Raw genomic sequence first — 55,927 nt, forward strand, 5'->3', positions numbered from 1 at the left:
TGAAGGGGCTCGCGCAGTACAAGGAGCTCATCGACAAGTACATGCACGCGGACAAGACCAAGGACGAGTCCGACCGTCCGGTGGTCTTCGGCCAGGGCAACTCGGCCGCCATCTTCGCCGCCGCGTGGGAGGGCGCCACCGCCGCCGACCCGAAGAACGACAAGGTCGGCGGGCTGAAGGACAAGCTGGAGAACTTCGTCCAGCCCGGCCCGAACGGCAAGAACCTCCCGGTCTTCCTCGGCGGTTCGGACCTGGCGATCCCGTCCAAGTCCAAGGCCAAGGACGTCGCGGCCGAGTGGATCAACGCCTTCACCGGCGCCCAGGGCCAGAAGGGCCTCGTCGCCAAGGGCAACCTGCCCAACAACAAGACGGACCTCGGTCCGCTGAAGGCCGACCCGAAGACCCAGGTCGGCGCCACCGCGGCCGAGTCCTCCTGGTTCGTCCCGACCGCCCCGGGCTGGGGCCAGATCGAGAAGGGCAAGGTCCTCCAGACCATGCTCCAGGAGATCGGCACCGGCAAGAAGTCGGTCGAGGACGCGGCCAAGGCCGCCGACGCCGAGATCGACAAGGTCATCAACACCAAGTGACCTGTCGTCAGCAGGGCCCCGCCGGTTCGGCGGGGCCCTGCTGCCCGTCAAGAGAGGGACCTCCGAGGAGCGCGCGATGAGTGCCGCACAGACAACCGCCGCCGACCTGCCGCCGGCGAAGCAGAAGACCCCCACCGGGACCGGGAGCGGAGCCGGGACAGGGAACACGGGCGCCCCGGGGAAGCGGGCCCGCAAGGGGGCCGGCGCGACCCCCTGGCTGCTGCTCGCCCCTTGCCTGCTGGTCATCGTCCTCGTCATGGGGTACCCGCTCTTCAGACTGGTGTCCCTCTCCTTCCAGAGCTTCGGCAAGTCCGAGCTCTGGGGCTTCAAGGACGCGGAGTTCGTCGGCTTCGACAACTTCGCCAAGATCCTCGGCGACGGCGTGTTCTGGTCCGTCGTCCTGCGCACGGTCGTCTTCACGGCCGGCGCGGTCATCCTGACCATGGTCATCGGCATGCTGATCGCGCTGCTGCTGCAGAAGGTCTCGGGCGTGGTCAAGGCGCTCATCAGCATCGCCCTCGTGGCCAGCTGGGGCATGCCGATCATCGTCGCCACCGCCGTCTTCAAGTGGCTCTTCGACGCCGACTACGGCGTGCTGAACTACCTGATGAGCAGGCTCCCCGGCGTCGACATGATCGGCCACAACTGGTTCGCCAGCGGCCCCCAGGGCCTCATGGTGATCATGCTGCTGGTGGTCTGGGGCGCGGTGCCCTTCGTCGTCATCACCCTCAGCGCGGGCCTCACGCAGGTGCCCAAGGAGCTGGAGGAGGCCGCGCGCCTCGACGGGGCCGGCGCCATCGGCGTGTTCCGCCACGTCACCCTCCCGATCCTGAAGCCGATCATCGTCATGCTGACGACCCTCTCGGTCATCTGGGACATGGGTGTCTTCCCGCAGGTGTTCGTCATGCGCAACGGCAACCCCGAGGCCGAGTTCGAGCTGCTGACCACGTACTCGTACCAGCAGGCCTTCGTGGTCAACGACTACTCGGGCGGCTCCGCGATCGCCCTCGTGACCGTCCTGCTGCTGCTCGGCGTGGTCGCCGTCTACATGCGCCAGATGCTCAAGATCGGAGAGGTGGAATGACCGCCACCACCAAGCTGAAGTCCAAGCTCGGCTGGAACGTCGTCGGCCTGCTGGTCTTCGCCGTCGTCGGCTTCCCGGTCTACTGGATGCTCAACACGGCCTTCAAGCCGGCCAAGGACGCGATCGACCCGAGCCCCCAGTTCTTCCCGCGCACCTTCACGCTGGACAACTTCCGGCGCGCGCTGGAGATCTCCGACTTCTGGGGCCCGGTCGGCCGCAGCATGATCGTCTCGCTCGTCGTGGTCGGCATCGGCATCGCCGTCGGCCTGCTGGCCGCCCTGGCCATCTCCCGCTTCGCCTTCCGCGGCCGCAAGATAGTCATCGTCGGCATCCTCGCCGTCCAGATGGTCCCGCTCGTCGCGATGATCATCCCGGTCTTCCTGCTGCTGAACGACCTGGGCCAGTACGACAAGCTCACCGGCCTGATCATCACCTACCTGACCTTCATCCTGCCCTTCACGGTGTGGACCCTGCGCGGCTTCATCGTGAACATCCCCAAGGAGCTGGAAGAGGCCGCCCAGGTCGACGGCTGCACCCCGACCGGCGCCTTCCTGCGCGTGGTCTTCCCGCTGCTGGCCCCCGGCATGGTCGCCACCTCCGTCTACGGGTTCATCCAGGCCTGGAACGAGTACCTCTACGCCCTGATGCTGATGAGCCAGCAGAACCAGACCGCCACCGTCTGGCTGGGCAACTTCACCACCAAGAACGGCACCGAGTTCGCGCCGATGATGGCCGGCTCCACGATGATGGCGATCCCGATCGTCGTCCTCTTCCTCATCGTCCAGCGCAAGATGGCCGCGGGCCTCACCGCCGGCGCCGTGAAGGGATGACGCCGTCATGACCGTTCTCGCGCACCGCGCAGACACCGTCACCCGGGACGCCCTCGCGGTCCTCCAGCCCGGCTTCGAGGGCACCACCGCCCCCGCCTGGCTGCTCCGCCAGGTCGGCGAAGGCCTCACCGCCGTCGGCCTGTTCGGCCGCAACATCGCCTCGCCCGAGCAGCTCGCCGCGCTCACCGCGCAGCTGCGGGCCGAGCGGGACGACGTACTCGTTGCCATCGACGAGGAGGGCGGCGACGTCACCCGCCTGGAGGTACGGGAGGGCTCGTCCTTCCCCGGCAACCTGGCCCTCGGCGCCGTCGACGACACCGGCCTGACCCGCGAGGTCGCCCGCGAACTGGGCCGCCGCCTCGCCGAGTGCGGGGTCAACCTCAACTGGGCCCCGTCCGCCGACGTCAACTCCAACCCGGACAACCCGGTCATCGGCGTACGGTCCTTCGGCGCCGACACCCACCTCGCCGCCCGGCACACGGCCGCGTACGTGGAGGGCCTCCAGGCCGCCGGCGTCGCCGCGTGCACCAAGCACTTCCCGGGCCACGGCGACACCAACGTCGACTCGCACCACGCGCTGCCCCGCATCGACGTGGACCTCGACACGCTGGTGGCGCGTGAGCTGGTGCCCTTCCGGGCGGCCATCGCGGCCGGCACCAAGGCCGTGATGAGCGCGCACATCCTGGTGCCCTCCCTCGACCCGACCCGGCCGGCCACGCTCAGCCCGCAGATCCTGACCGGTCTGCTGCGCAAGGAGCTCGGCTACGAGGGCCTGATCGTCACCGACGGCATGGAGATGAACGCCATCGCCGGGACGTACGGCATCGAACGGGGCTCGGTGCTGGCCATCGCGGCCGGCGCCGACGCCATCTGCGTCGGCGGCGGGCTCGCCGACGAGGCCACCGTGCTCCGGCTGCGGGACGCGCTGGTCGCGGCCGTGCGCGAGGGCGCGCTGGCGGAGGACCGGCTCGCCGAGGCCGCCGCGCGGGTGCGCGTACTGGCCGAGTGGACGAGGCAGGCCAGGCCGGGCGCGCGGCGCGAGGGGAGCGGCGCCCCCGGCATCGGTCTGGAGGCGGCCCGCCGCGCGCTGTCGCTGACGGGCACGGTGGCGCCCCTGGCCGGTGCGCCGTACGTGGCCACGCTGGCGCCGGTCGCCAACATCGCCGTGGGCGACGAGACCCCGTGGGGGGTGGCTGCCGAGCTGGCCGCGCTGGTACCGGGGACCGGGTCCGGGCTCTACCCGGAGGGCTCCGCCGCCGGGGACGTGCTGGCCGCCGCGGGCGACCGCACGGTGGTCGCGGTGGTCCGCGACGCGCACCGCCACCCGTGGATGGCGAAGGCCGTGGAGGAGCTGGTCGAGGCCCGGCCGGACACGGTCGTCGTCGAGATGGGCCTGCCGCGGGCCGAGCCGCGCGGGGCGCTGTACGTCGCGACGCACGGGGCGTCGCGGGTGTGCGGGCGCGCCGCCGCGGAGGTCATCGCGGGGGTGTAGGGGGAACGCGAAAGGCCGGGCTCTCCGTGGGGGGAGCCCGGCCTTTCGCGTGCCTGGTGCGGTGCGGCTCAGATGCCCTGCCAGGAGGGCTTGCCGGCGTAGGTGTGGCGGAAGTAGTCGGCCAGCTTCAGCTTGGAGGCGGCGGCCTCGTCCACGACGACGGTCGCGTGCCGGTGCAGCTGCAGCGCGGAGGCCGGGACCAGCGCGGACAGCGGGCCCTCGACGGTCTGCGCGACGGCCTCGGCCTTGCCTTCGCCGGTGGCGAGCAGGACCAGGTGGCGGGCGTCGAGGATGGTGCCGATGCCCTGGGTGATGACGTGGTGCGGGACCTGGTCCATGTCGTTGTCGAAGAAGCGGGCGTTGTCGACGCGGGTCTGCTCGGTCAGCGTCTTGATCCGGGTGCGGGAGGCGAGGGAGGAGCACGGCTCGTTGAAGCCGATGTGGCCGTCGGTGCCGATGCCGAGGAGCTGGAGGTCGACGCCGCCGGCGGCGGCGAGGGCCTGGTCGTAGGCCTCGCAGGCCGCCTGGACGTCGGCGGCGGAGCCGTCGGGGCCCATGAACGAGGCCTCGGTCAGCCCGAGGGGCTCGACGACCTCGCGCAGCACGACGGAGCGGTAGGACTCGGGGTGCCCGGGCCGCAGGCCGACGTACTCGTCGAGCTGGCACACGCGGGCCTCGGAGGCGTCGACCTCGCCGGCCCTGACCTTGGCGGCGAGGGCCTCGTAGACGGGCAGCGGGGTAGAGCCGGTCGCCACGCCGAGCAGGGCGTCGGGCTTGCGGCGGAGCAGGGCGGCCATGGCCTCCGCGATGAGCTCGCCGCCTGCCTTGGCGTCCGGGACGATGACAACTTCCACGCGGGGCCTGCCGATCTGGAGTGTGGCGGTATGGTATAGACCAATCTAGCAGAGCCGTCCCCCGTCCGGCCGAACTCCCTCCAACTCCATGGTGATCCCGTCCCCCCCTCCACCGCCCGCCCGCCCGCTCGCCCGGCGGGGCCGGGTTGCCCGCAGGGCGATTCCAGCCCTGCCGGGAGGGCGGGCGGGGTCCGGGGCGGAGCCCCAGGGGCCTCGGCCGGAGCCGGCCGCGCCGGGCGGGGCGCCGTCCCGGGCCCCGGCCCGGGTCAGAGCAGGGACAGCTGGAGGCCGCCCGTAGCGGAGAGGTGCTGGCCCGTGATCCAGCGGGAGTCCGGCGAGGCCAGGAAGGCCACGACGTCCGCGACCTCCTGCGCCGTGCCGATCCGGCCGAACACCGAGCGCGACGCCGCGTGCGCCCGGGCCCCCGGATCGGCCAGCCAGGCCGCGTTCAGGTCGGTGTCCGTGATGCCGGGGCCCACCGAGTTCACCGTGATCCCCCGCGGCGCGAGCTCCGCCGCCAGCGAGACCGTCAGCGCGTTCACCGCCCCCTTCGCTGCGATCGTGGCCAGGATCGCCGGCAGGGCGATGTCCGGGGTGCCGGTCACGTTCACGATCCGGCCCCCGTCACGCAGCCGCGCCAGCCCATGCCGGATCACGAAGAACGGGGCCTTGGCGTTCAGCGCCTGGACCCGGTCGTACGTCTCCTCGTCCGTGGCCCCGATGCCCCCGAAATGCGGCGCGCCCGCGTTGTTCACCAGGATGTCCACCCCCTCCGTGGCCAGCGGATCGGCCGCGTACGCCGCCCACAGCGCCTCCGCGTCGCCCGGCACGCCCAGCTCCGCCCGCACCGCGAACGCCTCGCCGCCCTCGGCCGCGATGGCCGCCACGACCGCTTCCGCCGCCGCCCCGTCGTGCCCGTAGTGCACGGCCACCCGTGCCCCGTCCCGCGCCAGCCGCTCCGCGATCGCCCGTCCGATGCCCCGGCTGCCGCCCGTGACCAGTGCCGTCTTGCCCTTGAGCACGCCCATGACGCGCCCCCCTCCGCAATATCTAGTGGTCGCTACAGAATGGACCGTACCAGATTTCCTAGCGCCCGCTATAGAATCGCCCCATGGTGACCGGACAGCGCGGCAGGCCCCGCTCCTTCGACCGCGACGCCGCCCTCGACAAGGCCATGCGCGCTTTCTGGGAGCGCGGCTACGAGGCGACCTCGATCTCCGAGCTGACCAGGGAGCTGGGGATCGGTGCGCCCAGCCTGTACGCCGCCTTCGGCGACAAGCGCAAGCTCTTCGACGAGGTCGTCGTCGTGTACGGCAGCCGGTACGCGGACTTCGCTGGCGTGGCGCTCGCCGAGGAGCCCACCGCCCGCGCGGCCGTGGACCGGATCCTGCGCGAGGCCGCCGAGATCTACACCGACCCGGCCCACCCGCCGGGCTGCCTGGTGATCAGCGCCGCCACCAACACCACCTCGGCGGAGGTCGCCGACGCCCTGCGGGAGCGGCGCGACGCCAACCTGGCGATGTTCGAGAGCCGGATCCGGGCCGACGTCGCGGCCGGCGCGCTGCCCGCAGACACCGACGCGCGGGCACTGGCCCGCTACGCGGGGGCGGTGCTCGTGGGGATGTCCCAGCAGTCGCGCGACGGGGCGACCCGGGAGGAGCTGGAGGCGGTGGCGGCGCTGGCGCTGCTGGCCTGGCCCGAGTAAGCGGAACCGGCGCGCACCAGGCGGAAGGGCCTCGAAAATTCCTCTGGGCCACGGTGCCAGGACGGGACCCTCAGCCCGCCCGGCACCGTAGCCCGGAGTACTTACGGCCGAGGGTGTGCGGTTCCCGCGGCCGGTTGGGAGGTGCCTGCGCAGTCAGGGCAGAGTGCGCGGCTTACCTCGATCCGTCCTCCTGTGCGGGGAGGGCGGAAGCTTAGAGCAATTGTGGACTAGACCAATCTGTTCTGTCCATCCAATGACAAGGCATTCGTTGCCGTCACTTCCTCCAACAGTACGCGGAATCAGGTCATCCTGGATACTCCTGAGTATTCGCGTGGGGAAAGTCATGACCCGTACCCGGGGTACGCTCGCCACGTGCCCTCCATGAACGACCTCGTACGCCAGCACACCGCTCTCAGTGAAACCGACCTGGAGTGGCTCCACCTGCTGGTCTCGGAGTGGCAGCTGCTCTCCGACCTGTCCTTCGCCGACCTCGTGCTGTGGGTGCCCACCCTCGACGGCACCCGGTACGTCTCCGTCGCGCAGATGCGCCCGAACACCGGTCCGACCTCGTACCACGACGACATGGTCGGCCACCTGGTGCCCCGCGGCCGCCGCCCGCTGCTCGACGCCGCGCTCGACGAGGGCCGGATCGTGCGAGAGGGCGACCCCGAGTGGCGCGAGGAGGTGCCGGTCCGCGTCGAGTCGATCCCCGTCCGCCGCGAGGGCCGGGTACTGGGAGTGATCGCCCGGAACACCAACCTGCTCACTGTGCGTACACCGAGCCGGCTGGAGCTGACCTACCTCCAGTCCGCCTCCGACCTCGCCCAGATGATCGCGGCGGGCTCCTTCCCGTTCCCGGGCCAGCAGGTCGACATGGACGCCTCCCCGCGCGTCGGCGACGGCCTGATCCGTCTCGACGCCGACGGCGTCGTCACGTACGCCTCCCCGAACGCGCTCTCCGCCTACCACCGGCTCGGCCTCGCCGCCGACCTGGTCGGCCAGCACCTCGGCACCACCACCACCGAACTCGCCCCCTCCCGCGGCCCCGTCGACGAGGCGCTCGTCAAGCTCGCCAGCGGCTGGGCCCCCCGGGAGACCGAGGTCGAGGGCAACGGCGGGGTCATCCAGCTGCGCGCCATCCCGCTCAAGCCGAAGGGGACCCGGATCGGTTCCCTGGTGCTGTGCCGCGACGTCACCGAACTGCGCCGTCGCGAACGTGAATTGATCACCAAGGACGCGACCATCCGGGAGATCCACCACCGGGTGAAGAACAACCTCCAGACGGTGGCGGCGCTCTTGCGGCTACAGGCCCGGCGAATGGATTCTCCTCAGGGCCGCGAAGCGCTCAACGAGGCCGTGCGCCGCGTCGGTTCGATCGCGATCGTGCATGAGACGCTCTCTCAGAACCTCGACGAGCGCGTCGAGTTCGACGAGATCGCCGACCGCGTGATCGCGATGGTCGCGGAGATCTCCCCGGGCAAGGTGGCCTGCCGGCGCACCGGCCGGTTCGGGATCCTGGACGCGGAGGTCGCCACTCCGCTGTCGATGGTGCTGACCGAGATCCTGCAGAACGCCCTGGAGCACGCCTTCACCCACGGGGAGGGCGGCACGGTCGAGGTGACCGCGTCCCGCTCGGGCGCCGGCCGCGCCGACGCCCGGCTGCTGATCACGGTGGTCGACGACGGCTCCGGCCTGCCCGAGGGATTCGACCCGCAGCGGGCCGGCAACCTCGGGCTGCAGATCGTACGGACCCTCGTCGAGGGGGAGCTCGGCGGAACCTTCGACATGCTCCGGGTCGAGCCGCGCGGCACCAAGGTCGTCCTCGACATCCCGGCCAGCCCGCAGAAGTGACCGTACGGTCGGTCACCCTGTGTGATCGGCTGTGTTCGCGGTGAGTGACGGACAGCACTGAGCCCCGGACCGAAGGTTCTCGGTCCGGGGCTCAAGAGCACGTTGCTGAGCGCTTATATGGGTACTACGCGCTGCGGCTCGAGGCTCGAAAGTCGATGTCAGGCGGTGGCGTTGCGCGCCCGATTGCGAGCGGCGCGGCGCTTCATGGCGCGGCGCTCGTCCTCGCTGAGACCGCCCCAGACGCCGGAGTCCTGACCGGACTCGAGCGCCCACTGCAGGCACTGCTCCATGACGGGGCAACGGCGGCAGACGGCCTTGGCTTCCTCGATCTGCAGCAGCGCAGGACCGGTGTTGCCGATGGGGAAGAAGAGTTCCGGGTCTTCCTCGCGGCAAACGGCGTTGTGACGCCAGTCCATGGCTGCTCCATCTCCTTGTATTGCGGGCAGGTTGCTTGTGAATGTGAACGCTTTCACGAATCCCCTCGTGAGGGAAGGGCCGACGCCCAGTTTCCCGGTGCGGTCCGTGATTCGTGGTGGGGTTCTGGCGGTCTGTGTGGGTGCCGGGTTGTGCGGGCTGTCCCGATCGCCATGTAGAGATTCGCAAACCTCGGACGGGGATACAACCCCTTCCGGAAAGTTTTTTTTGATTCGTCGGTGTCTACTAGGTCACAGCCCTACTTCCTAGGGGTGGACCGGCGTGTAAACGTTCGAGTGAAAGGACTTTGGGCCCTTCCACTCACACAATCACACGCAGTGCACGGCGAACGCCTGTGAACCGAACGCTGGTGCGCAGACCGAGGTGGTCTCCGTCCATCTGGAACGGAAGCGGAACCTTCGAATGCAAGGTGAAGTCGGTCAGATCGTGCAGAGACACCGCGTGCTTGCCGTGCGGGCCGCGCTCAGGAGTCGAGGTCAGGAGCTGTGTCGCGTACCGGGCGACGGCCGGAGTTGACAAACGGTTGAGGGCCAATACGTCAAGTGCGGTATCGAACGACGCCTCGGGAGACGCGTACAGCGGACGATTGCCCAGGTATGTCCACGGCGAGGTGTTGCAGACTATGGACAGCACCAGATCCGGAACCGGATCGGCGCCCGGCCGCTCCAGCGTGACCGTGCCCTGCCGCCGGTTCGGCTCCTCCAGGAACTGGCGTACGAGCTGTCGTACGTACAGGGCATGCGTCGAACGCTTGCCGCGCTCCCGCTGCTGCTCGACCCGCCCCACCACACCCGCGTCGAAACCGAAGCCCGCGCAGAAGGTGAACCAGCGCGCCGGAACCGACTCGTCCTCCGTGCCCGGGGTGCCGGCCGCCAGACCCAGGCCCACGGTCCGCTCGCGCCGCTCCCGCAGCGCGTCCAGCAGGGCGCCGGTCGCCTCGACCGCGTCGTTGGGCAGCCCCAGGGCCCGGGCGAACACGTTGGTGGAGCCGCCGGGGACCACCGCCAGCCTCGGCAGCCGCTCCGGGTCGGGCCCCTCGTGCAGCAGCCCGTTGACCACCTCGTTGACCGTGCCGTCGCCGCCGAGCGCGACGACGAGGTCGATTCCCTCCAGGGCCGCCTTGCGGCCCAGGTCCCGGGCGTGACCGCGGTACTCGGTGGTGACCGCCTCCAGCTTCATCTCGCTGGCCAGGGCGTGGGTCAGGACATCGCGCGTGCGCGCGCTGGTGGTCGTCGCTGCTGGGTTGGCCACGAGGAGTGCACGCATGAGCGCCAGCCTACCCACCCCTCCACGGGCGACCCATACTGGCCGTCCCCTCCGGGGGCGAGGGGGCGCGGCTACCCTGCTGGGGTGAGTAAGAAGCCTGCCTCGAATGTCCCCGCGACCGCGACCGCTGCCGCGCCCGGCGCCGACGGCGCGGCGGCCGATGCCGCCCGCGGTGCGCTGCCCGGCCGGCTGACCGCCGCCGCCGCGCTCACCGCGCTGGAGGGCCTGGCGCTCGCCGGCCTCGGTGTCTACATGCTGTTCGTGGGCATCGCCGGCGACCCCGACTCCCCGCAGCAGGCCGAGACCGGGGGCGTGACGCTGCTCGCGCTCGCCGCGCTGCCGCTGTTCGCGGCCCGCGGCCTGCGCCTGGGCCGCCGCTGGAGCCGCGGCCCGGCGCTGATCACCCAGCTGATGGCGCTCCCGGTGGCGTGGACCCTGTGGACCACGGGCGGGGCGATGATCGCCGCCGCCGTGGGTCTGGCGCTGGCGGCCGTGGCCGTCGTGGCCCTGCTGGTGAACCCGACGGCGACGGAGGCACTGGGAATCGGGCCCGGGGAACAGACCCGATAACCCCCGCCCTTCCTCGCTCTTCGCTACCGCACCCTCACTCCTCGACGAGGAGCTTCTCCCGCAGCTGTGCCAGGGTGCGGGCCAGCAGGCGGGAGACGTGCATCTGGGAGATGCCGACCTCCTGCGCGATCTGCGACTGGGTCATGTTCCCGAAGAACCTGAGCAGCAGGATCCGCTTCTCCCGGGGCGGCAGCCCCTCCAGCAGCGGCTTGAGGGACTCGCGGTACTCGACGCCCTCCAGCGCCTCGTCCTCCGAGCCCAGCGTGTCCGCGACCGCGGGCGACTCGTCGTCCGTGTCCGGGACGTCCAGGGACAGCGTGCTGTAGGCATTGGCCGATTCCAGCCCCTCCAGCACCTCCTCCTCGGAGATCCCCAGCCGCTCGGCCAGCTCGTGCACCGTGGGGGAGCGGCCGTGCTGCTGGGACAGTTCCGCCGTGGCCGTCGTCAGCGAGAGCCGCAGCTCCTGTAGCCGCCGGGGCACGCGGACCGCCCAGCCCTTGTCCCGGAAGTGGCGCTTGATCTCCCCGACCACCGTGGGGGTGGCGTAAGTGGAGAACTCGACGCCGCGGTCCGGGTCGAACCGGTCCACGGACTTGATCAGGCCGATCGTCGCCACCTGCGTCAGATCGTCCAGCGGCTCTCCGCGGTTGCGGAATCGCCGCGCCAGGTGCTCGACCAGCGGCAGGTGCATCCGGACGAGCCGGTTGCGCAGCTCCGCCCGTTCCGCCGAGCCCTCGGGCAGCTCCCGCAGCTCGAAGAACAGGGCCCGCGCGCCACTGCGGTCGCGCGGATCCGGTACCGCCGCAGCGGGCGGCACCGGTGCCACCGGGGCCGTGGCAGCGGCCTCCGGTGACTCTGGCTGGTCGTGCTGGTTCTCGCTCATAGGGCCCGCCCGTCGCTCCGCCGAGTCCAAAAAGCCGTCTTCCGCATCCGCGTCAGCCGGGTGCGGCCGGGCGTGCTGCTGCTCCGGGATGCCGCCGTCGACCTCGTGCCGTACCCGGGGCCGATCCCCGCCCCGCACCGGGATCTCCCCGCCGCTCACGCCGGGCCTGGTCCCGCGCCGCGCTGTTTGTAGAGGCTGATGCTCACTGTCCGGTTCTCCTCGACGGTGGCCTCGACCTTGCCGGCCAGGGCCGAAAGGACCGTCCACGCGAACGTGTCGCGTTCCGGTGCGCGGCCGTCGGTGGTCGGCGCCGAGACGGTCACCTCCAGCGAATCGTCCACCAGCCGGAAGACGCAGCTGAGGACGGAGCCCGGCACGGCCTGCTGGAGCAGGATCGCGCAGGCCTCGTCCACCGCGATGCGGAGGTCCTCGATCTCGTCGAGAGTGAAGTCCAAACGCGCCGCGAGGCCGGCCGTGGCCGTTCGCAGCACAGACAGGTAGGCACCCGCAGCCGGCAGCCGGACTTCCACGAAGTCCTGGGTCCCGGGCTCGCCTGCGATCTGGGACACCCTCACCTCCAAGGTGGTACGAGCTCTGTTCGCCGGTGACGCTATCGCGATCCGGTCGATCGTGTCGCGGCACCCCTCATGGCACCCGCAAGGAGCACCCAGGCCGGCCATGCCTCTGTCAGTGACTGATGGTAAGCCCATGGGCACGCACAGTGGCTAGGGGTCTGCGGGGCCCAAATCAGGGGAACCGGCGGAGGGTTGACCTACCCCGCCTCAGACGATCGAACCGTCGACAAAACACCACCGCCATGTCTCGCCCGGTTCGAAGCTCCTCATCACCGGATGACCCGTCTCGTGGTAGTGCGCCGTGGCGTGCCGGTGGGGGGAGGAATCGCAGCACGCCACGTACCCGCACCACAGGCAGAGCCGCAGTTGCACCGGGTGGCTGCCGAGCACCAGACATTCGGGGCAGGTCTGCGCACGTGGGACAGGCTCGGGGCGCGGCAGTTCGGGAACATGGGTGCACTCGCTCATGATGGCCAGCGTACTGAGGTACGGGCCCGCGGAGTCCGACGCAATCGAGCGAGGGTGATCTTCGATGGAGGTATTGCCACTGGTGGCGCTGGTCGCCGGCAGCGCCGTCGTGGCGGGGCTGGCCCGCCGGACGCCGGTGCCGGCGCCGCTGCTGCTCGTCGCCGCCGGGCTGCTGGCCGGGTACTTCCCGGGCGTGCCCTCGTACGCCCTGGACCCGCACATCGTGCTGCCGCTGCTGCTCCCGCCGCTGCTGTACACGGCCGGCGTGGACAGCTCGTACCTGGACCTGCGGGCGAACATCCGGCCCGTCGCGCTGCTGTCGGTCGGGTACGTGATCTTCGCGACGGTGGTCGTCGGGTACGCGGCCTACCTGCTCGTGCCGGGGCTTTCGCTGCCGGTGGCGCTGGTGCTGGGGGCGGTGGTCGCGCCGCCGGACGCGGTGGCGGCGACCGCGATCGCGCGCAAGCTCGGGCTGCCGAACCGGATCACGACCATCCTGCAGGGCGAGTCGCTGGTCAACGACGCCACCGCGATCACCGCGTACAACGTGGCGCTGGCGGCGGTGATCGGGACGAGCGCCGGCTGGGCGGGCGGCATCGCGGAGTTCCTGCTGGCGTCGGTGGGAGGCGTCGGCGTCGGCCTGCTGCTGATGGTGCCGATCCACCACCTGCGCAAGCACCTGCGCGAACCGCTGCTCCAGAACACGCTGTCGCTGCTGATCCCGTTCGTGGCGTACGCGGCGGCGGAGCGCGTGCACGCGTCCGGGGTGCTGGCGGTGGTCGTGGTCGCGCTGTACCTGGGGCACCGGAACTGGCAGGTCGACTTCGCGACGCGGCTCCAGGAGGCGGCGGTCTGGAAGATGGTCGCCTTCATCCTGGAGTCGGTGGTCTTCGCACTGATCGGACTCCAGTTGCCGGTGGTGCTGAAGGGGCTGGGGGAGTACGAGGGGATGGACGCGGCCTGGTACGCGATCGCGGTGTTCCTCGTCGTGGTGGTGGCCCGGTACGTGTGGGTGTTCCCGGCGACGTTCCTGCCGAGGGTGCTGTCGGCGCGGGTCAGGCGGCGCGAACCGGAGGTGAACTGGAAGGCGCCGGTGGTGGTCGGCTGGGCCGGGATGCGCGGCGTGGTCTCGCTGGCGATCGCCTTCTCGGTGCCGATCAGCGTGCCGCACCGGAACCTCATCCTGTTCCTGACGTTCACGACGGTGATCGGGACGCTGGTGGTGCAGGGTCTGACGCTGCCGCCGCTGATCCGCCTGCTGCGGCTGCCGCGGCGGGACGCGCAGGCGGAAACGCTCGCGGAGGCGCAGGCGCAGAGCGCGGCCTCGCGGGCGGCGGAGGAGCGGCTGGAGGAACTCCTGACCGACCCCGGCAACACGCTGCCGCCCCCGCTGGCGGACCGGCTGCGCACGGTGCTGGAACGCCGGCGCAACGCGGTGTGGGAGCGGCTGGGCGAGGTCAACCCGGACACGGGGGAGTCGGCGGACGACGTGTACCGGCGGCTGGCGGGCGAGATGATCGAGGCCGAACGCGAGGTCTTCGTCTCCCTCCGCGACCGCCGCCAGATCGACGACGAAATGCTCCGGGCCCTCCTGCGCCGCCTGGACCTGGAGGAGGCGGCGGCGTACCGCGAGGAGTCGCCGTAACCCGCCGGGGGCCCGCAACCGTGCCCGAACGGCCCGGCGCCCTGGCGGGGCTTCGCGGACTCCGCCTACGGCCGGCCCGTGACGATCGCGGCCAGGGTCGTGCCCCGGGGGAAGGCGTCGGAGTGGGTGAGCTCCGTCAGGGCCCAGAGGAGTTTCGCCACGTAGATGCGCTCCACCGGCAGGCCGTGGCGGGTCTCGAAGTCGGCCGCGAACGCGTCCAGCTCCGCCGGGACGCGGGCGTAGCCGCCGTGGTGGAAGCCCTCCGCCAGGGTCCAGTCACCCGCCGGGGCGCCGAACGCGGCCAGCTGGAGGGAACGTATCTCCGCCGCCAGGAAGCCGCCCGCCAGGACCGGGACGCCCAGCGCGCGCTGGCCCGGGGCGAGGCCCGCCGCGAGGCCGGCCAGGGTGCCCCCGGTGCCGCACGCCACCGCGACCACGTCCGCCACACCCCGCAGCTCGCGCCCCAGCTCCGCGCAGCCCCGCAGGGCGAGCGCGTTGCTGCCGCCCTCGGGGATCACGTACGCGTCGGCCGCGCCGACCCCCGCGAGCAGCCGGGCCAGCACCTCCGGCTCGGCCTTGCGCCGGTACTCCGACCGGGGGACGAACGCCAGCCGCATGCCGTCCGCCGCGCACCGCGCGAGGGACTCGTTCAGCGGCCGCCCGGCCAGCTCGTCCCCGCGGACCACGCCGATCGTCGCAAGGCCCAGCAGCCGCCCGGCCGCCGCCGTGGCCCGCAGGTGGTTCGAGTACGCGCCCCCGAACGTCACCAGCGCCGGAAACCCGCCCGCCACCGCCGCCCGCAGGTTCGGCGCGAGCTTGCGCCACTTGTTGCCGGGCAGATCCGGATGCACGAGGTCGTCCCGCTTCAGCAGCAGTCGTACCCCGCGCGCGGCGAACCGCTCGTCCGTGACTTCGACGAGCGGGGACGGCGGGCGGGGCTGCAACTGGTTCACACGGCCATTGTCAGCCGTTACTTCAGTCGGTCCGTGATCCGGTCGCGCAGTGAGTCCATCGTGAAGCCCCTCGGGTCGGGCTTGCCCGGTTGCCATTCGCGGTGGCCGATCACCGAGCGGGCGGTCCAGCCGTGGACGCGGCAGAGGGCCGCCGCCGCGCGGGCCATCGCGTCGAGCTGGATCGCCGGCCAGGGGTCCTCGCCGTCGCCGAGGTTCTCGCACTCGAAGCCGTAGAAGTGCCGGTTGCCGTCGGTGTCGGCCTGGTTGTCCGGGGGGAGCCGCTTCTCCGCGATCACCGCCGCGAGGACGTCGGAGTCGCCCGCGCCCGCGTGGTTGGCGCGGCCGTAGCCGACCAGGTGGACGCGGCCGTCCTTGGTGATCACGCCGTGGCAGAGCGGGCCGGGCAGGTCCTCGTCGCCCTCGCGGCAGAGCTGGACGGTGTACGCGGTGCCGTGCGTGACGGTGTGGTGGATCATCACCCCGTGCACCGGGCCCCAGGGGCCCTTGTGGTTGCGGTTGTGGGTGCGCCACGCGCCGACCTCCACGACGGTCAGGCCCTCGCGCCGCAGTGCGTTGATGAAGCGGTCCGCTGACATGGGTGCGGACATGGCCGCCTCCTTTGCGGTGCGTGGCGGTCACCTTTCGTGTCCGCCTCGTCACACACCGGTGTAGTGGAGGCGCCGCTTCCGCCGCTAGTGCATTCGTACGGCGAGCGAGCCGATCCGGACACTCGTCCCGGCCGGCCCGCCCGCCACAGGGGTTGCCCGGGGGTTTACCCGGCGGCCAGCCACAGGTCCGGGCCGAACACCTCGTAGTGGATGTCCGAGGCCGGGATCCCCTTGGCGAGCAGTCCCTCGCGCACGGCCCGCATGAAGGGGAGCGGCCCGCACAGGTACGCCGTGGTGCCGGGCGCGACCGGGACGTCCGACAGGTCGAGGCGGCCGGAGGAGTCGCCGGCCTCGGCGTCGGCCTCGTACCAGAACCGGGCCGAGGCGTCCGGCAGTTTGTGCGTCAGTGCCCGGTGATCGCCGCGCAGCGCGTGGTCGGCGGGGGAGCGGTCGGCGTGCAGGACGGTCACCGGGGCCGCGTGCCCGGTGTCGGCCAGGTGCTCCAGCATCGACAGCATCGGGGTGCAGCCGATGCCCGCGGAGGCGAGCAGCACCGGCGCGCCGCGGTCGCGCAGGACCAGGTCGCCGTACGGGGCCGAGACGCGCAGGGTGTCGCCGGTCCGGACGCGGGCGTGGAGGTGGTTCGAGACCTCGCCGTCGGGGCCGGCCGCGGCCGGGCCGTGCACCCGCTTGACGGTGATCGCGCGCACCGGGGAGCCGGGCGCGTTGGAAAGGCTGTACTGGCGGATCTGCCGGGCACCGTCCGGGAGTTCGACCTGTACGGAGACGTACTGGCCGGGCGCGAAGGCGGGCGCCGGGCTTCCGTCGGCCGGGGCGAGGTGGAAGGTGGTGCAGTCGGCGGTCTCCTCGACCCGGGCGGCGACCCGCCAGTCGCGCCAGACGTCGCCCGCGAGCACCTGCCGTTCGGCGTAGAGGCGGTCCTCGATGGCGGTGAGGGCGCCGGCCATCAGCCAGTAGACCTCGTCCCAGGCCTCGGCGACCTCGGGGGTGACGGCCTCGCCGAGGACCTCCGCGATGGCCTCGAAGAGGTACCGGTGCACGACCGCGTACTGCGTGCGGGTGATGCCGAGCGAGGCGTGCTTGTGCGCGATGCGGTTCAGCATCACGTCGGGGCGGGTGCCGGGGTGCGCCACGAGGTGGGTCGCGAAGGCGGCGACGGAGCCCGCGAGGGCCTGCTTCTGGGCCCCGGAGTTCTGGTTGCCCCGGTTGAACAGGTCCCGCAGCAGCTCCGGGTGGGCCGCGAACAGCTTCGCGTAGAAGAGCTCGGCGATGTCGCCGATGGCCGCCCCGACGGCGGGCAGGGTGGCGCGTACGGTCTCGGTCGACTTCTCCGACAGCATTCGGAACTCCTCGAAGGTGTGAATTGGATTTTGAGATGCATATTTTTGGGTGCGCGAACGCGTGGGGACACCTGTTTGGGTCGTTGTCCGCGGGTGGCGGGAACCGGCCACCCGGTCCTCGGGGTGCGCTCCTCTAGGGAATCCGCCCCGGCGGGCCGCCCGAGATGCCCAGCAGCAGCGGCCCGGTCGGCGCCGCCACCAGGTCGTTCACCGTCAGCGGGTCCAGAGCGGCGAAGAACGCCTCCTGGGCCCGGCGCAGCGCGCCGCGCAGGACGCACGCGCCGCGCAGCGGGCACGGCGTGGTGCCGTCGCAGTCCACGACGTCGCCGGCGCCCTCCAGCTCCCGGACCACCCCGCCCACCGAGGCCGCGCGCCCGGCGGCGGTGAGGGCGAGCCCTCCGCCGCGGCCGCGCCGCGCCTCGATCAGGCCGAGGTGCTGCAGCCTGGCGACCACCTTGGCGGTGTGCGTGTACGGAACCTCCATGGTCGCCGCCACGTCGCGCGTGGTGGGGAGGTCCGTGTCCGCGACGGCCAGGCGCATCAGGACGCGGAGCGCCAGGTCGGTGAATCGGGTCAGCCGCATGCCGTCACCGTACGGAAAGTTGCATCTGTCTTGCAAGTTATGAGGGCGGGTCCGTCCGTCGGTGGCCGGAACCGGTGGGGCTCAAGGGCGCGCGAGTGAAGGAGTTGAACCCAAGAGAGTGCCCAGGCCCACTCGGACTAGTCCCACCCTTTTGTGTAATGGTCCCACCACGTTGCGTGCTGAAGGCTGGACCCGCAGATCCATGGAGTGATCGAAAGGGAAACACATGTCGGTCCAGGCAGGTTCCGAAGCCGAGGCCCAGTCTCTGCCGCAGCGCAGTCTCGCGACCTCGGCCGCGCGGAACTTGGCAACCACGACCAAGTCCGCTCCGCAGATGCAGGAAATCACCTCCCGGTGGCTCCTGAAGATGCTCCCGTGGGTGTCGGTGCAAGGCGGCACCTACCGGGTGAACCGGCGGCTGAGCTACTCGGTCGGCGACGGACGCGTGGAGTTCATCAAGACCGGGACCCAGGTCCAGGTCATCCCGGCCGAGCTCGGCGAGCTGCCGCTGCTGCGCACCTACGAGGACCTCGACGTCCTCACCGAACTCGCCGCGCGGTGCCAGCAGATCGACTTCGCCGCCGGACAGGAGCTGACCTCCTTCGGCAGCGCCTCCGACAAGGTGTTCCTGCTCGCCCACGGCCGCATCGACCAGATCGGCCCCGGTCCCTACGGCGAGGACGCGGTCCTGCGGACCGTCGCCGACGGCGCCTACTTCGGCGAGGACTCCCTCGTGGACGAGGAGGCGATCTGGGAGTACACCGCCCGCGCCGCCACCTCCGGCACCGCCCTCGTCCTGTCCCGCCAGGACTTCCAGCTCCTCGCCGACCGCGTCGAGGGCCTGCGCGCGCACATCGACTCCGTACGGGCCCTGCCCGCGCAGCGGACCAACAACTACGGCGAGGCCGCGATCGACCTCTCCGCCGGCCACCAGGGCGAGGCCGTCCTCCCCGGCACCTTCGTCGACTACGAGGCCAAGCCGCGCGAGTACGAACTCTCCATTGCACAAACGGTCCTGCGGGTGCACACGCGCGTCGCCGACCTGTACAACCAGCCGATGAACCAGACCGAGCAGCAGTTGCGGCTCACGGTCGAGGCGCTGCGCGAGCGCCAGGAGCACGAGATGCTCAACAACACCGACTTCGGCCTGCTCCACAACGCCGACTACGACCAGCGCATCCAGCCGCACGACGGCGCGCCCAGCCCCGACGACATGGACCAGCTGCTCAGCATGCGGCGCGGCTCCAAGATGTTCCTCGCCCACCCCAAGGCCATCGCCGCCTTCGGCCGCGAGTGCAACAGGCGCGGCCTGTACCCGGAGTCGATCGACGTCGGCGGCCACCGGGTGCCGTCCTGGCGCGGCGTGCCGATCTTCCCGAGCAGCAAGATCCCGATCAGCGACGCCCGGACGACGTCCATCCTGTGCATGCGCACCGGCGAGGACGAGTCCGGCGTCATCGGCCTCCACCAGCCCGGGATCCCGGACGAGATCGAGCCGAGCATGTCGGTCCGTTTCATGGGCATCAGCGAGCAGGCGATCATCTCGTACCTGGTCACCGCCTACTTCTCCGCCGCGGTGCTCGTGCCGGACGCGCTCGGCGTCCTGGAGAACGTCGAGATCGGCCGCTGGCGCTGAGGCGGCAGGCCGGGACGCGAGAGCGGACGCAGGGGACACACGGGGCGCGCCATGGCGACCACTGAGACCATCACGGCCGGCGAGGGCCAGGAGGCCGCGGCCCTCCTGGAGCGGACCAGGGAAACGGTCAACCCGGAGCTGCGCCGGACGGTCGAGACCATGCCCGGTTCGATGCGGCGCGTGGCGATGTACCACTTCGGCTGGGAGCACGAGGACGGCTCCCCGACGGCGGGCAACGCGGGCAAGGCCATCCGGCCCGCCCTCGTGCTCGCCGCGGCCCAGGCCCTCCGGCAGCCGCAGGGCGGGGCCGACGGCGCGGTACGGGCGGCGGTCGCCGTGGAGCTGGCGCACAACTTCACGCTGCTCCACGACGACGTCATCGACAAGGACGCCCGGCGCCGCGGCCGGGCCACGGCCTGGACCGTGTTCGGGATACCGGACGCGATCATCACGGGCGACGCCATGCTCGCGCTCGCGCTGCGGCTGCTCGCGGAGGACCCGCACCCGGCCTCGGCCGCGGCCTCCAGCCGGCTCGCGGCGTGCGTCATCGAGCTGTGCGCGGGCCAGCAGGCGGACTGCGCCTTCGAGCAGCGCCCGCACGTCTCGCTCGACGAGTGCACGACGATGGCCATGGCCAAGACGGGGGCGCTGCTCGGCTGCGCCTGCGCGCTCGGCGCGCTGTACGCGGGCGCCGGGCCCGACGAGGTCGACGCGATGGACGCCTTCGGGCGGGAGGCCGGGCTGGCCTTCCAGCTGATCGACGACCTGATCGGCATCTGGGGGGATCCGGGCCACACCGGCAAGCCCGCCGGGGCCGATCTGATCGCCCGCAAGAAGTCCCTCCCGGTCGTGGCGGCCCTCACCTCGGGCACCGAGGCGGGGGAGGAGCTGGCCGCCCTGTACGCGGGCCCCATGAGCGGGGACGACGTGAAGAGGGCGGCGGCCGCGGTGGAGCGGGCCGGCGGCCGCGACTGGGCGCAGGCCCATGCCGCGGACCGGATGGGCCGGGCGGTGCAGCAGCTGTCCCGGGCCGTTCCGGACCTCGCGGCGGCGGGCGGGCTGCTGGCGCTGGCGGAGTTCGTCACGCGCCGGACCAAGTGACCGCGCCGGACCAAGTGACCGCGTAGGAGCGGGTGACCCCTTAGGACCGGGTGACCGCGCAGGGACCGGGTGACCTCGTAGGACGGATCGGCGGTGGTTGCGCAAGCGGTCCGCAAGCCCTGTTCCGGCATCGCACGGTGCCGGAACAGGGCTTTCCGCGTATCGGGGCCAACTCTAGGATCGCTCAAGGCCGTTGAGGCGTGAGCGAAGGGTGTTCCCGATGGTGCTGGAGATACGTCAGGCGGATCAGTCCGACCGGGACGCGGTGGCGCGGCTGCTGGACGAGGCGTTCCGCAGCGATCCCGTGAGCAGCTGGGTCTTCCCCGATCCCGGGCACCGGGCGGCGGTGCACGGGAAGTTCCTCGGCGTCTTCGTGGACGTGGCGCTGGAGGAGGGCCGGATCGACTACGCGGTCGACGGCTCGGCGGCGGCGCTGTGGCTGCGGGTTCCGGCTGGGGAACCGGAGGGTGAGGATGAGGTTCCGGCGAGGATGCGCGCGGTGGCCGATCCCGACAACGAGCGGTGCGAGCTGGTCGGGCGGCTCACGGGCGCGGTGCACCCGACCGCCGAGGAGCACGAGTACCTGCTGATGATCGCGGTCGCGCCGGGCCGGCAGGGCGAGGGGCTCGGTACGGAGCTGATGCGTCCGGTGCTGGAGCGGTGCGACCGCGAGGGGGTGCCGGCGTACCTGGAGGCGAGCAGTGGGCGCAGCAAGGGGCTGTACGAGCGGCTCGGCTGGGAGTTCACGGGCGAGGCGGTGCGACTGCCCGACGGGCCGCTGATGTGGCCGATGTGGCGCAAGCCGCGGGGCTGAGGGAAAGAGGGGCTTGCGTAACCACTTCAGCTGAAGTACTTTCGCTGACGTGCCTCGGCTGAGGGGCGCGGTCGAACGGAAGAGATCTACTTGCGCAAGCTCACGTACTACATCGCCACGTCGGTCGACGGGTTCATCGCGGACCCGGAGGGGGACGGCGACTACCTCACCCAGTGGCTCGACCCGGAGTACATCGCCCACGTGGCGGCGGAGTACCCGGAGACCCTGCCCACGCACGTCCACGCCCCCCTGGGCATCGACGTCGGCGCCGCCAAGCGCTTCGACACGATCCTGATGGGGCGCGGCACCTACGACCCGGGGCTCAAGATGGGGATCACCAGCCCCTACGCCCACCTGGAGCAGTACGTGCTGTCCCGATCGCTGACCGAGTCGCCCGACCCGGCCGTGACGGTCGTCAGCGGGGACGCGGTGGAGCTGGTGCGCGAGCTGAAGGCCCGGCCGGGCCTCGGGATCTACCTGTGCGGCGGCGCCGACCTCGCGGGCCAGCTGGTCGAGGAGATCGACGAGTTCATCGTCAAGACGTACCCGGTGTTCGCGGGCTCCGGCATCCCGATGTCGCGCGCCGGCTTCGGGGTGCGGGGCCTGGAGCTGACCGGGGTCAAGACCTTCGGCGGCGGCCAGGTCGTCAGCACCTACGCCCGCGAGCGCTGACCCGCCGCATCGGCGCGAACCGGCCTACCGTGGAGGTATGACCGGTCACCAGCACAACGACGAGCAGGCACGCGCCACGGTCGCACCGCAGGCCGGGCACACGCAGCGCGTGTGCCCGGCCTGCGGCAGTTCCGTCGACACGTTGGTCAGGCGGCGCAAGTCCCTGGGGATCTTCGTACCGGAGTGGGTGCCGGGTTCCTGCCGGAACCCGGACTGTCCGGCGTTCGTCGCCCGGGAGGTGGGCTAGCCCTTCGAACCCAGCCCGGAGGCGACGAGTCCGTTGGCCCAGAGCTGGTTCACACGGGAGCGCTCGGCCGCGTTCGGGTTGGCGTTCTGGCACGAGGTGCCCGGGCCGCCGCCCGACATCAGCTCGGAGCACGGGCCCGAGTAGTGGTCCGGCAGACCCAGCACGTGGCCGGTCTCGTGCGCGGTCACCCGGGTGGAGTTGTACTGCTGGTTCTGGCGGTAGTCGAGGAAGATGTAACCCCGGCCGTGGCCGTCCGTGCTCGCGTAGGAACCGCGCGAGTCGTTGCCCTCGTAGTACGAGAAGTTCCCGCCGGAGGAAACCTCCTGGAGCTTGACGTTGGCCACCGAGCTGTTCCAGATCTGCGTGGAGCGGGCTATCTGGGTACGGAAGCTCGGCGCGTTGCGGGTGTTGTACGTGACGGTCACGGCTTGGATGCCGGGGTTCGCGGCACGCTGCTCGGCCACCGAGCGCTGGACCGCCTCGAAGAACGCACGGTTGGCGGACTCGTTCTCCTGCGAGCGCTCGTACGCGGCGTAGCTCGCGGCGTTGCCGACGGGCGCCGGGGACGCGCTCGCGGTGGGGGCGACGCCGATGAAGGCGGTGGCGAGGCCGAGGCCGACGGTGGCTGCCAGCATGGCCGTTCGGGACATACGGGAGTGACGCATGTGGGGGACTCCTGCTCATCCGGTGCGGGGGGTGGATGGTTCGGTACCGGAGTCTGCGGGAGCGTGAGGGGGTGGGGGATGATGTCAGCCACCGATAGCCCGGGGTTATCGGGGGGTTTCGGCAAGCCAACTTCCGTGAGAATGGCGGGATTCGGTGGGTCGTCAGTGGCTGGTGCGGTCCACCGGACCCGGCCTACCCTCTGGACATGGAGCTTGAGGTCAGGCACCTGCGCGCCCTGTGCGCCATCGCCGACGCCGGCAGCCTGCACAAGGCGGCGCGGCAACTCGGCGTGAGCCAGCCCTCGTTGACGACCCAGCTGCGCCGGATCGAACGGGCCCTGGACGGCGAGCTGTTCCTGCGCGAGCGGACGGGATGCCGGCCCACGCCGTTCGGGCGCACCGTACTCGGGCGGGCCCGTCCGCTGCTCGCCGAGATGGCCGCGCTGGTGGCCGAGGCGCGGGCGGTGGCCAAGGGGCCGAGGCTGCGGCTCGGCTCGACGGCCAGCCGGGCGCTGCCGGGCTGGCTGCGGCGGCTGCACCGACGGCTTCCGGACACGGAGACCACGCTGGTGGTGGACGTCTCGGCCAACGCGCTGCTGCGGATGGTGGATTCGGGGCAGCTGGACGTGGCGTTCGTGCACGAGGTCGAGGGCAGTCCGCTGCGGGTGCCGGCCGGGCTGGAGATGCGGGTCCTGATGGAGCGGGAGCCGCAGTTCGTGTCCATGTCCCGGGACCATCCCGCGGCGCGGCGGCCGGTGGTGGACTTACGGGACCTGGCGGGGGACCGGTGGACGGTGGACCCGTCGGTGGACGGCGAGTGGGACGGCCTGCGGCGCGTCTTCGCGGGCGCGGGGCTCGACCCTCCCGTCCTGCACGCCGACTACCACACCGCGACCTCGCTGATCATCTCCGGCGAGGCGGTCGCGCCGTGCCAGCCGACGTCCGGGCCGCGTGACGACATGGCGATCCGGCCGCTGTCGGGGGACCCGCTCGCGGTGCGGCTGCTGCTGGCGACCCGGCCGGGGGCGCACGCGGAGGTCTTCGAGGACCTCCGCTCGGCCTACCGCGAGGCGGCCCTGCGCACCCCGCCGTACCGAGCGTGGCTCCACCACCACGAAAGCCCCCTCCTGGCGGCGTAACCCCTCCGGGACGCCACCCGCCCCCGGCTCCCGCCCCCCGCGCCGGGCCCCGGAGCCCCGCGGCCTGGCCCTGCTTCCGGGTTCCCGGGCCGCGCCTACCCCGGCCCCGCTCCCGAAGCCCGGGGGCCCCACCGGCCCTGACCCCGCCCCGGAGCCCTGGCCCCACCCGGCCTGACCCGCGTCGGGGTCCTGGCCCCACCCGGCCTGACCCGCGTCGGGGTCCGGGCCCCGCCCCGGTCTGACCTGCGTCGGGGTCCGGGCCCCGCCCCGGTCTGACCTGCGTCGGGGTCCGGGCCCCGCCCAGGTCTGTCCCGTTCCGGGGTCCGGGCTCCGTCCGGCCTGTCCCGCCGCCCCGGGGGCCCCGCCCGGGGCAGCGCTTGCCCCCCAGGGGCTCGGAGTCGCTCCGCTGTGCCGCCCCCGCCTCGCCCCCGGCCTCGCCGGGTCCGCCTCGCTCGGCTGCGCCGGACCATCCAGCCTCGCCGGCGTTTGAGGCGCGGGTCCGGGCGGAGCCCCAGGGAACCCGGCTGCGCCGGGCACCGGGCTCCGCCCGGACCCGCGCCTCAAACGCCGGCGGGGCTGGGATTGGCCCAGGCGGGGCCGGGAATGGCGGAGGGGCGCCCGGGACGGGGACGCGCTTGACTTCCCGTAGCCGCGATATATCGTGTCTTTCAGAAGACGCGATATGTTGCGAGCGTCGAGGCGTTGTCCGTGCACGTCCGAGGAGGATCCGCACCATGGAAGAGCAGACTTCGACCTGGTCCGTCGGCGAACCGCGGCGGCTCGCCTTCGACGGGGCGGTGGCCGAGCTCCGGGTCCGGCTGGTCGGCGGGACCGTGAACGTGGTCGCCTCCGACGAAGGACCCGCGCGACTGGAGGTCGCCGAGGTGGACGGTCCCCCGCTGCACGTCGTGCAGGAGGCCGGGGTCCTCACCGTTTCCTACGAGGACCTGCCCTGGAACGGCTCCCAGGGCTTCAAGGAGTGGGTCCAGAGCAAGCCCTGGAAGGCCTGGTCCGGCAAGGCGGCCGGCGGCCGCAAGGCCTGGGAGCGCAGCGCCACCGTCACGCTCACCGTCCCCGCCGCCACCCGCGTCCAGGTGGCCACCGTCAGCGCCACCGCCTTCGTCTCCGGCATCCGCGGCGGCACCGACGTCAACGGCGTCTCCGGCGACGCCACCCTCGTCGGCCTCTCCGGCAAGGTCAAGGCGCACACCGTGTCCGGCGGCGTCGAGGCCCAGTCCGTCACCGGCGAGCTCGCCTTCCACTCCGTATCCGGCGGCCTGACCGTGGTCGACGGCGCGGCCGGCAGCGTACGGGCCGACTCGGTCAGCGGTGACATGCTCATCGACCTGGCCCTCGACCCCGCCGAGCCGACCCCGGTGGACATCTCGCTCAACTCCGTCTCCGGCCAGGTCGCGATCCGCCTGCCGCACCCCGCCGACGCCCGGGTGGAGGCAAACACCGCCACCGGCGGGGTCTCCAACGCCTTCGAGGACCTCCGGGTCTCCGGCCAGATCGGCGCCAAGCGGATCACCGGCACCCTGGGCGCCGGCACCGGCACCCTCCGGGCCACCACCGTCTCCGGTGCCATCGCCCTGCTGCGCCGGCCGGCCTCCGACGCCCCGGCCTCCGACGCGCCCGCCGCCGACACCCCGGCCGCCGCCCCCCTCACGCTCGACAAGAAGGTGCTCTGACATGCCGCCCGTCTTCGCCCACGGACGCCTCCGCCTCTACCTCCTCAAGCTGCTGGACGAGGCCCCGCGCCACGGGTACGAGGTGATCCGCCTGCTGGAGGAGCGCTTCCAGGGCCTGTACGCGCCCTCCGCGGGCACCGTGTACCCCCGGCTCGCCAAGCTGGAGGCCGAGGGCCTGGTCACGTACGCCACCGAGGGCGGGCGCAAGGTGTACTCCATCACCGAGGCGGGCCGCGCCGAACTGGCCGACCGGGGCGGTGAGCTCGCCGACCTGGAGCTGGAGATCCGCGAGTCGGTGTCCGAGCTGGCCGCCGAGATCCGCGCCGACGTCAAGGGCGCGGCGGGCGATCTGCGGCGCGAGATGCGGGCCGCCGCCTCCGCGACCGCGACGGGCCCCGTCGAGGACGCGGCCTGGACGGCGGCCAAGGAGGAGCTGCGCAAGGCGAAGCAGGAGTGGAAGGAGCAGGCGCGGCGGGCGAAGGACGAGAGCCGCCGGGCCCGTGAAGAGGCCCAGCAGGCCCGCCGTCAGGCCAAGGAGGCGCAGGAGCGGGCCCGCGAGGAGGTCCAGCGGATCGCGGCCCAGTTCCAGGAGCAGTTCGCGAAGTCGGGCGGCGTCCTGGGCAGCCTGGCCGGCGCCTGGCTCGGCGGCGGAGCCAACACCAACGCCCATGCCGGAACCTCCGCGCCCGGAACCTCCGCGCCCGGAACCTCCGCGCCCGGAACCTCCGCGCCCGGAACCTCCGCCCCCGGAACCTCCGCCCCCGGCGCCTCCGCCCCCGCGGCCCCCGGCGCCGACTGGGCCGAGGACCTGGCACCCACCGCCGACCCGGCCCGGGACCTGGACCGCCTGCTGGACCGGTTCCGCGACGACATCCGCGACGCGGCCCGCGACCACGGCGTCAGCCCGGCCCAGCTGGCCGAGGCCCGCGCCCACCTGGCCGCGGCGGCCGCCCGCATCGAGGCGGGGCTGCGCCACGGCGCGTAACGGCGCCGTTCAGGCGGCCAGGCCCGTCTCGGCCGTGGCGTAGGTGACCCCGTGGTCCGCGAGGACCTCGGAGACCGCGCCCGGCCGGGACAGCAGGGCCAGCAGCAGGTGCAGGGTCGAGATGTGCCGGTCCTTGCGGCCCAGCGCGATGCGCAGGGACTGCTCCAGGACCTTCTTCGAGCCCTGGGTGAACCGGACGTGCCCCTGGTCCGCTTCCGGCCGGCCGAGGGCCGAGCGGAGCGAGGAGCCCAGGGTCCGGCGGCGCGGCTCCGGGGCGGACAGGGCGCCCGCGCCGTGGGCCTCCTCGACGCGGGAGACGATCCCGTCGAGGTCGATGCCGAGGCCCGCGAGGGCCTCCTGGTCGGCCCGCGACATCCCGCCCCGGCGGCGGGACGCCGCGAGGTCCGCGGACACCGCCGCCCGGTCCACGCCGAGCGGGTCCAAGGCGCCGAGGGCCAGCAGGGAGAGCAGCAGGTGCTCCTCGGCGACCGTGGCGGCCCCGGCCCGGCGGGCCTCGTCCACCGCCCCCGTCACCGTGTCGCGGGCGTCCCGGGTGAAGCGTTCGAACATCAGAGCCTCCCGTACTTCTTGTGTACGGCCTGCCGGCTGACGCCCAGCTCGGCCGCGATCTCCTGCCAGGACCAGCCCTGCGCGCGGGCGCTGCGCACCTGTACGGCCTCCAGCTGCTCCAGCAGCCTGCGGAGGGCGGTCACGGCGCGCAGGCCCACGCGGGGGTCCTGGTCTCCGGCCCGTTCGGCGAGGTCGGTGGCTTCCGTCATGCATGTCAATCTAGGTTGACAAGGGAGGGGTGTCAACCCTGATTGACAAACGGGTGGCCGGCCGGCGGATCGTCAGACCGTGAGGACGATCTTGCCGAAGAGGTCTCCCGACTCCAGCTTCTCGAAGCCCTCGCGGGCCCGGTCCAGCGGCAGTACCTCGTCGATGACCGGCCGGACGCCGGTCGCCGCGCAGAAGGACAGCAGGTCCTCCAGCTCGTCCTTGGTGCCCATGGTCGAGCCGACCACCTTCAGCTCCAGGAAGAAGATCCGGGTCAGTTCGGCGTGGGCCGGCCGGTCCCCGCTCGTGGCGCCGGAGATGACCAGCGTCCCGCCCGGCCGCAGCGACTTCACCGAGTGCGACCAGGTGGCCGCGCCGACCGTCTCGATCACCGCGTCCACCCGGTGCGGGAGCCGTGCGCCCGGCTCGTAGGCCTCCAGCGCGCCCAGCTCCACCGCCCGCTTGCGCTTGGCCTCGTCCCGGCTGGTGGCGAAGACCCGCAGGCCCGCCGCCTTGCCGAGGGCGATCGCGGCGGTGGCGACCCCGCCGCCCGCGCCCTGGACCAGGACGGAGTCGCCGGGACGCACGCCCGCGTTCGTGAACAGCATCCGGTACGCCGTCAGCCAGGCCGTCGGAAGGCAGGCGGCCTCCTCGAAGGACAGCTCGGCCGGCTTGGGCAGCACGTTCCAGGCGGGGACGGTCACCTGCTCGGCGAAGGTCCCCTGGTAGCGCTCGGTCAGGATCGAGCGCGGCTCGTCCGGGCCGACCCCGTGGCCGCTCTGGCCGATCACGGAGTGCAGGACGACTTCGTTGCCGTCCTGGTCGATCCCGGCGGCGTCGCAGCCGAGGATCATCGGGAGTTTGTCCTCGCCGAGGCCCACCCCGCGCAGCGACCACAGGTCGTGGTGGTTGAGGGAGGCGGCCTTGACGTTCACGGTCACCCAGCCGGGGCGGGCCTCGGGGGCCGGGCGCTCGCCCAGCTCAAGGCCGCTCAGCGGCTGGTCACGGTCGATTCGGGCGGCATAGGCAGCGAACATGCCGCCAGACGCTACCGCCCGGTAGGGGCGGCCACCAGGCCCGGCCGGACGAAGGGCGCCGGTTCGGTGAAATCCGTGGGAACCGGGTGGGCGCGAACCTGCGTCCCGAATGATGGGTGGGAGTACGGAGCGGAATTGTGAGACACCCCGTCAACTGCGGCCCTCACGTGCGGTCTTGTCCTATCGAGAGGTAGAACCGGAACGTCACGCACCGGCCTCGGGGCGGGGTAATATTCAGGCCATGCGGCATGCCGTTGGTCATGAGCCTGTCATTCCGGTTTCCGCATTCCCCACAGCGGGCGACCCCTCCCGGTTCGGGGGCCAGGAGGGTGCGTTTCGCCGCGTCCCCAGGGCGTCCGTACGGAATGTGCGTACGGGCATCCGGGTGCCGCGCCACGTGAAAGGGCCCGGCCGGAGTGATCCGGCCGGGCCCTTTCACATGCATCCGGGTGGTGGTCCCGGTGGCGATCCCGGTGGCGGTCAGGCCAGCCGGGCCACGCCGTCGGCCTTCGCGGCCGCGGCGACGGCCGCCGTGACGGCCGCCGCGACGCGCTCGTCGAACGGCGACGGGATCACGTAGTCGGCGGCGAGCTCGTCACCCACGACGCCGGCGATGGCGTCGGCGGCGGCGATCTTCATGCCCTCGGTGATCCGGCTCGCACGGACCTTCAGGGCGCCCGCGAAGATGCCCGGGAACGCCAGCACGTTGTTGATCTGGTTCGGGAAGTCCGAGCGGCCCGTGGCCACGACCGCCGCGTACTTGTGCGCGACGTCCGGGTGGACCTCCGGGTTCGGGTTGGCCATGGCGAAGACGAACGCGTCCTTCGCCATCGAGGCCACCGCCTCCTCCGCGACCGTGCCGCCGGAGACGCCGATGAACACGTCGGCGCCCGCGAGGGCGGACTCCAGCGAGCCGGTGAGGCCGCTCTTGTTCGTCAGGCCCGCGATCTCCGCCTTGACGTCCGTCAGGTCGGAGCGGTCCGCGGAGACGACGCCCTTGCGGTCGGTGACGCAGACGTCGCCGATGCCCGCGTCCACCAGGATCTTGGCGATGGCGATGCCCGCCGCGCCCGCACCCGAGATCACGGCGCGCAGGTCGCCGAGGGTGCGACCGGTCAGCTTCGCCGCGTTGCGCATGGCGGCCAGCGTCACGATGGCGGTGCCGTGCTGGTCGTCGTGGAAGATCGGGATGTCCAGGGCTTCCTGGAGACGGCGCTCGATCTCGAAGCAGCGCGGAGCGGAGATGTCCTCCAGGTTCACGCCGCCGAACGACGGGGCGAGACGGATGACCGTCTCGATGATCTCGTCGGTGTCCTTGGTCGCGAGCGCGATCGGAACCGCGTCGACCCCACCGAACTGCTTGAACAGAATGGCCTTGCCCTCCATCACGGGGAGGGAGGCCTCGGGCCCGATGTCACCGAGTCCGAGTACGGCCGTACCGTCGGTGACGACGGCGACGACGTTGGACTTCCAGGTGTACTCGTTGACGAGCTCCGGGTTCTCCGCGATGGCGCTGCAGACCTTGGCCACGCCCGGCGTGTAAGCGAGGGACAGGTCGTCCCTGTCGTTGACCGGCACGGTGGCCTGCACGGCCATCTTGCCGCCCCGGTGCAGCGCGAACACCGCATCGGGGTTGTTGTCCGTCCCGCTGTCGCTGCGAGGATTGACGATCTCCGCTGCCACTTTCTTGGCCCCTTAAGTTTTGAATCGTTGAGGGTGACCACTCCTGGTTAAGGGGTGGGCGGGCACCGCGTCCGTACTCCGCATCGACGGTTGGCCCGTCTCCGCGAAGGGGAGGTTCGTACGCGCGGGCGCGCCGCACGCGCGCCCTGAGCCCCTGATGAGGGGTGTAAGGATCCGTTTTACCGGAAGAACGCTCGCCCAGACGAGTCGATTCCTGCTCGACCATAAGCCTGTTGTCACGGTTTTGGCGAAAAGTCCAAACCTTCGTGTCCAGCAGTCGAGACGCGCAGCAAAAACTGCGGTGAAAGTGCCTGGTCACAGCGCATAGTTCGGCCAGAAGGGCCCTCGCCCGCAGGGCTGATGGGTCGCCTGGGATGTCCGTTATCCGATTTTGACCTGACGAGCTGCCTGAATGCGTCAGTCCGAATGGCAAGATGCCGTAACCACACAAGGTCGCGACACTCGATGGTGCGTGCCACGACCGTTTTCGGATGCTTTCCACCTGTCGGAGGAACCAGCCCATGACCGCAAGCACCACCCGTCGTACGACCGCCGCCCGGTCCCGCATCGCCGCGGCTGGCGCGATCGCGGTCGCGGGAGCCCTCATCCTCACCGGCTGTGGTGACCAGACGGAGAGCGCCGGGAAGACCGAGCCCTCCTCCGCGGCGAAGAAGAGCGACGCCCCGCTCTTCTCGGCCCTTCCGAAGAAGATCCAGGACGCGGGTGTCATCAAGGTCGGCACGGACTCCGCCTACGCCCCGATGGAGTTCGTCGAGGGCGGCAAGATCGTCGGCGTCGACCCCGACATCGCCGAGGCGCTCGGCAAGCAGCTCGGCGTGAAGTTCGAGTTCACCGCGGGCACCTTCGACGGCCTGATCACCTCGATCTACTCCGGCCGCCAGGACGCGATCATGTCGTCGATCACCGACAACAAGAAGCGCCAGGAGGGTCTGGACGACAAGGGCGAGAAGATCGGCAAGGGCGTCGACTTCGTCGACTACTTCTCCTCCGGCCTCTCGCTCCTCGTCAAGAAGGGCAACCCCGAGGGCATCAAGTCGATGGACGACCTCTGCGGCAAGACCGTGGCCGTCCAGCGCGGCACGATCTACGAGGACACCTTCAAGGCCCAGGCCGAGAAGTGCGGCGACAAGAAGCTCACCATCCAGGCCTTCGACACCGACGCCGAGGCGCAGACCCGCGTCAAGGCCGGCGGCGCCGTCGCCGACCTGAACGACTACCCGGTCGCCGCGTACACCGTGAAGACCTCCGGCGGCGGCAACGACTTCGAGGTCGCCGGCCAGCAGAGCGACGTCGGCCTCTTCGGCATCGGAGTGAGCAAGGAGAACACCCAGCTCCGCGACGCCCTCAAGCAGGCCCTCGACGCCACCATCAAGGACGGCTCCTACGCCAAGGTCCTGGAGAAGTGGAACGTGCAGGACAGCGCCGTCAAGTCCGCGACGATCAACGCCGGTCAGTAAGTCCCGCGCTCCACGCTCCACTGAAGGGCAGTCATTGTGACTGACAAGATCGAAAAGGGTCCGGCCGACACCCCGCCGGCCGGATCCGGCGCCTCGGGAACCCCGTACGAGGCCATCAAGGCAATCCCGGTGCGGCACTACGGCCGCTGGGTCAGCGGCGTGGTCGTCGTCGCGCTGATCGCCTGGCTCGTCTACGCCTTCTCCCAGGGCAACGTCATCTGGGCGACGGTCGGCGACAAGCTGTTCGACCCGGCGGTCCTCAGCGGCCTCGGCAACACCGTGATCATCAGCGTCTCGTCCATGCTGCTGGGCCTCGTGCTCGGCATCGTGTTCGCGGTGATGCGCCTGTCCAACAACCCGGTCACGAGCGCCGTCTCCTGGCTCTACATCTGGTTCTTCCGCGGCACCCCGGTGTACGTGCAGCTGCTGGTGTGGTTCAACCTGTCGCTGATCTTCCAGTACATCAACCTCGGTCCGATCTACAAGAACGAGACCGTCGACGTCATGACCCCGTTCATGGTCGCCCTCCTGGGCCTCGGCCTGAACGAGGGCGCCTACATGGCGGAGATCGTCCGGGCCGGCATCCAGTCGGTCGACGAGGGCCAGACCGAGGCCGCCCACGCGCTCGGCATGCCGCAGACGAAGACCATGCGCCGGATCGTGCTGCCGCAGGCGATGCGCGTGATCATCCCGCCGACCGGCAACGAGTTCATCAACATGCTGAAGACCTCGTCACTGGTCTCGGCGGTGCAGTACACGGAACTCCTGCGGGCCACGTCGAACATCGGCAACACGGCCGGTGCCATCATGGAGATGCTGTTCGTGGCATCCGTCTGGTACCTGGCCCTGACCAGTGTGTTCAGCGTCGGCCAGTACTACCTGGAGCGCCGCTTCGCCCGTGGTTCCACGCGGAACCTGCCGCCGACGCCCTTCCAGCGTCTGAAGGCCAACCTGAACATGTTCCGCCGTACGGAGGTCGCGCGATGACCGCTCAGCCGATGGTCAAGGCCGAGGGCGTCCACAAGTCGTACGGCGCCGCCCACATCCTGCGGGGCATCGACCTCGAGGTCGCCCCCCGAGAGGTCTTCTGCCTGGTCGGCCCGTCCGGCTCCGGCAAGTCGACCTTCCTGCGGTGCATCAACCACCTGGAGCGGATCAACTCCGGGCGGCTCTCGGTGGACGGCCAGCTGGTCGGGTACAAGCAGAAGGGCGACAAGCTCTACGAGCTGAAGGACAGCGAGGTCGCGGCCCAGCGCCGCGAGATCGGCATGGTCTTCCAGCGCTTCAACCTGTTCCCGCACATGACGGCCATCGAGAACGTCATGGAAGCCCCGGTCATGGTCAAGGGCGAGAGCAAGGCGGTGGCGCGCGAGCGCGCCGTCCGGCTGCTCGACCGCGTGGGCCTGGGCGACAAGGGCGGGAACTACCCCTCGCAGCTCTCCGGCGGCCAGCAGCAGCGTGTGGCGATCGCCCGCGCGCTGGCCATGGAGCCGAAGCTGATGCTCTTCGACGAGCCCACCTCGGCGCTCGACCCGGAGCTCGTCGGCGACGTCCTCGACGTCATGCGGGACCTGGCCGAATCGGGCATGACCATGATCGTGGTCACGCACGAGATGGGCTTCGCCCGCGAGGTCGGCGACAACCTCGTCTTCATGGACGGCGGTGTCGTGGTCGAGTCCGGCCACCCGCGCGAGGTCCTGGGCAACCCGCAGCACGACCGGACGAAGGCGTTCCTGTCCAAGGTGCTGTAGGCGCGCGACGCGGTTGAGGGGCGGTACGGGATTCCCGTACCGCCCCTCACGCGTCGCAGCGGCTACCTGACGCCGAGCACCAGGGCGTCGGACGGCGAGCGCCAGACCGTCCGGGCCTCCGAGAAGCCCGCCCCGCGCAGGGTCCGGGCGTGCCAGGCCTCGTCCGGGGTGTCGCCGTCGGCGTGCTCCCCGTAGATCTCGAACCGGCGCTTGACCGGCTCGGCCAGCACCGGGTCGGCGGCCGCCAGCGCCCACCAGTCGGCCCAGTCCAGCGCGCCCGCCTCACGGGCCCGGTCCATGCCGGCGTGCCGGTGGGCCCGCTCGGCGGCGTTGATCAGCGGGGTCGTCGGGTCGGGCATGTGGTCGGCGTTCAGGAAGACGCCGCCCGCGCGGACCAGCGGGGCCAGCTGCCCGTAGAGCACCGCCAGCTCCGGGCTGTGCAGCCAGTGCAGGGCGGTGGCCGTCAGCACCGCGTCGTACGAGTCGTACGGGAGCGCCGAGGTCCAGGCCGGGTCCTTGAGGTCGGCGGTGACGAAGGTGACCCGGTCGTCGCCCGCGAAGTGGCCCCGGGCGATGGTGAGCAGCGCCGGGTCGAGATCGACGCCCGTGCTGGTGGCCTCCGGGAACCTCCTGAAGACGCGGTCCGTGATACTTCCCGTACCGCACGCGAGATCCAGCACCCGGGGGGCGGGTCCCACCAGCGCCTCGACCATGTCCAGCATCACCCGGAACCGCTCCTCGCGGTCGGGCATGTACCACTCCTGCTGACGGTCCCAGCTGTCCTGCCAGGCCTGCCAGTCAGTCACGGTATCCGCCATCCCGAAGCCCTCCATACGTAATACCCTCGAATACGTCTCAGTCGTTACCCGAGACCCTAATCCGCAGCCGTAAGGACTAACAAGTGGAACTGGCCCATTACTCGGACCACGCCGTGCGCCTGGTCAACACCGAGGAGCCGGCCCGCAACAAGGACTCGCTCACCTCGGTGGACGCCGTCCGCGCCCTCTTCGGACCCGGAGTGCAGGCCGCCCGCCGGGTCACCGACGCCGACGTGACGCGCTTTCGCAACGTACGCGGCCGACTGCGCGCCGTCTTCGAGGCCGCCGACGGCGGCGACCACGTCCTCGCCGTCGACCTGCTGAACTCCCTGCTCATGGAGTTCCCCATCAGCCCGCAGGTCACCGGCCACGACAGCCTCGGCGACGACGGCAGCCCGCACTGGCACATCCACCTCGCCGACCACCCCTCGAACGCCTCGGCCGGATACGCCGCCATCGCCTCCTTCGGCCTGGCCTTCCACCTCACCGAGCACGGCCCCGACCGCCTGGGCCTGTGCCAGGCCGCGCCCTGCCGCAACGCCTACCTCGACACCTCCACCAACCGGTCCCGGCGCTACTGCTCCGACCGCTGCGCCACCCGGGCGAACGTCGCCGCCTACCGCGCCCGCAAGCGTCTGGAGGCCGAGACGTCCGCCCACAGCGGGCGCAGCGACGAGAGCGCCCAGGACACCCGTGCCCTGAGCGAACGCTGATCCGCCGCGCGCGGCCGGAACCGCAGCACGGCCGTCGCCAGCACCAGCTCCTCGGGCACCGTCCCGTAGTCGGTGCTGTCGCCGGTCTCGTTGTACGGGTTGTCCCCGAGCATCCACCAGCCGCCCGGCCGCCGCTCCGCCGCCCGCTTCACCACGAGCAGGTCCTGCTGGAACGGGTGGCGCAGCACCACCACGTCACCCGGCCGGACCACCGCCCCGTACCGCACCACCAGCCGGTCCCCGTGCAGCAGCGTGGGCACCATCGACGGGCCCGTCACCTCTAGTACCTCGAAGCGCGCCCGCGAGCGCCTGTTCTCCACCATCCCTGACCTCCTCGTCCCTCCCGCATGCTGCCGCACGCGCCCGTACATTCGCTCACCCCGCCTCCCGGCACCCTGGACTTTTGTCCTAAGCCCATGGGGGCGGCCGCGAATTCCGGTATCCGAGCGAGTAATCTCCCCCTTGAGAAGACGATCACGAGGAGGAATTACCCCATGCTTTCCCGCCTCTTCGCCCCCAAGGCGAAGGTCTCCGCCCACTGCGACCTGCCGTGCGGCGTGTACGACCCTGCCCAGGCCCGCATCGAGGCCGAGTCCGTCAAGGCCGTCCAGGAGAAGTACCAGGCCAACGAGGACGCCGACTTCCGCGCGCGCGCCATCACCATCAAGGAGCAGCGCGCCGAGCTCGCCAAGCACCACGTCTCGGTGCTGTGGAGCGACTACTTCAAGCCCCCGCACTTCGAGAAGTACCCGCAGCTGCACACCCTGGTCAACGACACCCTGAAGGCCCTCTCGGCCGCCAAGGCGTCGAACGACCCGGCGACCGGCCAGAAGGCCCTTGAGCTCATCGCCGAGATCGACCGCATCTTCAAGGAGACCAAGGCCGCCTGATCGGCAGCCCCGGCTCACCGCCGGTCTCTCACGGCCGAAGGGGCCCGACCGCTCAGCGGTCGGGCCCCTTCGCGTGCCGCCGACGTGCGCCCGGCGCGCGCCTGGCGTGCGTTGGACGTCCGTGACGGCTACTCGTCGTCGGCTTCGTCGTCGTCCAGGCGGGCCAGCCAGGTGGCCAGGCGTTCCACCGGGACCTCGAAGTCCGGGTTCAGGTCGACGAAGGTGCGGAGCTGCTCGGCGAGCCACTCGAAAGTGACCTCCTCCTCGCCGCGCCGCTTCTCCAGCTCCTCGATGCCGCGATCGGTGAAGTACAAGTCGGGCTCCGTGCCGTGATGAGGGTGAAGGGGTGTTTCCCGCCAGGATAATCCGCGTACCCGAAGAGATCTCCCGCCCTCCCCTTTCCCGGCGCTAGCCTGGAATGCCTCATTGGGGCACGTGGGAGTCGGGGGCCAGCGGATGCCGGACGGGCGCACGGGCAGCTCCGCACGCGCCTTCGAACTCCTGGAACCCCTTGTCCGGGCGGCGACCGTACGCGTCCACGCCCCGCCGGACGGGTATGGATCCCCTGGCACCGGACCCACCTGGGGGAGCGGCTTCTTCATCGCCCCCGGCTGGGTGCTGACGTGTGCGCACGTGGTCGGCGAAGGGGGTGCTGCGGTGCGTCTGGCGGGACGGGAGATCGGCATCACCTTCTCCTCCGGCGCGGGCGGCGCCACCGGGACCGTCGCCGGGCGGGTGGAATGCGTCCTGCCCGAACGGCTGGAGCGGCAGCGGCCCGGCCCGCGCACCCTGTGGGACCTGCCCGACCTGGCGCTCGTGAGGGTGCTCGCGCCCGTCACGCACGCCTGCGTCTGGCTCACCGACCGGGCCAGACCCCGGCTGGACGAGGCCGCCTACTTCGGCTGCACCGAGGACCTCGGGGTGCCCGAGATCACCGGCCGCGCCACCCGGCTGCGCGGCACCGCCGCCAACGGGGCCGCCATCCGGCTCGGCGACGACGACGAGATCGAGCCCGGCATGTCCGGCGGGCCCGTGGTGGACCTGGCTCGCGGCGAGGTCGTCGGCGTGGTCAAGGCCCGCCGGCACACGGGCGGCGGCGGACTCGCCGTCTCCGTCGCCCAGTTACGCACCCTGCCGATGGCCGCCACCGGGCAGATCGGGCTCTACCGCCGGGTCATGCAGGCCCACGACCTCTACCACTACGACCAGCACCTCAGCGACCTCGACAGCCGGCGCACCTGGACCGACGTCCACGACGAACTCTCCGCCGGGGACCCCGACCCGTACGGCCCCCGCCGCCTCACCCCCGGCGAGCTCACCACCCTGTGCGGGCTGCTCGCCGAACTGCCCCCGCCGGGCTCCTCCGAGGCCGTCCGGGCGCTGGCCGAGGCCGCCCGCGGCGAGGAACCGGACCCGGCCCTGCCCGCCCCGCTGAGCTGGCGCGACGGGCTGGGACTGCTGCACGACCCGCCGGGCGGGACCGGCGAGGCCGCCGCGATGCTCCGGTACGCCACCGACGTGAGCGTGGCCGACCACCGGGAGCCGCCGTCCCCCGGCGCCGACGAGGAACTCTGGGACTGGGTACGGACCACCGCCGCGCGGCTGTGGCGGCCGCTCCGCCGCGAGCTGGCCGAACGGCACGACCGGGGACTGGCCGAACGGGCCCGGCGGCGCCGGGCGTCGGCCGGGCGTTCGCCGTACGGACCCGCCCGCGCGGCCGACGGGCTGCCGCCCGGGCCCTCGGTCCTGCTGGAGGCGTGGGCGCACGGCTGGGAGGACGTCTACGACTGGCGGGTCTCCGTCCTCGCCGGGCCCACCCGGCCCGCGCAGGTGACCCCGGTCGACTCGGGCGTACGGGCCACCCTGGCCCGGCTGCCGGACGCGCTGCGGGCACCGCTGGCCGAGGGGTTCCGGCGCTGCGACACGCACGAGGCGGCCGCGCTGCTGGAGGTGGCGGTCGCGCCGGAGCTGTTCGGGCTCGCGGTGGACGAATGGGTGGTGGCCGGCGGGGTGCCGGTGGGCGCGCAGCGGCCGGTGGTGTTCCGGTACGCCGGGCCCTCGGAGACGGCGGGCGGGCGCTGGGCGCGGGTCCAGGCGGGCCCGCCGGCCGGCCAGCGGGCGGACTGCGCCCGGGGGCGGCCCCGCAGCCCCTCGCCGCAGTGGCTGGCCGGGCTCGCGGACCACATCGTCCCGGTGCTGTGCCGGGCGGCGGACCGGGAGCCGACGCTGGGGGCGCTGCACGGGGTGCGGGAAGCGGGGTTCGGGGTGGCGGTGTGCCGGCGGCCCCCGGAGGATCCGGGGGTGTCGTGCGCCCCGTTCCACCGGGGGCTGCGGGAGGAACTGGCCGAGGCGGGGCGCGGCGAGGTGCTGCCGCTCCGGCTGCGGGCCTTGCGGGCGCGGGCGCACGGGGCGGACCCGGACGCGTACTGGGCGGTGGGGGTGGGGCTGGTCTGGGACGACCCGGGCCGGCCGCTGCCGGAGGACGAGCCGTTGCGGGGAGACCTGTGACGTGCGCTGAGGAGCTTCCATGAATGACGAGTGGCTCATCTACCGGGGGGTCGGCGAGCCCCACGACGGGATCGAAGCGCTGCCCGGGCCGCCGCCCTGGCGGGACTTCGACGGGGGCCCGGCGACGGAGCCCGACGGCGGGGACGGGGCGCCGGGCGGGGCGGGCGGATCCGGTGCCGCCGGCCCGGACGGGAACGTGGCCCGGCGGCTCGGCGCGCACCGGCAGGCCGTCGAAGCGCACCGGCCCGAACCCGAGGAACTGGAGGCGATCAACGCCGCCCTCTACCTGCGCCGCCCGCTGCTCGTCACCGGCTACCCCGGAACGGGGAAGTCCACCCTCGCGCACGCCGTCGCCCACGAGCTGAAGCTCGGCCGGGTGCTGCGCTGGCCCGTGGTGTCGCGGACCGTCCTCCAGGAGGGCCTGTACCGCTACGACGCCATCGCGCGGCTCCAGGACGTGCAGATCGCCGCCAGCGGCGGGGCGGTCGGCGGGGCGCCCGGGATCGGCAAGTACATCAGGCTCGGACCGCTGGGGACCGCGCTGCTGCCCGCCGACCGGCCCCGCGTGCTGCTCATCGACGAGCTCGACAAGAGCGACATCGACCTGCCCAACGACCTCCTGAACGTGCTGGAGGAGGGGGAGTTCGCGCTCCCCGAGCTGGAACGGGTCGCCGACACCGAGCCCGAGGTGCGGGTGCTCACCGACGACGGGGCCAAGGTGACCGTCCGGGACGGCCGGGTGCGCTGTCGGGCCTTCCCGTTCATCGTCCTGACCAGCAACGGCGAGCGGGACTTCCCGGCCGCGCTGCTGCGCCGGTGCATCCAGCTCAAGCTCGGACAGCCCGGGGAGAAACGGCTCGCCACCATGGTGCGGGCCCATCTCGGCGAGGAGGCCGCCCGGTTGGGCGCCGACCTGATCCACGAGTTCCTCAGCCGATCCCGGTCCGAACTCGTCGCCGCCGACCAGCTGCTCAACGCCATCTACCTGACCCACTACGCCGCCCCGCCCACCCGGGAGGATCTCGCGGACCTGCTCATCCAGCGCCTCGACCGGCCGAGGTGACGCCATGCGGGAGCTGATCGCCCTGCTGCGCGCGGCCGGGCTCGATCCGTCCGCCGAGGAACTCGCCGACGCGCTGTGGCTGGCCGGGCGGACGGCCGCCCGGGCCGCGGCCTCCGGGTCCCCGGCGCGGACGCCGGCCGGGGAGCCGGAACCCGAGGGGCTGCCCGACGGGGTGGAGACGGCGCGCGAGGAGGCACCCGTACGGGAGGAGGCGGCGGCTGAGGATCCGGTCAGCCTCTACGCGTCCCGGGCCCGCCGGGTCGCCGGGCCGGAGGCGGACACTGACATTCCGGTCGATGGCGGGGTGCCCGTACGGGTGCCCAGGGCGGCCGCGCTGCCGCGGATCCTGGAGGTCCAGCGGGCCCTGCGCGCCCTCCAGCGGCACCGGCCGAGCGCCCCGCCCACCCGGACGGTGCTCGACGAGCAGGCCACCGCCGAGGCCAGCGCCCGAGCCCTCGGGCTGGTCGTCCCGGTGTTCCGGCCGGAGGTCCGGCGGGAGGCGACCGTGCGGCTGGTGATGGACGCCTCGCCCTCGATGGCGGTGTGGCAGGACATGTTCGACGAACTGCGGGCCGTGTGCGAGCGGTTGGGGGCCTTCCGGGACGTCCGGGTCTCCTACCTGCACCGGCTCGCGGACGGCAGGGCCGTCGTCGGGCGCGGGCCCGGGGCGGCCGGCGCGCGCTCCGGGGACCAGCTGCGGGACCCGACCGGGCGGGCGCTGACCATGGTGGTGTCCGACTGCGCCGGCCCGGTGTGGCGGGAGGGCGAGGCGCAGCGGCTGCTGTACCGGTGGGCGCAGTGCGCGCCCTGCGTGGTCGTCCAGCCGCTGCCGCAGCGGCTGTGGGGGCGCACCTGGCTGCCGACCGAGCGGGGCGGCCTGTGCCGGATCGAGGGCGGCGGAGGGAAGCTGATGTTCCGGTCGGACCGGCCGCGGCGGGCCGGGTGGCCGGGTGCCGGGCCGGGGGGCCGGCTCGGCGGCGGGCCGGGCGGCGGGCTGGCCGTGCCGGTGCTGCCGCCCAGCGCGATCGCGCTCGGGGCGTGGGCCCGGCTCGTCGCGGGGCTGGGCACCGGGCCGGTGCCGGCCGAGGTGGGCCGGGTGTTCGCCGACCACCCGGCCGCCCCGCTGCCGCCCCCGCAGGCCGTGCGGCCGCCGCGCGAGCTGGTGCGGCGCTTCCGTTCCTCGGCCGCGCCCCGGGCCGTCCAGCTGGCGGTGTACCTGTCGGCGGCGCCGCTGACGCTGCCGGTGATGCGGCTGGTGCAGCGCACGATGCTGCCGGACTCGGAGCCGTCGGACCTGGCGGAGGTGTTGCTGAGCGGGCTGCTGCGGCGCGGTGGCGACCCGGGCTGGTACGAGTTCGTACCCGGGGTGCGGGAGGTGCTGCTGGGGCCGCTGGGGCGGGACGAGGCGGCGCTGGTGCTGAAGCACTCCTCGGAGTACGTACTCGCCCACTTCGGGCGGGGCGTACGGAACTTCCCCGCGCTCGCGGTCACCCGGCTGACCGGGGTGCCGGTGGAGCCTGCGGCCGGCCCGGGGGAGCAGGGGGAGCCCGGGGAGCCGGCGTGGGAGGACCGGATGCCGGAGGGGCGGGTGCCGCAGGCCTTCGCGCGGGTCTCGGCCCAGGTCGTACGGCGCTACCTGCCGGAGCCGCCCGCGCCGGACCCGCAGGCCCCGCAGCGGCCGGCCCCGCCCGCGCGGGACTGGGCCGTACGAACGGCGCGGGCCCGGCTGGCCGCCGGGGACGAACGCGGGCTGTCCGAGGCCGTGGCGGTGCTGCGGCGGGCCGTGACCGTACCGGCCGGGCCGGGGGATCCGCCGGGCGAGGCGGAGTACGAGCTGGCGGGGCGCTGCTGCGGCTGTGGGTGGTGCGGCGGGACCCGGAACTGCTGGCCGAGGCGGAGCGCGCGGCCCGGGCCGCGACCGGGCCGCCGGGTCGGCTGGCGCTGGGCCGGGTGCTGCACGAGCGTGCGCTCGCGGCCGGTGCGGAGCCGGACGCGGCGCTGCTGGCGGCGGCGGAACGGGAGTTCGCGGCGGTGGGCGCCGACCCGGAGGCGGACCGGGAACTCCGGCTGGACGGCGCGGTGCGGCGGGCGGAGACCCTGATCCTGCTGAGCGCGCTCCGGGATGACGTGGGGGCCCTGCGGGAGGCGCGGGACGGGCTGGAGGGGCTGGCGGGGCTGGAGGAGCCGGCGGGCACGGACGCCGGGGCGGGCGTGTGGCTCGCCCTCGGGCGGGTGCTGCTGGCGCTGGCGGTCCGGTCCGGGGATCCGGTGGAGCGCGAGGAGCTGGCCGGGCTGGCCGCGGGGCGGCTGGAGGCGGTGCTGGCGGCCGCCGGGCCGGCGGGCCGGCTGACGGGCCGGCTGACGGGTGGGGCGACGGGTGGGCCGGTGGACGTGCCGGCGAGTGGGCCGGTGGGCGATCCGGCGGTTGGGCCGACGGGTGGGCTGACGGGTCGGCCGGTGGGCGCTCCGGCGGGTGGGCCGGTGGACGCGCCGACGGGTCGGCCGACGGGTGGGCCCGACGGCGACGCGCGGCGGCGGGTGCGGGTGGAGCTGGCGACGGCGCTGTCGTACCTGCCCGGGCGGCTGGAGGAGGCGGCCGGGCAGCTGGCCGAGGCCCTGGCGGAGCCCGCCGGGGACCCGGAGCTTCGGGTGGCGGCGCTGGTGTGCCTGGCGCGGGTGCACCGGGCGCGGTACGCGAGGGACGCGGACCCGGCGGCCCTGGAGGACGCGGCCGAGGCGTACGGGCGGGCCAGGCGGCTGATCCCCCGGGACGGGGACGCGTACGGGGAGCTGCTGCCCGAGTGGGGCGACGTACTCCTGGCGCGGGCCCGGGCCTCCGACGGGCGGCGGTTCGCGTCCACGGCGGTACGGGTGCTGCGCGAGAGCCGGGCGGCGGTACCGAGGTCGGATCCCCGGGCGGCGCGGCGGCTGCTGCGGCTGGCGGAGGGGCTGCGGCTGCGGCACGTGTACGAGGGGGACCTGGTGGACCTCCGGGAGGCGGAGCACCTGCTGGAACTCGCGGTCCGGCAGAGCCGCGGGCCGCTGGAGCGGGCGCGGGGGTGGCGGGAACACGGCGACGTGCAGCGGGAGATCCACGGGCACACCGGGGCCGCGGAGCGGCTGGACCGGGCGGCGGACTCGTACCGGCGGGCGTGGCGGGCGGCGATGGAGGCGGACGAGGCGGGATGTGACGGGTCGTGCGGGAACGCGGCGGTGCGGTTGGGGGCGGTCGTACAGGGGTTGCGGGGCGAGGTCCTGGAGGCGCTGGCGCGGCCGCGCGCGGCCGTCTCCTCGTACCGCTCGGCGGTGGAACTCTGGGCCCGCGCGGGCGAACCGCCCCCGCCGGCCCTGCTCGCCCGCCTCGGATCCCTGGAGTCCGCCCTCTGACCGGGCCCGGGCCGCGCCGTAGCCCCCGGGGCGCCGCCCCTCACACGCCGCCGGGGCTGGACGGGTGCGGCGCCGCCGCGCAAGCACCCCCGGGCTGCGCCCGTGCTTCCTGGGCTCCGCCCAGACCCGCGCCTCACACGCCGGCGGGGCTGAAAGATCCAGCCCCGCCGGGCGGAGCCGGGGGCGGTGTAGGGCAGGTGGGACACGGACGACCGACGGAGGAGCGCGCATGGTGACTCGGCAGCACGGCAGCGGGAAGGCCGTTCGCAACGCGGGGTGTGCCGGGGAGTTGCCGGATCTTTCCGGGTTGGATCTGGCCGCGTTGCGCGAGATCGAGCATCCTGTGCTCGCGCAGGTCATCGCGGGGATGGTCGAGCGGGTCACCCATCCCGCCGAGATCCTCAACGCCTTCGACTCCGGGGTCGACTGACCCGCGCCGGGCCGGAGTTGACCGCTTTCCGCCGTTAGTCGCGGCCATCCGCAGGGCAGGGATGGACAGTCCTGGGGTCCCCCCGAGGGAGGTACGGCGATGAGGCAGACGGACACCGGCGAGGTCGGGCTGCCCGCCCACCGGCGGCACGCGCCCTGGCCGTACGCGCACCTCGACGTGCCCGCCCTGCGGGCCGCCGGGCACCGGCCTTACCCCATCCGGCAGTTCGTGCTCAAGACCCGCAGCCGCTGCAACCTCGCCTGCACCTACTGCTACGTCTACGCCATGGCCGACCACGGCTGGCGCGATCAGCCCCCCGCCATGACCCCGGACACCGTGGCCCGCGCGGCCCACCGCATCGCCGAGCACGCCGCCGCGCACGAACTGGCCCGCGTCGACCTCGTCCTGCACGGCGGCGAGCCCCTCCTCACCGCCCCCGCCGGGCTGGCCGCGCCCGTCGAGGCCGTACGGGACGCCCTGCGCGGGCGGTCCCCCGGGACCCGGGTCACCGCCACCGTCCAGACCAACGGCACGCTCCTCACCCGGGGCCGGCTCGCCGCCCTCGCCGCCGCCGGGATCCGGGTCGGCGTCAGCCTCGACGGCGGGCTCCCCGTACACAACGCCCGCCGCGTGGACCACGCCGGACAGCCCGGGTTCGGCGCCGCCGCGCGCGGGCTGCGGCTCCTCGCGCGGCACCCCGCGAGCTACGCGGGCGTGCTCTGCGTCGTCGACCTCGCGCAGGACCCGGTGGAGACGTACGAGAGCCTGCTGGCGTTCCACCCGCCCTCGCTCGGCCTGCTGCTGCCGCTCGCCAACTGGAGCGACCCGCCGCCCGGCCGTCCGGGAGGCGGCGGCAGCGACACCCCGTACGCCGACTGGCTCCTGGCCGTCTTCGAACGCTGGTGGCACGACGACACCCGCCGCACCCGGGTCCGCGTCTTCGAGGAGATCATCGCCCTGCTGCTCGGCCTGCCCGCCGCCACCGAGACCCTCGGCCTCGCCCCCGCCACCACCGCCGTGATCGAGACCGACGGCAGCATCGAACAGGCCGACTCGCTGAAATCCGCCTACGAGGGCGCCGCCACCACCGGCCTCACCCTCGACCGGCACACCTTCGACGACCTCCTCGACCACCCGGGACTCGCCGCCCGGCAGCTCGGCCGGGAGGCACTGGCCGCCGGCTGCCGCTCCTGCGAGCTCGTCGACGTCTGCGGCGGCGGCCACTACCCGCACCGCTTCCGCTCCGGAGAGGGATTCCGCCGGCCGTCCGTGTACTGCGCCGACCTCCAGGTCCTGATCAGGCACATCGGCCGGGCACTGCACGAAGCCGCCCATCAGCCCCGGCAGGCCGCCTCATGACCCACCGCACCGAACAGACCCACCGCGACGACCACGCCGCCCGCACCGACGCCCCCGCCCCGCCCGACGCGCTCTGCGGCTTCAGCGTCACCCACCACACCCTGCGCGCCCTGGCCTCCACCGAGCCCTCCGCCGACGGCACCCGCCTGGTGACCGACGTACGCCGCTCCAAGAGGCTCGTCCTGCTGCGCGCCGTCCTCGACGCCGCCCCCGGCGGCCCGGGCGGCGAGAGCGGCGAGCACTGGGCCCTGCTGGAGGAGGCCGAACGGCACGACCCCGACGCGGTGCGCGACGTACTGCACTACCCGGCGACCGGGGTGTGGGCCGAGGAGACCCTGCGCCGGCTGCACGCCCCGTACGGGCCCGCGCCCGACCTCGGCCACCTCGGGGCGCTCGCCGTCGCCGCGGCCCTGCGCGCCGGGATCGGCTTCAAGGCCACCCTGCGGCCCGTGCACGGCCGGCTCGTGCTGCCCACCCTCGGGCTGCTGCGCCCGCAGCGCCCCGGCCCGCTCGCGCTCGACGAGCGGTCCTGGGACGCCGCCGCGGACGCCCTGGCGCTGCACGCCCTGCCCGGCGGGCGGACCGCCCTCGACGACCTCGACCCATACCGGGCCCCCGCCGCCGGGCACCCCGCGCCCGTCCGGCCCGCCCGGCGTCTCACCCCCAAGGGCCACAAGCGCTGGGACACCCAGTGGTCCGGCGCCCTCACCCTGCTGGAGCGCTACGACACCGCCCGCGCGGACGAGATCGGCCTGCTGCTGCGCTCCGTCGTCCCGCTCGGCGGCGGCTCGCGCTCCAGCGGCGCCACCCTGCCCGCCGCCGCCGGCTCACTGCTGGCTCGGGCGCAGGCCCCGCCCGCGCTCGCCGCGACCCTCGTGCACGAGGTCCAGCACGGCAAACTCGCCGCCCTCGCCGACGTCCTCACCCTGCACACCGCCGACCGGACCCCCCGGTTCTGGGCCCCCTGGCGCGCCGACCCGCGCCCGCTGGAGGGGCTGCTGCACGGCGTGTACGCCCATCTGGCCCTGGCCGGGTACTGGCAGCGCGCCGCGCTCTACGGGGCCCGCGGCGCGTGGGCCCAGCACGCCCGGATCCGGGCGCAGGTCGCCGCCGTCCTCCCCGCCATCCGGTCGCGGCCCGAACTCACCTCCGCCGGGCGCGAGTTCACCGACGCCATGGCAGCCGCCGAGAAGGCCATGGACGCGCTGCCGCCGCCCGGCGACCAGTACGCCACCGCCCGCCGGACCCTGGACCGGGAACGGCGCGCCTGGTGCGCGGCACACCCCGAACTCTCCGCGTTCGCAGGGGGCTGACGGCCCGGCAGCTGCGATACCTTGTGCACCCCGTCCACCACCGCCCGGAGCCCAGGGAGACGGCCGCATGACCGGTACCGGTAGTCGTCAGGACCGCGACACGGCAGCGCGGCCGCAGCGGTTCGTCATCAGCTTCGCGGGCTTCAACCGCCCCTGGGCCGTGTGGATCGCCCACCGCCTGGAGGAGCACGGCCACCGCGCCACCCTCCAGCGCTGGGACCCGCAGAGCAGCCCCGGCGTCACCGAGGCCCTCGACGACCTCGCCCGGGGCGGCGACCGGGTGCTCCTCGTCCTCAGCGAGCGCTACTTCTCCGCCGGCACCCTCAGCGACATGCAGGACGCGGAGTGGAACACCGCCCTGCGCGAGGTCACCGACCGCCACCCCGACCGGTTCGCGGCCGTCGGCCTCACCGACGGGCCGCTGCCCAGCGCCGTCGCCGCCCTGGAGAAGACCGACCTGTGGGGCCTGGACGCGTACGAGGCCGAGTACCGCGTGCTGCGCCGGCTGGAGCTGCCCACCGACCGGATCGGCACCGAGACCGGCCGCCGGGGGCCCCGCTTCCCCAACGACCCGCCCGAGATCTGGGGCCGGGTGCCGCGCCGCAACCCCCGCTTCACCGGCCGCAACGACGTCATCGGGAAGCTGCGCGCGGCCCTCGTCGAGGCCCCGCCCGGCGCCGCGGCGGTGACCCTGCTCGGGCTGTCCGGGGTGGGCAAGACGCAGGTCGCCACCGAGTACGCCTACCGGTTCGCCTCCGAGTACGACGTGGTGTGGTGGGTCCCCGCCGAGGACCGGCCCACCCTGCGCGAGCGGCTCGCCGACCTGGCGCCGGCGCTCGGCCTGCCGCGCGGGGCGGGCAGTTACGGCGAGCTGATCCGGGCCGTGCTGGAGGCGCTGCGGCGCGGATCCCCGTACGGGCGCTGGCTGCTGGTGTTCGACGGCTGCGACAACCCGGACGACCTCGCCGACCTGCTGCCCTCCGGCGCGGGCGATGTGATCATCACGTCCCGGAACCGGGAGTGGGCCTCCCGGCACACCAGCCTGGTCGAGGTCCCGCTCTACGCGCGGCCCGAGTCCGTCACGTTCATCCGCCGCCGCGCCCAGCGCCTCACCGGCCCGGAGGCCGACCAGCTCGCCGAGGCGCTGGAGGACTACCCGCTGGCCCTCGACCAGACCGCCGGCTGGCTCGCCGACTCGCCGCTGAGCGTCCGCGAGTACCTGGCGCTGCTGCGGCGCCGGCTGGACTCGTACGAGGCGGTCACCCTCTCCGACGACTACCCGCTGCCGTTCCCCACGGCGCTGGCCATACTGCTCAACAACGTACGGGAGAACTTCCCCGACGCCCTCGCGCTGCTGCGGCTGTTCGTGTTCTTCGCGCCCGGCCGGGTACCGCTGCGGCTGCTGCGCGAGTTCCCCGCCGACGACGTGCCCGAGCACCTGGCCGGGCTGATCAACGACCAGATCCGGTGGAACGCGGCCCTCAACAAGCTCGTGCAGTTCTCGGTGGTCCGCCTGGAGTACTCCGACCTGTCCGTGGAGGAGGGCGGCGGCGGGCTGGAGACCGTCCAACTGCACAGCATGGTCCACAACATCGTCCGGGAGAACCTCGGCCCGGAGGAGTCCGCGCAGCTGTCCCGCGCCGTACGCCAGGTCCTCGCGGCCGCCGACCCCGGCCGGCCCTCCGACGCGCGGTTGTGGCCGCAGTACGCCGAGCTGATCCCGCACCTGGAGACCGCCGGGGTGCTGACCAGCACCAACCCCCGGATCCAGGCCTTCCTGTTGCAGTGCCTGCGGTACCTGGTGCTGGCGGGGGAGTTCCGGACCTGCCTGCGATTGTGCGAGGAGACCGACCACGTCTGGCGGTCCATGCTGGGCGACGACCACCCCAACGTGCGCGAACTCGGCTACCAGTACGGGGGAGCGCTGCGCAACCTCGGGATGTTCCGCCGCGCCGAGACGCTGACCCGCGCGGTCGCCGACCGGCTGCGGGAGGAGCGGGGCGAGCGCGACCTGGAGACGCTGCGGGCCACCGCCGCGTATGGGGGCGTGCTGCTGTGCATCGCCAAGTTCGAACCGGCGCGGGAGCTGTTCGAGCAGGGGCTGGCGACGTACCGCGAACTGCTGGGGGAGGACGACTCGACGACGCTGAACGCGCAGAACAACCTGGCCGCGACGTACCGGCTGCTGGGGCGCTACCAGGAGGCGTACGACCTGGACCTGGACACCCTGCGGCGGCGCGAGCGGGTGCTGCGCGCGCAGCACATCTCGACGCTGTCCTCGGGCATCGCCTGCGCGATGGGGCTGCGGCTGATGGGCCGATACCGGGAGGCGCAGACCCGGCAGGAACAGGGCGTCAAGCTCAACACCCAGGTGCTGGGCCCGGACCACCCGCAGACCCTGCGGGCCGAGCACAACCTCGGCATGTGCCTGCGCAGGTCCGGGGACATCCCGGGGGCGGGGCTGCGGCTGCGGGGGGTGTGGGAGCGGGCCACGCGGGTGCTGGGGGTGGACTACCCCTGGACCCTGATGGTCGCCTCCGACTACGCGACCTACCTGCGGGAGTACGGGGACGTCGGCGAGGCCCGGCGGATCTCGGAGCACGTGATCCGCGGCTACCAGTCGCAGCTGGGGCTGGCCCACCCGTACAGCATCGGTACGGTCGGCAACCTCGGGCTGGTGCTACGGGCGCAGGGCGAGCGGACGGAGGCGCTGTCGCTGGCGGAGCAGGCGCTGGTCGGGATGCGGGGCGCGCTGGGGGAGCGGCACCCGTGGACCCTGGGCTGCGCCCTGAACGCGACCGGGCACCGCAACATCACGGGGCGGCTGGACGACGCGCTGTCCCTGAGCCGGGAGACGCTGCGGGCGGCGCACCAGGTCCTGGGCCCGGACCACCCCATGACCCTGAGCGCCGAGATCGCCCTGGCGGCGGACCTGCGGTCGGTCCGCGAGGACGCGGAGGCCGCGAAGCACGAGGACGCGGGCATCAAGGCGCTCACCCGCACGCTGGGCGCCCAACACGTCCACACGGTCTCCGCCAAACAACGCACCCGCCCGTACTGGGACTTCGAGCCGCAACCGTAGTGCCTTCCGGCCACGCCGGCGAGGCTGGAGATGCCGGAAGGCCCGGCCCCTTGGCAGGGGCCGGGCCTTCTACGGTTCAAGCCGGCGCAGCGATCAGGCTTCGAAGACCTCGTTCAGGAGGAGCTGCTGCTCCGCCTGGTGGCGCTTCGCGGAGCCGACGGCCGGGGAAGAGCCGTGCGGGCGCGAGACGCGGCGCAGGCGCTCGCCCGCCGGGACCTCGGCGCCGACCGCCAGGTCGAGGTGGTCGATCAGGTTCAGCGCGATGAACGGCCACGCACCCTGGTTCGCCGGCTCCTCCTGGGCCCAGATGTACTTCGCCGCGTTCGGGAACTTGGCGATCTCCGCCTGGAGTTCCGCACCCGCCAGCGGGTACAGCCGCTCGATGCGGATGATCGCGGTGTCCGTGATGCCGCGCTTCTCCCGCTCGGCCTCCAGGTCGTAGTAGACCTTGCCCGCGCAGAACACGACCTTGCGGACCGCGTTCGGGTCACCCGCTCCGGAGGAGACGCGCGTGTCGCCGATCACCGGGCGGAAGGAACCGCTGGTGAACTCCTCGGCCTTCGACGCCGCCGCCTTCAGACGCAGCATCGACTTCGGGGTGAAGACGATCAGCGGCTTGTGGTGCGGGTTGTGGACCTGCCAGCGCAGCAGGTGGAAGTAGTTCGAGGGCAGGGTCGGCATGGCGACCGTCATGTTGTCCTGCGCGCACATCTGCAGGAAGCGCTCCGGACGCGCGGACGAGTGGTCCGGGCCCTGGCCCTCGTAGCCGTGCGGGAGCAGGAGCGTGACGCCGGAGGTCTGGCCCCACTTCTGCTCCGCCGAGGAGATGAACTCGTCGACGACGGTCTGCGCGCCGTTGACGAAGTCACCGAACTGGGCCTCCCAGAGGACCAGCGCGTCCGGACGGGCCAGCGAGTAGCCGTACTCGAAGCCCATCGCCGCGTACTCGGAGAGCAGCGAGTCGTAGACGTTGAAGCGGGCCTGCTCGTCCGACAGGTACTGCAGCGGGGTGTAGTCCTCGCCCGTCTCCCGGTCGATCAGCACCGCGTGGCGCTGGCCGAACGTGCCGCGGCGGGAGTCCTGGCCCGACAGGCGGACCGGGGTGCCCTCCATCAGCAGCGAGCCGAAGGCGAGGGTCTCGCCCATGCCCCAGTCGATGGTGCCCTCGTCGATCATCGCCGCGCGGCGCTGCAGCTGCGGCAGCAGACGCGGGTGCACGGTGACGTGCTCGGGGATGTTGACCTGGGACTCGGCGATCCGCTTCACGACGTCCTGGGACACCGCGGTGCTCATCGAGACCGGGAAGTCGGCCTGCGCGCCCGGGGTGACCGGCGCGGCGCCCGCGGGCTGCGTGGCGGCCTCGCGGACCTCCGCGAAGACCTTCTCCAGCTGGCCCTGGAAGTCCTGGAGCGCCTGCTCGGCCTCTTCCAGCGTGATGTCGCCGCGACCGATGAGGGACTCGGTGTACAGCTTGCGCACCGAGCGCTTCTTGTCGATCAGGTCGTACATCAGCGGCTGGGTGAACGCCGGGTTGTCCGACTCGTTGTGACCGCGGCGGCGGTAGCAGATGAGGTCGATGACGACGTCCTTGTTGAACGCCTGGCGGAACTCGAACGCCAGACGGGCAACGCGGACGACCGCCTCCGGGTCGTCGCCGTTCACGTGGAAGATCGGCGCCTCGATCATGCGGGCCACGTCGGTCGCGTACATCGAGGAACGCGAGGACTCCGGGGCGGCGGTGAAGCCGACCTGGTTGTTGATGACCACGTGCACGGTGCCGCCGGTGCGGTAGCCGCGCAGCTGCGACATGTTCAGCGTCTCGGCGACGACACCCTGGCCGGCGAAGGCCGCGTCACCGTGCAGGGCCAGCGGCAGGACGGTGAAGTCCGTGCCGCCCTTGTTGATGACGTCCTGCTTGGCGCGGGCGACACCCTCCAGGACCGGGTCCACCGCCTCCAGGTGCGAGGGGTTGGCGACGAGCGAGACCTTGATCTGCTCGCCGTCCAGGCCGGTGAAGGTGCCCTCGGCGCCCAGGTGGTACTTGACGTCGCCGGAGCCGTGCATCGACTTCGGGTCGAGGTTGCCCTCGAACTCGCGGAAGATCTGCGCGTACGACTTGCCGACGATGTTGGCCAGCACGTTCAGGCGGCCGCGGTGGGCCATGCCGATGACGACCTCGTCGAGGCGGGCCTCGGCCGCGGAGTCGATGACCGCGTCGAGCAGCGGGATGACGGACTCGCCGCCCTCCAGGGAGAACCGCTTCTGGCCGACGTACTTCGTCTGCAGGAAGGTCTCGAAGGCCTCCGCCGCGTTCAGGCGGCGCAGGATCCGCAGCTGCTCCTCGCGCTCCGGCTTGGAGTGCGGGCGCTCGATGCGGTCCTGGATCCAGCGGCGCTGCTTCGGGTCCTGGATGTGCATGAACTCGACGCCGGTGGTGCGGCAGTACGAGTCGCGCAGCACGCCGAGGATGTCGCGGAGCTTCATCATCGACTTGCCGGAGAAGCCGCCGACCGCGAACTCGCGCTCCAGGTCCCACAGGGTGAGGCCGTGCTCGGTGATGTCGAGGTCGGGGTGCTTGCGCTGCTTGTACTCCAGCGGGTCGGTGTCGGCCATGACGTGGCCGCGGACCCGGTAGGAGTGGATGAGCTCGAAGACGCGGGCGGCCTTCGTGACGTCGTCGTCGTGCGAGGCGTCGATGTCCCGGAGCCAGCGGACCGGCTCGTACGGGATGCGCAGCGCCTCGAAGACGTCGTCGTAGAAGCCGTTCTCGCCCAGCAGCAGGTTCGCGACGATGCGCAGGAACTCGCCGGAGGCCGCGCCCTGGATGACCCGGTGGTCGTAGGTCGAGGTCAGGGTCATGACCTTGGAGATGCCCAGCTTGTTCAGGGTGTCCTGGGAGGTGCCCTGGAACTCGGCGGGGTAGTCCATGGAGCCGACGCCCATGATGACCGACTGTCCGGGCATCAGGCGGGGCACGGAGTGGACGGTGCCCAGGCCGCCGGGGTTGGTCAGCGAGACGGTGACGCCGGTGAAGTCGTCCATCGTCAGCTTGCCGACGCGGGCGCGGCGGACGATGTCCTCGTACGCCTGCCAGAACTCGAAGAAGTTGAGGGTCTCGGCCTTCTTGATGCCGGCGACGACGAGCTGGCGGTCGCCGTTCGGCTTCACCAGGTCGATCGCGAGGCCGAAGTTCACGTGCTCCGGCTTGACCAGGGTCGGCTTGCCGTCCTTCTCCGCGAAGGAGTGGTTCATCGCCGGCATGGCCTTGATGGCCTGCACCATCGCGTAGCCGATCAGGTGCGTGAAGGAGATCTTCCCGCCCCGGGCGCGCTTGAGGTGGTTGTTGATGACGATGCGGTTGTCGAACAGCAGCTTCACCGGGACGGCGCGGACGGACGTGGCCGTCGGGACGTCGAGGGAGGCGTTCATGTTCTTCGCCACGGCCGCTGCCGGGCCGCGGAGCGTCACCAGTTCGGGGCCCGTGGGGGCCTCGGTGGCGGGCGCGGCCTTCGGGGCGGCGGGAGCGGCGGCGGCCGGAGCCTGGGCCTGAGGGGCAGGAGCGGCCGGTGCGGCGGCCGGGGCCTGGGAGGTGACAGTCACAGCAGGGGCACCAGAGGGGGTGGCAGGAGCAGGGGCAGGAGCTGACACAGGCGTGGGCGCGGAGGCCGTCGAGGGGGCCGCGGCGCGCGCCGCCCCCGTGGCGGCGGCGTCGGCGGCCTGCGGGGCCTGGGCGGCGGCGGGGCTGGCGGCCTGTGCGGAGGCGCCATCCGTCGTCGTCACGGACTTCTTCTCATCCGGCTTGGCCGGAGCGGCGGCAGTGCCCCCCGGCTTGTAGTCGGCGAAGAAGTCCCACCAGGCCCGGTCGACCGAATTCGGGTCCTGGAGGTACTGCTGGTAGATCTCGTCGACGAGCCACTCATTCGCGCCGAAGCCTGAGGCGGGGTTCTTCCCGCCCTCTGCTGCTTCGGTCGTGGTGCTCGGGTTACTCGGGGACTGTGGCGACACGGCGGCAACCGCCCTCTTCCGCTTCACAAGGTATGGACAGCGGGAATAAAGGCTACGCCTCCCGGGCCGCTGGATGCAGACCGGGCGGGACTTACGTCGCGTAGGTCACATCGAACGGCGGGTTTCGCCGCCTGGAATGGCGGGAAACAAGCGTGGTTCGGGTAGGGGGCATCGCGGTTGCGGCCCCCTTGGCTTCGCACCCCTGACGGACCCCGGCGCGTGTGGCCGAGATCATGTCCTTCCCACTCGAACCCTACGTCAAAGTGACGCCTGCGAGCTGCCTGGAAGGGTGACAAGGATTCGGCAGCCCCGTGACGATTCGGCCACGCCGATGTATCCGCCGTGCAGCTCCACGGCCCAGCGGGCGATGGCCAGGCCCAGGCCGGTGCCCCCGTCGCCGCCGTGGGCGCCGCCCCGGTTGAAGCGCTCGAAGACCCGGTGGCGCTCCTCCTCCGGGATGCCGGGGCCTTCGTCCCGCACCTCCACGGTCAGGCTGCCGGGCGCGTGGCCGGCCCGGGCGCGGACGGTGACCCGGCCGTGCGTGGGGCTGTGCTTGACGGCGTTGTCGATCAGGTTCGCCACCACCTGGTGCAGCCGCTCGGCGTCCGCGTACGCGGTCAGGTCGGGCGGGAACACGTCCAGGTGGAGGTGGACGTCGTTGCGGGTGTGCCCGCCGGAGCCGGTGGACAGCCCCGGGCGGCCGGCGGCCGCCAGGTTCGACTCCTTGAGCACCCCCGACAGGTACGGCCACACCTCGAAGCGGCGCGCCCGTAGGGGCACCACCCCGTTGTCGACCCTGGACAGGTCCAGCAGGGTGCCCACCAGCCGCCCGAGGCGCTCGGTCTGCTTGAGCATCGTGCGCATGGTCTCGGGATCGGCGGCCGAGACCCCGTCGACGACGTTCTCCAACACCGCCCGCAGGGCCGCGATCGGCGTGCGCAGCTCGTGCGAGACGTTGGCGACCAGCTCCTTGCGGTGCCGGTCCACCGCCTCCAGGTCGTCGGCCATCAGGTTGATCGTCGAGGCCAGGTCGCCCAGCTCGTCGCGGCGGCCGGCCCCGCGCACCCGGCGCGTGTAGTCGCCGCGGGATATCGCCCGGGCGACGGTCGTCATGTCGTCCAGCGGCGCGGTCAGGCTGTGCGCCACGAACTGGGTGATCAGCATCGAGGCGATCACCGAGAAGACCGTGATGAAGCGCAGCTCGGTGTCGGTGCGCAGGGCCACCAGCAGCAGGCCCGTCGTGATGAAGACCGAGACCACGACGAGCGTGCCCAGCTTGGTCTTGATCGAGAACGGTGAGAAGGGCCGCAGGCCGTTGCCGTGCCTCAGGGCGCTGACCGGGCGCAGGCCGCCGCTCGGACGCGGCCCGCCGCACTGACCCCGGCCGCTCACGCCTGGGCCGGGGTCTCCAGGGCGTACCCGACGCCGTGGACCGTACGGATCCGCTCCGCGCCGATCTTCCGGCGCAGGGCCTTGATGTGGCTGTCGACCGTACGGGTCCCGGACGCGTCGGCCCAGTCCCACACCTCGGCCAGCAGCTGCTCCCGCGAGAGCACCGCGCGCGGCGTCCCGGCCAGGCAGACCAGCAGGTCGAACTCGGTCGGCGTCAGGTGCACGTCCTCGGTGTGCACCCGGACCCGGCGCTGCGCGTGGTCGATCTCCAGATCGCCCAGGCGCAGGGTGGCCCCGCGCGGCGCGGTCGCGGCGAGCGTGGCCCGCTCGACCCGGCGCAGCAGTACGTGGACGCGCGCGGCCAGCTCGCGCATCGAGAACGGCTTCGTCATGTAGTCGTCCGCGCCGACCCCGAGCCCGACCAGCATGTCGGTCTCGTCGTCCCGGGCGGTGAGCATCAGCACCGGTACCGGCCGCTGGGCCTGGACCCGGCGGCAGACCTCGAGCCCGTCGAACCCCGGCAGCATGACGTCCAGTACCAGCAGCTCGGGCAGCCAGCTCTCGGCGGCCGCCACGGCGGCCGGGCCGTCGTACGCCGTCTGCACCTGGAATCCCTCGGCGCGCAGCCGGGCCGAGATGGCGTCGGCGATGGTGTGGTCGTCCTCGACCACCAGCACGCGCCGCTGGGCACCTGGGGTGGCCGCGGCGCCATTGTGGGTGGTGTGTGTCTGTTCCATGTCCCGCCCCTGAAGATCCCGCGTGATGGGGTGCAGCGTAGAGGAGGCACCGGCCTGCGGCTATGCGGGGTTCGGACAGGGATGGCTGCGGAGAGTGAGGTGCCGGGCGCCCGTCCCCCCACGGAACGGGCGCTCGGCATATGCGGGGCCGTCAGGAGCCCCGCAGTATGTGGAATCAGAGATTCAGCCCATGGCCGAATGTGAAGACCGGATTTTCCGTGTCGTTCGGCACATCCGGACGGGAAACCGCGACGGCCGCCATCGAGCGGGGCAGCTCGAACGGGAGCCGGCCCTCGGGGACGGCGCGGCCGAAGGCGACGTCCAGCAGGGCCGCGTCCGAGGCGCCGTAGTCGGCGATCAGCGCGGCGGCCCGCTCGGCGATCTCGGGGATGACGGCGGCCCGCTCCAGGTTGATGCAGACCAGCGTGGGGACCGCGTCGAGGAGGGCGAGGATCTTCGCCAGCTCCGGCTCGGGGAAGGCCAGCGAGCCCGAGTGGAAGAAGGACTCGAAGACGTTCTCGCGGGGTTCGTACGGGGTGCGCAGCCGCAGCACCGCCAGATCGGCCCCGGCCGGGTCCGGGGCCACCTCCCCGTACTCGGCGGCGACGGCGGCGTCCACGTTCTCGACGTACAGCCGGGGCCGGGGCCCGGGCCCGTCCGCCAGCGGGAGGAAGCCGCCGGGGTTGGTCAGGACGGTCAGCGAGCGGCGCTGGGCGGCCGCGCCCAGGGCCGTGAAATCGGCCCGGCCCACCGTCCGCGCGGCCGCGTCCGGATCCACGTACGGGTTCTCGAACAGGCCCAGCG

The 55,927-nt window shown here is 72.6% G+C and carries 51 protein-coding genes (2 of these 51 running past the window's edge); 28 read left to right on the forward strand and 23 right to left on the reverse strand.

What is annotated here, in order from left to right; translation table 11 throughout:
• From OG982_RS20270 to OG982_RS20285, 4 genes are all read left to right on the forward strand, one after another.
• On the forward strand, positions 1 to 587 hold the final stretch of the coding sequence (locus OG982_RS20270) for an extracellular solute-binding protein (RefSeq protein WP_266784724.1). 700 nt of this gene lie to the left of the window's left edge; only the last 587 of its 1,287 coding nucleotides appear in the window; its start codon lies off the left edge, out of view; the stop codon is at positions 585 to 587.
• 76 nt (positions 588 to 663) lie between these two features.
• A complete protein-coding gene (locus tag OG982_RS20275) occupies positions 664 to 1,671 on the forward strand; it encodes a carbohydrate ABC transporter permease (protein WP_266784722.1) in 1,008 nt (335 codons plus the stop codon).
• Positions 1,668 to 2,501 (forward strand): carbohydrate ABC transporter permease, encoded by an 834-nt coding sequence (locus OG982_RS20280; RefSeq protein WP_266784720.1) that lies wholly within the window; start codon positions 1,668 to 1,670, stop codon positions 2,499 to 2,501. The genes OG982_RS20275 and OG982_RS20280 overlap by 4 nt, the downstream gene beginning before the upstream one ends.
• Before the next feature lie 7 nt (positions 2,502 to 2,508).
• A complete protein-coding gene (locus OG982_RS20285) occupies positions 2,509 to 3,993 on the forward strand; it encodes a glycoside hydrolase family 3 protein (protein WP_266784718.1) in 1,485 nt (494 codons plus the stop codon).
• Between the two features lie 68 nt (positions 3,994 to 4,061).
• Here the strand turns inward: OG982_RS20285 and nagB are convergent, their stop codons facing one another.
• Positions 4,062 to 4,847, reverse strand: coding sequence for a glucosamine-6-phosphate deaminase (gene nagB / locus OG982_RS20290; RefSeq protein WP_266784716.1), 786 nt, complete (start codon positions 4,845 to 4,847; stop codon positions 4,062 to 4,064).
• A 266-nt stretch (positions 4,848 to 5,113) separates the two neighbouring features.
• Positions 5,114 to 5,875, reverse strand: a complete 762-nt coding sequence (locus tag OG982_RS20295) for an SDR family NAD(P)-dependent oxidoreductase (protein WP_266784714.1) — start codon at positions 5,873 to 5,875, stop codon at positions 5,114 to 5,116.
• 83 nt (positions 5,876 to 5,958) lie between these two features.
• Here OG982_RS20295 and OG982_RS20300 point away from each other — a divergent pair, with 83 nt between their 5' ends.
• Together OG982_RS20300 and OG982_RS20305 are read left to right on the forward strand one after the other, a co-directional pair.
• Complete coding sequence (locus OG982_RS20300) at positions 5,959 to 6,552, forward strand: TetR/AcrR family transcriptional regulator (protein WP_266784712.1); 594 nt, start codon at positions 5,959 to 5,961, stop codon at positions 6,550 to 6,552.
• A 381-nt stretch (positions 6,553 to 6,933) separates the two neighbouring features.
• Complete coding sequence (locus OG982_RS20305) at positions 6,934 to 8,403, forward strand: sensor histidine kinase (protein ID WP_266791823.1); 1,470 nt, start codon at positions 6,934 to 6,936, stop codon at positions 8,401 to 8,403.
• A gap of 158 nt (positions 8,404 to 8,561) precedes the next feature.
• On the opposite strand, the gene OG982_RS20310 is transcribed toward OG982_RS20305, so the two are convergent.
• Together OG982_RS20310 and OG982_RS20315 are read right to left on the reverse strand one after the other, a co-directional pair.
• Positions 8,562 to 8,819, reverse strand: a complete 258-nt coding sequence (locus OG982_RS20310) for a WhiB family transcriptional regulator (RefSeq protein WP_004937597.1) — start codon at positions 8,817 to 8,819, stop codon at positions 8,562 to 8,564.
• Between the two features lie 319 nt (positions 8,820 to 9,138).
• Positions 9,139 to 10,104 (reverse strand): diacylglycerol kinase family protein, encoded by a 966-nt coding sequence (locus OG982_RS20315; RefSeq protein WP_266784710.1) that lies wholly within the window; start codon positions 10,102 to 10,104, stop codon positions 9,139 to 9,141.
• A gap of 84 nt (positions 10,105 to 10,188) precedes the next feature.
• On the opposite strand from OG982_RS20315, the gene OG982_RS20320 reads away from it, so the two are divergent.
• Entirely contained in the window at positions 10,189 to 10,674 is a 486-nt protein-coding gene (locus tag OG982_RS20320; RefSeq protein ID WP_266784708.1) for a hypothetical protein, read from the forward strand.
• 34 nt (positions 10,675 to 10,708) lie between these two features.
• On the opposite strand, the gene OG982_RS20325 is transcribed toward OG982_RS20320, so the two are convergent.
• The 3 genes from OG982_RS20325 to OG982_RS20335 form a co-directional block, all read right to left on the reverse strand.
• Positions 10,709 to 11,701, reverse strand: a complete 993-nt coding sequence (locus tag OG982_RS20325) for an RNA polymerase sigma factor SigF (RefSeq protein ID WP_266791821.1) — start codon at positions 11,699 to 11,701, stop codon at positions 10,709 to 10,711.
• An 11-nt stretch (positions 11,702 to 11,712) separates the two neighbouring features.
• Positions 11,713 to 12,126, reverse strand: a complete 414-nt coding sequence (locus tag OG982_RS20330) for an anti-sigma regulatory factor (RefSeq protein ID WP_008741530.1) — start codon at positions 12,124 to 12,126, stop codon at positions 11,713 to 11,715.
• 213 nt (positions 12,127 to 12,339) lie between these two features.
• Positions 12,340 to 12,600 (reverse strand): UBP-type zinc finger domain-containing protein, encoded by a 261-nt coding sequence (locus tag OG982_RS20335; protein ID WP_266784705.1) that lies wholly within the window; start codon positions 12,598 to 12,600, stop codon positions 12,340 to 12,342.
• Positions 12,601 to 12,664: 64 nt separating this feature from the next.
• Between OG982_RS20335 and OG982_RS20340 the strand changes: the two genes are divergently transcribed.
• Positions 12,665 to 14,245, forward strand: coding sequence for a Na+/H+ antiporter (locus tag OG982_RS20340; RefSeq protein WP_266784703.1), 1,581 nt, complete (start codon positions 12,665 to 12,667; stop codon positions 14,243 to 14,245).
• A gap of 65 nt (positions 14,246 to 14,310) precedes the next feature.
• Here the strand turns inward: OG982_RS20340 and OG982_RS20345 are convergent, their stop codons facing one another.
• From OG982_RS20345 to OG982_RS20360, 4 genes are all read right to left on the reverse strand, one after another.
• Positions 14,311 to 15,198, reverse strand: a complete 888-nt coding sequence (locus OG982_RS20345; RefSeq protein WP_266784701.1) for a 1-aminocyclopropane-1-carboxylate deaminase/D-cysteine desulfhydrase — start codon at positions 15,196 to 15,198, stop codon at positions 14,311 to 14,313.
• Between the two features lie 17 nt (positions 15,199 to 15,215).
• The gene (locus OG982_RS20350) at positions 15,216 to 15,806 is read right to left on the reverse strand and encodes an N-acetylmuramoyl-L-alanine amidase (RefSeq protein WP_266784699.1); all 591 of its coding nucleotides are present in this window, start codon (positions 15,804 to 15,806) and stop codon (positions 15,216 to 15,218) included.
• A 164-nt stretch (positions 15,807 to 15,970) separates the two neighbouring features.
• Positions 15,971 to 17,167, reverse strand: coding sequence for a globin domain-containing protein (locus tag OG982_RS20355; RefSeq protein ID WP_266949002.1), 1,197 nt, complete (start codon positions 17,165 to 17,167; stop codon positions 15,971 to 15,973).
• A gap of 133 nt (positions 17,168 to 17,300) precedes the next feature.
• Complete coding sequence (locus OG982_RS20360; RefSeq protein ID WP_266784695.1) at positions 17,301 to 17,750, reverse strand: Rrf2 family transcriptional regulator; 450 nt, start codon at positions 17,748 to 17,750, stop codon at positions 17,301 to 17,303.
• Positions 17,751 to 17,976: 226 nt separating this feature from the next.
• On the opposite strand from OG982_RS20360, the gene OG982_RS20365 reads away from it, so the two are divergent.
• The 5 genes from OG982_RS20365 to OG982_RS20385 all read left to right on the forward strand — a co-directional run bounded on the left by OG982_RS20365 (position 17,977) and on the right by OG982_RS20385 (position 22,220).
• Entirely contained in the window at positions 17,977 to 19,386 is a 1,410-nt protein-coding gene (locus OG982_RS20365) for a family 2B encapsulin nanocompartment shell protein (protein ID WP_266784693.1), read from the forward strand.
• A gap of 51 nt (positions 19,387 to 19,437) precedes the next feature.
• Complete coding sequence (locus OG982_RS20370) at positions 19,438 to 20,487, forward strand: family 2 encapsulin nanocompartment cargo protein polyprenyl transferase (protein WP_266784691.1); 1,050 nt, start codon at positions 19,438 to 19,440, stop codon at positions 20,485 to 20,487.
• Positions 20,488 to 20,707: 220 nt separating this feature from the next.
• A complete protein-coding gene (locus OG982_RS20375; RefSeq protein WP_266784689.1) occupies positions 20,708 to 21,301 on the forward strand; it encodes a GNAT family N-acetyltransferase in 594 nt (197 codons plus the stop codon).
• A 90-nt stretch (positions 21,302 to 21,391) separates the two neighbouring features.
• A complete protein-coding gene (locus OG982_RS20380) occupies positions 21,392 to 21,973 on the forward strand; it encodes a dihydrofolate reductase family protein (protein WP_266784687.1) in 582 nt (193 codons plus the stop codon).
• A gap of 37 nt (positions 21,974 to 22,010) precedes the next feature.
• Positions 22,011 to 22,220 carry a hypothetical protein gene (locus OG982_RS20385; RefSeq protein WP_266784685.1) on the forward strand — a complete coding sequence of 70 codons (210 nt, stop codon included), beginning with the start codon at positions 22,011 to 22,013 and terminating at the stop codon, positions 22,218 to 22,220.
• Here the strand turns inward: OG982_RS20385 and snpA are convergent.
• Positions 22,217 to 22,885: a snapalysin gene (snpA, locus tag OG982_RS20390; RefSeq protein ID WP_266784683.1), complete on the reverse strand. Its 669-nt coding sequence runs from the start codon at positions 22,883 to 22,885 to the stop codon at positions 22,217 to 22,219. The two genes, OG982_RS20385 and snpA, sit on opposite strands and share 4 nt — an antisense overlap.
• 206 nt (positions 22,886 to 23,091) lie before the next feature.
• On the opposite strand from snpA, the gene OG982_RS20395 reads away from it, so the two are divergent.
• The 3 genes from OG982_RS20395 (at position 23,092) to OG982_RS20405 (ending at position 26,700) form a co-directional block, all read left to right on the forward strand.
• Positions 23,092 to 24,024: a LysR family transcriptional regulator gene (locus OG982_RS20395; protein ID WP_266784681.1), complete on the forward strand. Its 933-nt coding sequence runs from the start codon at positions 23,092 to 23,094 to the stop codon at positions 24,022 to 24,024.
• 734 nt (positions 24,025 to 24,758) lie between these two features.
• Positions 24,759 to 25,715 carry a DUF4097 family beta strand repeat-containing protein gene (locus OG982_RS20400; protein WP_266784679.1) on the forward strand — a complete coding sequence of 319 codons (957 nt, stop codon included), beginning with the start codon at positions 24,759 to 24,761 and terminating at the stop codon, positions 25,713 to 25,715.
• A 1-nt stretch (position 25,716) separates the two neighbouring features.
• Positions 25,717 to 26,700 carry a helix-turn-helix transcriptional regulator gene (locus tag OG982_RS20405; RefSeq protein ID WP_266784677.1) on the forward strand — a complete coding sequence of 328 codons (984 nt, stop codon included), beginning with the start codon at positions 25,717 to 25,719 and terminating at the stop codon, positions 26,698 to 26,700.
• 9 nt (positions 26,701 to 26,709) lie between these two features.
• On the opposite strand, the gene OG982_RS20410 is transcribed toward OG982_RS20405, so the two are convergent.
• The 4 genes from OG982_RS20410 to OG982_RS20425 form a co-directional block, all read right to left on the reverse strand.
• Positions 26,710 to 27,270 carry a Clp protease N-terminal domain-containing protein gene (locus tag OG982_RS20410; protein ID WP_266784675.1) on the reverse strand — a complete coding sequence of 187 codons (561 nt, stop codon included), beginning with the start codon at positions 27,268 to 27,270 and terminating at the stop codon, positions 26,710 to 26,712.
• Positions 27,270 to 27,479, reverse strand: coding sequence for a helix-turn-helix domain-containing protein (locus OG982_RS20415; RefSeq protein WP_266784673.1), 210 nt, complete (start codon positions 27,477 to 27,479; stop codon positions 27,270 to 27,272). Before OG982_RS20415 ends, OG982_RS20410 begins: the two co-directional genes overlap by 1 nt.
• A gap of 72 nt (positions 27,480 to 27,551) precedes the next feature.
• Positions 27,552 to 28,514 (reverse strand): zinc-binding dehydrogenase, encoded by a 963-nt coding sequence (locus OG982_RS20420; RefSeq protein ID WP_266784671.1) that lies wholly within the window; start codon positions 28,512 to 28,514, stop codon positions 27,552 to 27,554.
• A gap of 480 nt (positions 28,515 to 28,994) precedes the next feature.
• Entirely contained in the window at positions 28,995 to 30,185 is a 1,191-nt protein-coding gene (locus OG982_RS20425) for an NADP-dependent malic enzyme (protein WP_323139297.1), read from the reverse strand.
• A gap of 533 nt (positions 30,186 to 30,718) precedes the next feature.
• Here OG982_RS20425 and OG982_RS20430 point away from each other — a divergent pair.
• From OG982_RS20430 to OG982_RS20440, 3 genes are read left to right on the forward strand one after another with little or no spacing between them, the layout of a single operon-like run.
• Entirely contained in the window at positions 30,719 to 31,675 is a 957-nt protein-coding gene (locus tag OG982_RS20430; protein ID WP_266784670.1) for an ABC transporter substrate-binding protein, read from the forward strand.
• A gap of 36 nt (positions 31,676 to 31,711) precedes the next feature.
• Positions 31,712 to 32,662: an amino acid ABC transporter permease gene (locus tag OG982_RS20435; RefSeq protein WP_266784669.1), complete on the forward strand. Its 951-nt coding sequence runs from the start codon at positions 31,712 to 31,714 to the stop codon at positions 32,660 to 32,662.
• On the forward strand, positions 32,659 to 33,426 hold the full coding sequence (locus tag OG982_RS20440; protein ID WP_053691788.1) for an amino acid ABC transporter ATP-binding protein: 768 nt from the start codon (positions 32,659 to 32,661) through the stop codon (positions 33,424 to 33,426). Before OG982_RS20435 ends, OG982_RS20440 begins: the two co-directional genes overlap by 4 nt.
• Positions 33,427 to 33,488: 62 nt before the next feature.
• Here the strand turns inward: OG982_RS20440 and OG982_RS20445 are convergent, their stop codons facing one another.
• The gene (locus tag OG982_RS20445) at positions 33,489 to 34,244 is read right to left on the reverse strand and encodes a trans-aconitate 2-methyltransferase (protein WP_266784667.1); all 756 of its coding nucleotides are present in this window, start codon (positions 34,242 to 34,244) and stop codon (positions 33,489 to 33,491) included.
• A gap of 83 nt (positions 34,245 to 34,327) precedes the next feature.
• Between OG982_RS20445 and OG982_RS20450 the strand changes: the two genes are divergently transcribed.
• Positions 34,328 to 34,957 carry a CGNR zinc finger domain-containing protein gene (locus OG982_RS20450; protein ID WP_266949004.1) on the forward strand — a complete coding sequence of 210 codons (630 nt, stop codon included), beginning with the start codon at positions 34,328 to 34,330 and terminating at the stop codon, positions 34,955 to 34,957.
• Here the strand turns inward: OG982_RS20450 and sodX are convergent.
• Positions 34,861 to 35,280 carry a nickel-type superoxide dismutase maturation protease gene (gene sodX / locus OG982_RS20455; protein ID WP_266949005.1) on the reverse strand — a complete coding sequence of 140 codons (420 nt, stop codon included), beginning with the start codon at positions 35,278 to 35,280 and terminating at the stop codon, positions 34,861 to 34,863. The two genes, OG982_RS20450 and sodX, sit on opposite strands and share 97 nt — an antisense overlap.
• A gap of 171 nt (positions 35,281 to 35,451) precedes the next feature.
• Here sodX and sodN point away from each other — a divergent pair, with 171 nt between their 5' ends.
• Complete coding sequence (gene sodN / locus OG982_RS20460) at positions 35,452 to 35,847, forward strand: superoxide dismutase, Ni (protein WP_266784661.1); 396 nt, start codon at positions 35,452 to 35,454, stop codon at positions 35,845 to 35,847.
• Positions 35,848 to 35,975: 128 nt separating this feature from the next.
• Here sodN and OG982_RS20465 read toward each other — a convergent pair whose 3' ends face one another.
• The gene (locus OG982_RS20465; RefSeq protein ID WP_008741559.1) at positions 35,976 to 36,161 is read right to left on the reverse strand and encodes a DUF6104 family protein; all 186 of its coding nucleotides are present in this window, start codon (positions 36,159 to 36,161) and stop codon (positions 35,976 to 35,978) included.
• A gap of 142 nt (positions 36,162 to 36,303) precedes the next feature.
• On the opposite strand from OG982_RS20465, the gene OG982_RS20470 reads away from it, so the two are divergent.
• The 7 genes from OG982_RS20470 (at position 36,304) to fxsT (ending at position 48,989) form a co-directional block, all read left to right on the forward strand.
• Positions 36,304 to 38,355, forward strand: coding sequence for a trypsin-like peptidase domain-containing protein (locus tag OG982_RS20470; protein ID WP_266784658.1), 2,052 nt, complete (start codon positions 36,304 to 36,306; stop codon positions 38,353 to 38,355).
• A gap of 19 nt (positions 38,356 to 38,374) precedes the next feature.
• The gene (locus OG982_RS20475) at positions 38,375 to 39,418 is read left to right on the forward strand and encodes a MoxR family ATPase (protein WP_266949007.1); all 1,044 of its coding nucleotides are present in this window, start codon (positions 38,375 to 38,377) and stop codon (positions 39,416 to 39,418) included.
• A gap of 4 nt (positions 39,419 to 39,422) precedes the next feature.
• Complete coding sequence (locus tag OG982_RS20480) at positions 39,423 to 41,519, forward strand: SAV_2336 N-terminal domain-related protein (protein ID WP_266949008.1); 2,097 nt, start codon at positions 39,423 to 39,425, stop codon at positions 41,517 to 41,519.
• A 1,515-nt stretch (positions 41,520 to 43,034) separates the two neighbouring features.
• A complete protein-coding gene (gene fxsA, locus OG982_RS20485) occupies positions 43,035 to 43,235 on the forward strand; it encodes an FxSxx-COOH cyclophane-containing RiPP peptide (protein ID WP_266784652.1) in 201 nt (66 codons plus the stop codon).
• A 99-nt stretch (positions 43,236 to 43,334) separates the two neighbouring features.
• Complete coding sequence (locus tag OG982_RS20490; RefSeq protein ID WP_266949010.1) at positions 43,335 to 44,594, forward strand: FxsB family cyclophane-forming radical SAM/SPASM peptide maturase; 1,260 nt, start codon at positions 43,335 to 43,337, stop codon at positions 44,592 to 44,594.
• The gene (locus OG982_RS20495; RefSeq protein WP_266784648.1) at positions 44,591 to 45,907 is read left to right on the forward strand and encodes an HEXXH motif domain-containing protein; all 1,317 of its coding nucleotides are present in this window, start codon (positions 44,591 to 44,593) and stop codon (positions 45,905 to 45,907) included. Before OG982_RS20490 ends, OG982_RS20495 begins: the two co-directional genes overlap by 4 nt.
• Before the next feature lie 67 nt (positions 45,908 to 45,974).
• A complete protein-coding gene (fxsT, locus tag OG982_RS20500) occupies positions 45,975 to 48,989 on the forward strand; it encodes an FxSxx-COOH system tetratricopeptide repeat protein (RefSeq protein ID WP_266784646.1) in 3,015 nt (1,004 codons plus the stop codon).
• A 93-nt stretch (positions 48,990 to 49,082) separates the two neighbouring features.
• Here the strand turns inward: fxsT and OG982_RS20505 are convergent, their stop codons facing one another.
• From OG982_RS20505 to OG982_RS20520, 4 genes are all read right to left on the reverse strand, one after another.
• On the reverse strand, positions 49,083 to 52,994 hold the full coding sequence (locus OG982_RS20505; protein WP_266784644.1) for a multifunctional oxoglutarate decarboxylase/oxoglutarate dehydrogenase thiamine pyrophosphate-binding subunit/dihydrolipoyllysine-residue succinyltransferase subunit: 3,912 nt from the start codon (positions 52,992 to 52,994) through the stop codon (positions 49,083 to 49,085).
• A gap of 258 nt (positions 52,995 to 53,252) precedes the next feature.
• On the reverse strand, positions 53,253 to 54,341 hold the full coding sequence (locus OG982_RS20510; protein ID WP_266791818.1) for a HAMP domain-containing sensor histidine kinase: 1,089 nt from the start codon (positions 54,339 to 54,341) through the stop codon (positions 53,253 to 53,255).
• A gap of 41 nt (positions 54,342 to 54,382) precedes the next feature.
• A complete protein-coding gene (locus OG982_RS20515; protein ID WP_266784642.1) occupies positions 54,383 to 55,123 on the reverse strand; it encodes a response regulator transcription factor in 741 nt (246 codons plus the stop codon).
• Between the two features lie 175 nt (positions 55,124 to 55,298).
• Positions 55,299 to 55,927, reverse strand: the 3' end of a protein-coding gene (locus OG982_RS20520; RefSeq protein ID WP_266949012.1) for a glycoside hydrolase family 3 protein. 1,147 nt of this gene lie beyond the right edge of the window; only the last 629 of its 1,776 coding nucleotides appear in the window; its start codon lies off the right edge, out of view; it ends in the stop codon at positions 55,299 to 55,301.

It is taken from the genome of Streptomyces sp. NBC_01551 (genome assembly GCF_026339935.1).
In the GTDB taxonomy this organism is placed as follows: Bacteria; Actinomycetota; Actinomycetes; order Streptomycetales; family Streptomycetaceae; genus Streptomyces.

What these genes read in the sequence shown, in the direction of transcription:
- OG982_RS20340 (WP_266784703.1), top strand. Translation starts at nt 12,665, where the DNA reads ATGGAGGTATTGCCACTGGTGGCGCTGGTCGCCGGCAGCGCCGTCGTG.
- sodX (WP_266949005.1), bottom strand. Translation starts at nt 35,280, where the DNA reads ATGGTGGAGAACAGGCGCTCGCGGGCGCGCTTCGAGGTACTAGAGGTG.
- OG982_RS20445 (WP_266784667.1), bottom strand. Translation starts at nt 34,244, where the DNA reads ATGGCGGATACCGTGACTGACTGGCAGGCCTGGCAGGACAGCTGGGAC.
- OG982_RS20490 (WP_266949010.1), top strand. Translation starts at nt 43,335, where the DNA reads ATGAGGCAGACGGACACCGGCGAGGTCGGGCTGCCCGCCCACCGGCGG.
- OG982_RS20410 (WP_266784675.1), bottom strand. Translation starts at nt 27,270, where the DNA reads ATGTTCGAACGCTTCACCCGGGACGCCCGCGACACGGTGACGGGGGCG.
- OG982_RS20365 (WP_266784693.1), top strand. Translation starts at nt 17,977, where the DNA reads ATGTCGGTCCAGGCAGGTTCCGAAGCCGAGGCCCAGTCTCTGCCGCAG.
- OG982_RS20355 (WP_266949002.1), bottom strand. Translation starts at nt 17,167, where the DNA reads ATGCTGTCGGAGAAGTCGACCGAGACCGTACGCGCCACCCTGCCCGCC.
- OG982_RS20470 (WP_266784658.1), top strand. Translation starts at nt 36,304, where the DNA reads ATGCCGGACGGGCGCACGGGCAGCTCCGCACGCGCCTTCGAACTCCTG.
- OG982_RS20335 (WP_266784705.1), bottom strand. Translation starts at nt 12,600, where the DNA reads ATGAGCGAGTGCACCCATGTTCCCGAACTGCCGCGCCCCGAGCCTGTC.
- OG982_RS20350 (WP_266784699.1), bottom strand. Translation starts at nt 15,806, where the DNA reads ATGTCCGCACCCATGTCAGCGGACCGCTTCATCAACGCACTGCGGCGC.
- OG982_RS20440 (WP_053691788.1), top strand. Translation starts at nt 32,659, where the DNA reads ATGACCGCTCAGCCGATGGTCAAGGCCGAGGGCGTCCACAAGTCGTAC.
- OG982_RS20280 (WP_266784720.1), top strand. Translation starts at nt 1,668, where the DNA reads ATGACCGCCACCACCAAGCTGAAGTCCAAGCTCGGCTGGAACGTCGTC.
- OG982_RS20375 (WP_266784689.1), top strand. Translation starts at nt 20,708, where the DNA reads ATGGTGCTGGAGATACGTCAGGCGGATCAGTCCGACCGGGACGCGGTG.
- OG982_RS20360 (WP_266784695.1), bottom strand. Translation starts at nt 17,750, where the DNA reads ATGCGGCTGACCCGATTCACCGACCTGGCGCTCCGCGTCCTGATGCGC.
- OG982_RS20395 (WP_266784681.1), top strand. Translation starts at nt 23,092, where the DNA reads ATGGAGCTTGAGGTCAGGCACCTGCGCGCCCTGTGCGCCATCGCCGAC.
- OG982_RS20495 (WP_266784648.1), top strand. Translation starts at nt 44,591, where the DNA reads ATGACCCACCGCACCGAACAGACCCACCGCGACGACCACGCCGCCCGC.
- OG982_RS20385 (WP_266784685.1), top strand. Translation starts at nt 22,011, where the DNA reads ATGACCGGTCACCAGCACAACGACGAGCAGGCACGCGCCACGGTCGCA.
- fxsA (WP_266784652.1), top strand. Translation starts at nt 43,035, where the DNA reads ATGGTGACTCGGCAGCACGGCAGCGGGAAGGCCGTTCGCAACGCGGGG.
- OG982_RS20315 (WP_266784710.1), bottom strand. Translation starts at nt 10,104, where the DNA reads ATGCGTGCACTCCTCGTGGCCAACCCAGCAGCGACGACCACCAGCGCG.
- OG982_RS20405 (WP_266784677.1), top strand. Translation starts at nt 25,717, where the DNA reads ATGCCGCCCGTCTTCGCCCACGGACGCCTCCGCCTCTACCTCCTCAAG.
- OG982_RS20430 (WP_266784670.1), top strand. Translation starts at nt 30,719, where the DNA reads ATGACCGCAAGCACCACCCGTCGTACGACCGCCGCCCGGTCCCGCATC.
- OG982_RS20285 (WP_266784718.1), top strand. Translation starts at nt 2,509, where the DNA reads ATGACCGTTCTCGCGCACCGCGCAGACACCGTCACCCGGGACGCCCTC.
- OG982_RS20300 (WP_266784712.1), top strand. Translation starts at nt 5,959, where the DNA reads ATGGTGACCGGACAGCGCGGCAGGCCCCGCTCCTTCGACCGCGACGCC.
- OG982_RS20415 (WP_266784673.1), bottom strand. Translation starts at nt 27,479, where the DNA reads ATGACGGAAGCCACCGACCTCGCCGAACGGGCCGGAGACCAGGACCCC.
- OG982_RS20400 (WP_266784679.1), top strand. Translation starts at nt 24,759, where the DNA reads ATGGAAGAGCAGACTTCGACCTGGTCCGTCGGCGAACCGCGGCGGCTC.
- sodN (WP_266784661.1), top strand. Translation starts at nt 35,452, where the DNA reads ATGCTTTCCCGCCTCTTCGCCCCCAAGGCGAAGGTCTCCGCCCACTGC.
- OG982_RS20370 (WP_266784691.1), top strand. Translation starts at nt 19,438, where the DNA reads ATGGCGACCACTGAGACCATCACGGCCGGCGAGGGCCAGGAGGCCGCG.
- OG982_RS20475 (WP_266949007.1), top strand. Translation starts at nt 38,375, where the DNA reads ATGAATGACGAGTGGCTCATCTACCGGGGGGTCGGCGAGCCCCACGAC.
- OG982_RS20275 (WP_266784722.1), top strand. Translation starts at nt 664, where the DNA reads ATGAGTGCCGCACAGACAACCGCCGCCGACCTGCCGCCGGCGAAGCAG.
- fxsT (WP_266784646.1), top strand. Translation starts at nt 45,975, where the DNA reads ATGACCGGTACCGGTAGTCGTCAGGACCGCGACACGGCAGCGCGGCCG.
- OG982_RS20515 (WP_266784642.1), bottom strand. Translation starts at nt 55,123, where the DNA reads ATGGAACAGACACACACCACCCACAATGGCGCCGCGGCCACCCCAGGT.
- snpA (WP_266784683.1), bottom strand. Translation starts at nt 22,885, where the DNA reads ATGCGTCACTCCCGTATGTCCCGAACGGCCATGCTGGCAGCCACCGTC.
- OG982_RS20480 (WP_266949008.1), top strand. Translation starts at nt 39,423, where the DNA reads ATGCGGGAGCTGATCGCCCTGCTGCGCGCGGCCGGGCTCGATCCGTCC.
- OG982_RS20305 (WP_266791823.1), top strand. Translation starts at nt 6,934, where the DNA reads ATGAACGACCTCGTACGCCAGCACACCGCTCTCAGTGAAACCGACCTG.
- OG982_RS20310 (WP_004937597.1), bottom strand. Translation starts at nt 8,819, where the DNA reads ATGGACTGGCGTCACAACGCCGTTTGCCGCGAGGAAGACCCGGAACTC.
- OG982_RS20295 (WP_266784714.1), bottom strand. Translation starts at nt 5,875, where the DNA reads ATGGGCGTGCTCAAGGGCAAGACGGCACTGGTCACGGGCGGCAGCCGG.
- OG982_RS20420 (WP_266784671.1), bottom strand. Translation starts at nt 28,514, where the DNA reads ATGTTCGCTGCCTATGCCGCCCGAATCGACCGTGACCAGCCGCTGAGC.